At 70.4% G+C, this 54893-nt stretch carries 56 protein-coding genes and 1 pseudogene (1 of these 57 running past the window's edge); 31 read left to right on the forward strand and 26 right to left on the reverse strand.

Annotated features, from left to right (window positions below):
* The coding region (locus ACO1BR_RS21185; RefSeq protein WP_426796642.1) for an IS30 family transposase at positions 1–893 on the forward strand (893 nt) is incomplete at its 5' end.
* A gap of 258 nt (positions 894–1151) precedes the next feature.
* Here ACO1BR_RS21185 and ACO1BR_RS21190 read toward each other — a convergent pair.
* Positions 1152–1469, reverse strand: coding sequence for a hypothetical protein (locus tag ACO1BR_RS21190; RefSeq protein ID WP_426796643.1), 318 nt, complete (start codon positions 1467–1469; stop codon positions 1152–1154).
* A gap of 315 nt (positions 1470–1784) precedes the next feature.
* The gene (locus ACO1BR_RS21195; protein WP_426796644.1) at positions 1785–2447 is read right to left on the reverse strand and encodes a DUF6193 family natural product biosynthesis protein; all 663 of its coding nucleotides are present in this window, start codon (positions 2445–2447) and stop codon (positions 1785–1787) included.
* A gap of 117 nt (positions 2448–2564) precedes the next feature.
* Here ACO1BR_RS21195 and ACO1BR_RS21200 point away from each other — a divergent pair, with 117 nt between their 5' ends.
* Complete coding sequence (locus ACO1BR_RS21200) at positions 2565–3647, forward strand: hypothetical protein (protein ID WP_426796645.1); 1083 nt, start codon at positions 2565–2567, stop codon at positions 3645–3647.
* A gap of 324 nt (positions 3648–3971) precedes the next feature.
* Here the strand turns inward: ACO1BR_RS21200 and ACO1BR_RS21205 are convergent, their stop codons facing one another.
* Complete coding sequence (locus ACO1BR_RS21205; RefSeq protein ID WP_426796646.1) at positions 3972–4850, reverse strand: ROK family protein; 879 nt, start codon at positions 4848–4850, stop codon at positions 3972–3974.
* 363 nt (positions 4851–5213) lie between these two features.
* Here ACO1BR_RS21205 and ACO1BR_RS21210 point away from each other — a divergent pair, with 363 nt between their 5' ends.
* Positions 5214–5681 (forward strand): hypothetical protein, encoded by a 468-nt coding sequence (locus ACO1BR_RS21210; RefSeq protein ID WP_426796647.1) that lies wholly within the window; start codon positions 5214–5216, stop codon positions 5679–5681.
* Positions 5682–6729: 1048 nt separating this feature from the next.
* Here the strand turns inward: ACO1BR_RS21210 and ACO1BR_RS21215 are convergent.
* Complete coding sequence (locus ACO1BR_RS21215; RefSeq protein WP_426796648.1) at positions 6730–6993, reverse strand: hypothetical protein; 264 nt, start codon at positions 6991–6993, stop codon at positions 6730–6732.
* A 299-nt stretch (positions 6994–7292) separates the two neighbouring features.
* Between ACO1BR_RS21215 and ACO1BR_RS21220 the strand changes: the two genes are divergently transcribed.
* Both ACO1BR_RS21220 and ACO1BR_RS21225 read left to right on the forward strand, forming a co-directional pair.
* A complete protein-coding gene (locus tag ACO1BR_RS21220) occupies positions 7293–8402 on the forward strand; it encodes a hypothetical protein (protein ID WP_426796649.1) in 1110 nt (369 codons plus the stop codon).
* A 258-nt stretch (positions 8403–8660) separates the two neighbouring features.
* Positions 8661–9023, forward strand: coding sequence for a hypothetical protein (locus ACO1BR_RS21225; RefSeq protein WP_426796650.1), 363 nt, complete (start codon positions 8661–8663; stop codon positions 9021–9023).
* Between the two features lie 53 nt (positions 9024–9076).
* Here the strand turns inward: ACO1BR_RS21225 and ACO1BR_RS21230 are convergent, their stop codons facing one another.
* The gene (locus ACO1BR_RS21230) at positions 9077–9505 is read right to left on the reverse strand and encodes a hypothetical protein (protein WP_426796651.1); all 429 of its coding nucleotides are present in this window, start codon (positions 9503–9505) and stop codon (positions 9077–9079) included.
* Between the two features lie 130 nt (positions 9506–9635).
* On the opposite strand from ACO1BR_RS21230, the gene ACO1BR_RS21235 reads away from it, so the two are divergent.
* Positions 9636–11018, forward strand: coding sequence for a hypothetical protein (locus ACO1BR_RS21235; protein WP_426796652.1), 1383 nt, complete (start codon positions 9636–9638; stop codon positions 11016–11018).
* 134 nt (positions 11019–11152) lie between these two features.
* Here the strand turns inward: ACO1BR_RS21235 and ACO1BR_RS21240 are convergent, their stop codons facing one another.
* The 3 genes and pseudogenes from ACO1BR_RS21240 to ACO1BR_RS21250 all read right to left on the reverse strand — a co-directional run.
* Positions 11153–11392 (reverse strand): hypothetical protein, encoded by a 240-nt coding sequence (locus ACO1BR_RS21240; protein ID WP_426796653.1) that lies wholly within the window; start codon positions 11390–11392, stop codon positions 11153–11155.
* Positions 11389–11688: a hypothetical protein gene (locus ACO1BR_RS21245; protein WP_426796654.1), complete on the reverse strand. Its 300-nt coding sequence runs from the start codon at positions 11686–11688 to the stop codon at positions 11389–11391. Before ACO1BR_RS21245 ends, ACO1BR_RS21240 begins: the two co-directional genes overlap by 4 nt.
* A gap of 269 nt (positions 11689–11957) precedes the next feature.
* Positions 11958–12419: pseudogene (locus tag ACO1BR_RS21250) on the reverse strand (transposase domain-containing protein); the annotation flags it as partial.
* A gap of 120 nt (positions 12420–12539) precedes the next feature.
* On the opposite strand from ACO1BR_RS21250, the gene ACO1BR_RS21255 reads away from it, so the two are divergent.
* Entirely contained in the window at positions 12540–12773 is a 234-nt protein-coding gene (locus tag ACO1BR_RS21255) for an integrase (RefSeq protein ID WP_426796655.1), read from the forward strand.
* On the opposite strand, the gene ACO1BR_RS21260 is transcribed toward ACO1BR_RS21255, so the two are convergent.
* A complete protein-coding gene (locus ACO1BR_RS21260; protein WP_426796656.1) occupies positions 12770–13660 on the reverse strand; it encodes an MBL fold metallo-hydrolase in 891 nt (296 codons plus the stop codon). The two genes, ACO1BR_RS21255 and ACO1BR_RS21260, sit on opposite strands and share 4 nt — an antisense overlap.
* A 477-nt stretch (positions 13661–14137) precedes the next feature.
* Here ACO1BR_RS21260 and ACO1BR_RS21265 point away from each other — a divergent pair, with 477 nt between their 5' ends.
* From ACO1BR_RS21265 to ACO1BR_RS21280, 4 genes are all read left to right on the forward strand, one after another.
* A complete protein-coding gene (locus ACO1BR_RS21265; RefSeq protein ID WP_426796657.1) occupies positions 14138–14716 on the forward strand; it encodes a TetR/AcrR family transcriptional regulator in 579 nt (192 codons plus the stop codon).
* Between the two features lie 221 nt (positions 14717–14937).
* Positions 14938–15786, forward strand: a complete 849-nt coding sequence (locus ACO1BR_RS21270; RefSeq protein WP_426796658.1) for a DUF2127 domain-containing protein — start codon at positions 14938–14940, stop codon at positions 15784–15786.
* Between the two features lie 22 nt (positions 15787–15808).
* Complete coding sequence (locus ACO1BR_RS21275) at positions 15809–16405, forward strand: N-acetylmuramoyl-L-alanine amidase (RefSeq protein WP_426796659.1); 597 nt, start codon at positions 15809–15811, stop codon at positions 16403–16405.
* A 489-nt stretch (positions 16406–16894) separates the two neighbouring features.
* On the forward strand, positions 16895–17329 hold the full coding sequence (locus tag ACO1BR_RS21280) for a hypothetical protein (protein ID WP_426796660.1): 435 nt from the start codon (positions 16895–16897) through the stop codon (positions 17327–17329).
* Positions 17330–17358: 29 nt separating this feature from the next.
* On the opposite strand, the gene ACO1BR_RS21285 is transcribed toward ACO1BR_RS21280, so the two are convergent.
* Positions 17359–18969, reverse strand: coding sequence for an FAD-dependent monooxygenase (locus ACO1BR_RS21285; protein WP_426796661.1), 1611 nt, complete (start codon positions 18967–18969; stop codon positions 17359–17361).
* Between the two features lie 82 nt (positions 18970–19051).
* Here ACO1BR_RS21285 and ACO1BR_RS21290 point away from each other — a divergent pair, with 82 nt between their 5' ends.
* On the forward strand, positions 19052–19498 hold the full coding sequence (locus ACO1BR_RS21290) for a MerR family transcriptional regulator (RefSeq protein WP_426796662.1): 447 nt from the start codon (positions 19052–19054) through the stop codon (positions 19496–19498).
* Positions 19499–19716: 218 nt separating this feature from the next.
* Entirely contained in the window at positions 19717–20079 is a 363-nt protein-coding gene (locus tag ACO1BR_RS21295) for a 5-carboxymethyl-2-hydroxymuconate Delta-isomerase (RefSeq protein WP_426796663.1), read from the forward strand.
* 95 nt (positions 20080–20174) lie between these two features.
* On the opposite strand, the gene ACO1BR_RS21300 is transcribed toward ACO1BR_RS21295, so the two are convergent.
* The gene (locus ACO1BR_RS21300; RefSeq protein ID WP_426796664.1) at positions 20175–21125 is read right to left on the reverse strand and encodes an SDR family NAD(P)-dependent oxidoreductase; all 951 of its coding nucleotides are present in this window, start codon (positions 21123–21125) and stop codon (positions 20175–20177) included.
* 205 nt (positions 21126–21330) lie between these two features.
* Complete coding sequence (locus tag ACO1BR_RS21305) at positions 21331–22065, reverse strand: CTP synthase C-terminal region-related (seleno)protein (RefSeq protein WP_426796665.1); 735 nt, start codon at positions 22063–22065, stop codon at positions 21331–21333.
* Between the two features lie 77 nt (positions 22066–22142).
* On the opposite strand from ACO1BR_RS21305, the gene ACO1BR_RS21310 reads away from it, so the two are divergent.
* From ACO1BR_RS21310 to ACO1BR_RS21320, 3 genes are all read left to right on the forward strand, one after another.
* On the forward strand, positions 22143–23042 hold the full coding sequence (locus ACO1BR_RS21310) for a LysR family transcriptional regulator (protein ID WP_426796666.1): 900 nt from the start codon (positions 22143–22145) through the stop codon (positions 23040–23042).
* 65 nt (positions 23043–23107) lie between these two features.
* On the forward strand, positions 23108–24337 hold the full coding sequence (locus ACO1BR_RS21315; protein ID WP_426796667.1) for a TrmH family RNA methyltransferase: 1230 nt from the start codon (positions 23108–23110) through the stop codon (positions 24335–24337).
* Positions 24338–24636: 299 nt separating this feature from the next.
* Positions 24637–25275 carry a hypothetical protein gene (locus ACO1BR_RS21320; protein ID WP_426796668.1) on the forward strand — a complete coding sequence of 213 codons (639 nt, stop codon included), beginning with the start codon at positions 24637–24639 and terminating at the stop codon, positions 25273–25275.
* A gap of 77 nt (positions 25276–25352) precedes the next feature.
* On the opposite strand, the gene ACO1BR_RS21325 is transcribed toward ACO1BR_RS21320, so the two are convergent.
* The 9 genes from ACO1BR_RS21325 to ACO1BR_RS21365 form a co-directional block, all read right to left on the reverse strand.
* Positions 25353–26171 carry a DUF4344 domain-containing metallopeptidase gene (locus ACO1BR_RS21325; RefSeq protein WP_426796669.1) on the reverse strand — a complete coding sequence of 273 codons (819 nt, stop codon included), beginning with the start codon at positions 26169–26171 and terminating at the stop codon, positions 25353–25355.
* A 169-nt stretch (positions 26172–26340) separates the two neighbouring features.
* On the reverse strand, positions 26341–27042 hold the full coding sequence (locus ACO1BR_RS21330; RefSeq protein WP_426796670.1) for an esterase/lipase family protein: 702 nt from the start codon (positions 27040–27042) through the stop codon (positions 26341–26343).
* 81 nt (positions 27043–27123) lie between these two features.
* On the reverse strand, positions 27124–27678 hold the full coding sequence (locus tag ACO1BR_RS21335; protein ID WP_426796671.1) for a universal stress protein: 555 nt from the start codon (positions 27676–27678) through the stop codon (positions 27124–27126).
* A 4-nt stretch (positions 27679–27682) separates the two neighbouring features.
* Positions 27683–28873 carry an SLC13 family permease gene (locus ACO1BR_RS21340; RefSeq protein ID WP_426796783.1) on the reverse strand — a complete coding sequence of 397 codons (1191 nt, stop codon included), beginning with the start codon at positions 28871–28873 and terminating at the stop codon, positions 27683–27685.
* A 389-nt stretch (positions 28874–29262) separates the two neighbouring features.
* Positions 29263–30159, reverse strand: coding sequence for a hypothetical protein (locus tag ACO1BR_RS21345; protein ID WP_426796672.1), 897 nt, complete (start codon positions 30157–30159; stop codon positions 29263–29265).
* Between the two features lie 216 nt (positions 30160–30375).
* The gene (locus ACO1BR_RS21350) at positions 30376–31092 is read right to left on the reverse strand and encodes a hypothetical protein (RefSeq protein ID WP_426796673.1); all 717 of its coding nucleotides are present in this window, start codon (positions 31090–31092) and stop codon (positions 30376–30378) included.
* Between the two features lie 201 nt (positions 31093–31293).
* Positions 31294–31701 (reverse strand): nuclear transport factor 2 family protein, encoded by a 408-nt coding sequence (locus ACO1BR_RS21355; RefSeq protein ID WP_426796674.1) that lies wholly within the window; start codon positions 31699–31701, stop codon positions 31294–31296.
* A 168-nt stretch (positions 31702–31869) separates the two neighbouring features.
* On the reverse strand, positions 31870–32484 hold the full coding sequence (locus tag ACO1BR_RS21360) for a GNAT family N-acetyltransferase (RefSeq protein WP_426796675.1): 615 nt from the start codon (positions 32482–32484) through the stop codon (positions 31870–31872).
* Positions 32485–32619: 135 nt separating this feature from the next.
* Positions 32620–32991: a hypothetical protein gene (locus ACO1BR_RS21365; RefSeq protein ID WP_426796676.1), complete on the reverse strand. Its 372-nt coding sequence runs from the start codon at positions 32989–32991 to the stop codon at positions 32620–32622.
* A 435-nt stretch (positions 32992–33426) separates the two neighbouring features.
* Between ACO1BR_RS21365 and ACO1BR_RS21370 the strand changes: the two genes are divergently transcribed.
* Both ACO1BR_RS21370 and ACO1BR_RS21375 read left to right on the forward strand, forming a co-directional pair.
* Entirely contained in the window at positions 33427–34755 is a 1329-nt protein-coding gene (locus tag ACO1BR_RS21370) for a serine hydrolase domain-containing protein (RefSeq protein WP_426796677.1), read from the forward strand.
* A gap of 157 nt (positions 34756–34912) precedes the next feature.
* Complete coding sequence (locus tag ACO1BR_RS21375; RefSeq protein ID WP_426796784.1) at positions 34913–36100, forward strand: FAD-dependent oxidoreductase; 1188 nt, start codon at positions 34913–34915, stop codon at positions 36098–36100.
* Positions 36101–36209: 109 nt separating this feature from the next.
* On the opposite strand, the gene ACO1BR_RS21380 is transcribed toward ACO1BR_RS21375, so the two are convergent.
* The 3 genes from ACO1BR_RS21380 to ACO1BR_RS21390 form a co-directional block, all read right to left on the reverse strand.
* Positions 36210–37169, reverse strand: coding sequence for an MBL fold metallo-hydrolase (locus tag ACO1BR_RS21380; RefSeq protein WP_426796785.1), 960 nt, complete (start codon positions 37167–37169; stop codon positions 36210–36212).
* 233 nt (positions 37170–37402) lie between these two features.
* Complete coding sequence (locus tag ACO1BR_RS21385) at positions 37403–37678, reverse strand: hypothetical protein (RefSeq protein ID WP_426796678.1); 276 nt, start codon at positions 37676–37678, stop codon at positions 37403–37405.
* A 47-nt stretch (positions 37679–37725) separates the two neighbouring features.
* On the reverse strand, positions 37726–38601 hold the full coding sequence (locus tag ACO1BR_RS21390) for a helix-turn-helix domain-containing protein (protein WP_426796679.1): 876 nt from the start codon (positions 38599–38601) through the stop codon (positions 37726–37728).
* Positions 38602–38806: 205 nt separating this feature from the next.
* On the opposite strand from ACO1BR_RS21390, the gene ACO1BR_RS21395 reads away from it, so the two are divergent.
* Positions 38807–39925, forward strand: coding sequence for an MFS transporter (locus ACO1BR_RS21395; protein WP_426796786.1), 1119 nt, complete (start codon positions 38807–38809; stop codon positions 39923–39925).
* A gap of 364 nt (positions 39926–40289) precedes the next feature.
* Here the strand turns inward: ACO1BR_RS21395 and ACO1BR_RS21400 are convergent, their stop codons facing one another.
* Complete coding sequence (locus ACO1BR_RS21400; protein WP_426796680.1) at positions 40290–41411, reverse strand: acyltransferase family protein; 1122 nt, start codon at positions 41409–41411, stop codon at positions 40290–40292.
* A gap of 684 nt (positions 41412–42095) precedes the next feature.
* Here ACO1BR_RS21400 and ACO1BR_RS21405 point away from each other — a divergent pair.
* The 8 genes from ACO1BR_RS21405 to ACO1BR_RS21440 all read left to right on the forward strand — a co-directional run bounded on the left by ACO1BR_RS21405 (position 42096) and on the right by ACO1BR_RS21440 (position 49112).
* Complete coding sequence (locus tag ACO1BR_RS21405; RefSeq protein WP_426796681.1) at positions 42096–42521, forward strand: BlaI/MecI/CopY family transcriptional regulator; 426 nt, start codon at positions 42096–42098, stop codon at positions 42519–42521.
* Entirely contained in the window at positions 42518–43426 is a 909-nt protein-coding gene (locus ACO1BR_RS21410) for a M48 family metalloprotease (protein WP_426796682.1), read from the forward strand. Before ACO1BR_RS21405 ends, ACO1BR_RS21410 begins: the two co-directional genes overlap by 4 nt.
* Before the next feature lie 121 nt (positions 43427–43547).
* Positions 43548–44894, forward strand: a complete 1347-nt coding sequence (locus ACO1BR_RS21415) for a glycosyltransferase (RefSeq protein WP_426796683.1) — start codon at positions 43548–43550, stop codon at positions 44892–44894.
* Positions 44891–45628 (forward strand): polysaccharide deacetylase family protein, encoded by a 738-nt coding sequence (locus ACO1BR_RS21420; protein ID WP_426796684.1) that lies wholly within the window; start codon positions 44891–44893, stop codon positions 45626–45628. The genes ACO1BR_RS21415 and ACO1BR_RS21420 overlap by 4 nt, the downstream gene beginning before the upstream one ends.
* 73 nt (positions 45629–45701) lie before the next feature.
* Positions 45702–46085, forward strand: coding sequence for a BlaI/MecI/CopY family transcriptional regulator (locus tag ACO1BR_RS21425; RefSeq protein WP_426796685.1), 384 nt, complete (start codon positions 45702–45704; stop codon positions 46083–46085).
* Between the two features lie 167 nt (positions 46086–46252).
* A complete protein-coding gene (locus ACO1BR_RS21430) occupies positions 46253–46480 on the forward strand; it encodes a ferredoxin (protein WP_426796686.1) in 228 nt (75 codons plus the stop codon).
* Positions 46470–47834 (forward strand): NAD(P)/FAD-dependent oxidoreductase, encoded by a 1365-nt coding sequence (locus tag ACO1BR_RS21435; RefSeq protein ID WP_426796687.1) that lies wholly within the window; start codon positions 46470–46472, stop codon positions 47832–47834. The genes ACO1BR_RS21430 and ACO1BR_RS21435 overlap by 11 nt, the downstream gene beginning before the upstream one ends.
* Before the next feature lie 45 nt (positions 47835–47879).
* Positions 47880–49112: a cytochrome P450 gene (locus ACO1BR_RS21440; protein WP_426796688.1), complete on the forward strand. Its 1233-nt coding sequence runs from the start codon at positions 47880–47882 to the stop codon at positions 49110–49112.
* A 31-nt stretch (positions 49113–49143) separates the two neighbouring features.
* Here ACO1BR_RS21440 and ACO1BR_RS21445 read toward each other — a convergent pair whose 3' ends face one another.
* Positions 49144–51648 (reverse strand): ATP-dependent Clp protease ATP-binding subunit, encoded by a 2505-nt coding sequence (locus ACO1BR_RS21445; protein ID WP_426796689.1) that lies wholly within the window; start codon positions 51646–51648, stop codon positions 49144–49146.
* Positions 51649–51960: 312 nt separating this feature from the next.
* Between ACO1BR_RS21445 and ACO1BR_RS21450 the strand changes: the two genes are divergently transcribed.
* The 4 genes from ACO1BR_RS21450 to ACO1BR_RS21465 form a co-directional block, all read left to right on the forward strand.
* Positions 51961–52593 carry a GNAT family N-acetyltransferase gene (locus ACO1BR_RS21450; RefSeq protein ID WP_426796690.1) on the forward strand — a complete coding sequence of 211 codons (633 nt, stop codon included), beginning with the start codon at positions 51961–51963 and terminating at the stop codon, positions 52591–52593.
* 133 nt (positions 52594–52726) lie between these two features.
* Positions 52727–53599 (forward strand): polysaccharide deacetylase family protein, encoded by an 873-nt coding sequence (locus tag ACO1BR_RS21455; RefSeq protein ID WP_426796691.1) that lies wholly within the window; start codon positions 52727–52729, stop codon positions 53597–53599.
* A gap of 108 nt (positions 53600–53707) precedes the next feature.
* Positions 53708–54751 (forward strand): beta-ketoacyl-ACP synthase III, encoded by a 1044-nt coding sequence (locus ACO1BR_RS21460; protein WP_426796692.1) that lies wholly within the window; start codon positions 53708–53710, stop codon positions 54749–54751.
* A gap of 88 nt (positions 54752–54839) precedes the next feature.
* On the forward strand, positions 54840–54893 hold the beginning of the coding sequence (locus ACO1BR_RS21465; protein WP_426796693.1) for an acyl carrier protein. It continues 189 nt past the right edge of the window; 54 of the gene's 243 nt are visible here — the first part of the coding sequence; it begins with the start codon at positions 54840–54842; the stop codon falls past the right edge of the window.

Raw genomic sequence — 54893 nt, forward strand, 5'->3', positions numbered from 1 at the left:
CCGCTTGCCCATATCCCAAGCAACCGACGTATCCGTCCGGAGGACACGGCTACCAGCGTTGCGTTAGGAGCTCTAAGCCACGGAGGATCGACCGCTGCCCTGAACTGCGGGAATTCGTCCAGGCGCGACTGGGCGAGAAGTGGAGTCCCGAGCAGATAGCGAACATCCTTCGCCGGGACTTCCCGGACCGTCCGGAGATGCACGTGACGCACGAGACGATCTACCGAGCCTTGTACGCACAGGCGAGAGGCGGCCTGTGGCACGAGATCTCCCAGCGCCTCAGGACCGGCCGCAGCATGCGCAGGCGGTGCCGGCAGCCCGACCAGCGGACCCCGCGGTTCACTCACCCGATGGTCTCGATCAGCCAGCGTCCCGCCGAGGCCGCCGACCGCACTGTCCCGGGGCACTGGGAAGGCGACCTGATTGTCGGCGCGAAAAGCGGCTCAGCGATCGGCACTCTCGTGGAACGCAGCACCCGCTACACGCTGCTCGTGCACCTCCCGAACGGATCCACCCCCGGGTTCTTCCGGAAAGCGCTTCTCGGTGCCGTCAGCGGCCTTCCGCCGCATCTCAAGCGCTCTCTGACCTGGGACCAAGGGTCCGAGATGGCACATCACTACGCCTTCTCGGAAGCCTCGGGAATGCCGGTGTACTTCTGCGAGCCTCACAGCCCATGGCAGCGAGGCTCGAACGAGAACACGAACGGTTTGCTGCGGCAGTACTTCCCGAAGGGAACGGATCTGTCCAAGTACACCAAGCAGGACCTGGACGCCGCCGCAGCTGAACTGAACCGCAGACCCAGGAAGACGCTTGGCTGGGACACCCCAGCCGAGTGCTTCACCGGGCTACTGACTAACGACCCCAACACTCCTCGTGTTGCGACGATTTGTTGAATCCGCCTCATGGGTGGGGTATCTCCGTGTCAACTGCTGGCTGGTGGCCGGTCGTCGATGATGATGCGGGTCAGGGGTGGGCTGTCGGTTCTCTTCGGCGGCTGGGCGAGGGCGTTCACCGACCCTCGTCTTTGCGCGGCTATCGTCGTCGGCTGGCTTTCAACGGCACCACCCCCGAGACGGCCACCGAATCCCCCGCCTGGCCAGCTTCCGAGCATGAGCCGAATAGGAAGCCGTCGGGTGATCCACCGCCCCGCGCTACCGGACCGTGGCGTTCCCGAGTTCGACTGCCAACGCCGCCATCTCCCGCAATCGCTCGTAGTACTCGACCGCGCTGCCCTCATCACCGATCGACGGCAGGACCTTCTCAACGGCCGCGAGGCACCCGAGCAGAGTTCTGCGGCTCTTCTCATCAAGGGGCCCTGACACTGACGAGGAGACGCAGCCGGCGATGTCCGCATCCAGCATCACCATGTCCTCGCCTTCGATGTCCCGACCGCGAAGGTGTGGTGGGAACGGCGCGCGCACGTGCTCTTCCCACAGCTGTGAGAGCAGGTCCAGTTCCGGTTCGCTCATGGTAGAGATCATGTCTCACGCACCAGGCTCCGCGGGAAGGAGCTCCCGCGGAGCCCTCGGATGAACACTCGACAGGCTTCCTCGGCGACGGCCAGGGATCCTGCCTGCCGAGGAGCCGATGCTGCCAGTTCTCGGCAATCCTCGTCAGTCCGTCGTCCGCTCTCGGAGCCCACCGACAAGTCCTCTCAAGTCTCACCGACGCATCCAGTACCAACGCAGCGCCTACTGTCCATGGACGCGGAAGTTGCTCGACCGCGGTCCAATGACCTGCGCGACTAGCTTCACTGTCAGGTGGTGGTCGAGAGCAGCGCCGGATCAGGGCTTGGGAGCGTTGCCCCCTAGCGGGATCGGCGCTTCGGCCTCATGGGCCGCGAGCTCTTCGGGCGTCCCCACGAAGGCTGGGCCGCAGCTGAGAGGCAGTCGTTCGACAATCATGGCGACTGCCTCTTCCGCGGTTGCCGCCGAGCCAACCGGCTCGTAGAGGAGGGGGCCGGAGACCCAATAGCCACCGCCCCTTGCGGGCTGAATGTATGGAATGTCCCAGGTCCAGCGGGATTCGGTGCAACGACTGAAGTGCAGCTCACCCATACCGGTCCAAGGGTACAACTGCCACAGGCGGGGCTCCTGGTAGGCGGCGTCAAGTAGTTCATCCTGGACTCGTCCGTCCTCACGAACGGCATGCCAGCCCTCTTCAACGATGTCTCGGCCCCGTGACACATCCATGTCGATATTATCCCCCACGCCCGGCGGCAGGGAGGAGTGTCCTCGATGCGATGGTCGACTGCCTTCGATGCCGCAGTCTGGGAGATCGCGCCGATTGTCGCCAACTGACGAGCGGTCACCGGTCACGTGCAACGTCACAGCCCGCGCCGACGGCCAGCCTTGCGTCCACTCGTCCGCCGGAAGGCGATCCCTTGCCAGCTTCGCCTTGTTGTAGCAGCCGCGTACCGGGCGAATCGAGGTAGCGCCCAGGTACATCGACCGTGACGCCTCGCCAAGCCCTACCAGGGCCGCCCCCTAGGCAGGGGGTTCCTGACCGAGAAATTTTGCACCCCTTATGCTTTACGGCATATTTACTACTTCTTCCCTGGGAAAGTGGGGGTACGCGTGAAGCTGTCCCGTATTTCATCTGTTGTCGCCGCTGCGGCGATCGCGCCTGCCGTCCTGTTCGCCTCTCCTGCTGTCGCCGCCGACGCCGCCACGGCGCCGGCCAACTCAGCCCCTGACACCGCACCGGATGCGAAGCCGGACACGCAGAGCAACGTGAAGGCCGACGACGACAACCGTGTCGCCATCCTCAGGATCATCAACAAGTCCAAGCCCGGCAGCAGCGTCTACGAGGCCGCGCAGGCGGCCATGAACGGCTCCGCCAAGGACCGCGTGCGCTTTCTGAAGGAAGGCCATGAACGGGCCCAGTTCGCGGACGACACGCTGCGCACAGTCCAGATATCCAGCATCGGCGGCAAGGCCGTGCGGAGGGCCGCCCATGAGGCCCTGATGAAGGACACCCACGAAGCCATCCGCGAGTTCCTGAAGATCTGCCAGTACACGGCCCGAGACGAGGACAACCGCGTCGAGATCGGCCGAATCATCCACACAGCCAAGCGCGGAAGCGTGCTCTACGACCGCGCGCAGGAGGCGATGGACGGCAGCCCCGAAGACCGGACGCGCTTCCTTGAGTCGGGCCAGCACAGGGCCCGCCAGATCGACGACCGCATCGTCGCCAGCCGCATTGTCGCGTCCGGCGGTCTGCACGTCAGGGAAGCCGGCATAAAGGCGCTGCGGAGTGGCAAGGCCGAGGACGTTCGCCGCTTCCTCGACGTCGGCCAGTACGAGGCCCGCCAACTGGACGGAGCCGAGGCCGCCAAGAACAAGGGCGACAAGGACAAGGACCACGAGAACGCCAAGGAAGGCCAGGAGTCCAAGGACGGCAAGGCCACCGGCGGCGAGAAGCAGAAGCAGGGCGACACCAACGGCGCCAAGGGTGCCATGGATTCCAACGGCACCACCGGCGCCAAGCGCGCCATAGCCACCTCCAGCACCAATTCCTCGGACGCCCAGCTTGCCGCGACCGGCGTCGGCTCGGCCACCCCCTGGGCCATCGGCGGCACCGCCGTCACCCTCACTGCTGGCGCCGGTCTGATCCTGGCTTCCCGCCGCCGCGCCTCCCAGGACTGACACCGACCGCCGGCACCCATGTGTGAAGAGGCCGGGGAAGCCGCCCGCACGCGGACAGCCGCCCCGGCCACCCCTCGCCCGGATCCAGTCGCCGTCAGAAGGTCCTCGGGTGCCTCAGTGATATCCGAAGCGGCCGGGTCGGCTGAGTGTCCAGGTCAGCTGCAGGTTAGAGCGACCGGCAATTGGTGGAGCTGTGTTTCCAAGAGGCGGCCTGGTCGTAGGAAAGGCATAGACCTGCGTGAATCACAATTCGCTACGTTCTGTGATCACTCGGCCCCCGCGCCTGCTGCTCCAGCCTTGCTCGATCGCCTTCGCACAGTGCTGTCAGACGTACTGCCGGACCCATGGTGCGCCGTCTGCCGCCGCGGCGGCTAGCCGGAGGGCACCGCGGGCGACGACCAGTTCGGGGTCCTTGATGCGGTCGACGGCGCAGGAGTCCCACAGCTCGGGGAGCGAGTGAGTACGGGCGGTGGCCAAGGCGGTGTCCCAATAGCCTGGGTAGCCGAGGGTGCCGCCCGCGGCCCGGAGGGTGTCCGGGTTGAGGATGTTCACCAGCGTGGCGATTGCCAGCCCGAACGCCTCACCGGCCGCGTCCACGATCTGGCGGACGGTGGTGTCGCCGGCGGCGAGTGCGGCATGGACCTGTGCGGGGCTAAGCCCCGTGGCGCGAACGATGGCGGCGCCTCCGGCCAATTCGTCGAGCCGGAGGATGCCCTGGGGTGTCGGCACAGGCATGTAGCCGATTTCGCCAGCCCATCCGCGGCAACCGCGAACCACTCTTCCCTGGTGCAAGTATGCAGACCCCACGGCGGTTCCGCAGAGCATGACGGCGATGGTCGGAGACTCCGCGAGCCCTGCCGCCTCCTCCGCCAGGGCACAGCGGATGTCGTTGACCAAGATGTGGGATATGCCGGTGGCGGCGGGGCCCCGCCATCCATTCAGCTTGGGCAGGACATCGCAGACGGTTACGCGTCCGTCCTCGATGAGCCCGGGGACCGCGATGCCCATGTAGGCGGGAGTCAAATGGTGTTCGGCAACGAAGCCTTCGATGGCAGCCTCGATCTCATCGGGGGTTGTGGCGCCCCCAGTGGCAAGGCGGCGGATCAAAGGTCCGCCATCACCCGTGCGTTGAGCGACCATGAGCAGCTTGGTTCCGCCGATGTCGATGCCCATGACTGAGTGCGTCATCGCCCGTCTCCTCATACGTAGAAGCCGAAGCGCGAGCCTATCGACCGTCGATCCGATCTGCTGCGGGGGCTAGATGGTGCCGCGCCAAGGGGTCGTGGTTCCGGATGGGGTGGCATGGCGGGCGTCGGCGTCGGTGGATGCGCGGGCCAGGTGGGCGTGCTCGTGGATTTGCCGGCGGTGTCCGGCGACGTTCCTGCGCGAGGAGGCGCTGACGGCTTGAGCTGGAACGTGGAGCGGCCCCACCCAGTGGCGGTTGGGGTTCAGTGCAGTAGCGCGAGCATGGTGAACGCGCGGCCGCCGAAGCAGATACAGGCGGGGAGGGGCAGGATTTGAGGAATCTTCCTTTCGGTGATCTTGTCCGATCCCTAATGTCGTTGTATGAACTGGACGACCTTGTTCGCCACGGTCAGTGGAGCGGTGATCGCCTTGGGATCCGCACTGTTCGTCGAACGTCAGAAGGGCCGCCAAGAGCGGGTGACCGAGTGGAGGAGGACACGCCGGGAGCTGTACAGCGGCTACCTGGCAGCTGTCGCTACGGCGAGAAATGAGCTGATTGCTCTTCTGCTTGATCGAGACCGTCCACTTTCTGAGCTCTCTCGTGAGGCCCGTACTGCAGTCAGCACGTGCTACGGCCCGCGGTATGAACTTGAGATCCTTGCTCCGAGTGCTGTTGCCGGGCCTGCGGCGTCACTGTTCCGATGTCTTCGGGCTCTGCGGAATGCCGTCGCAGATGGTGTAGTCGTCGGCACTCCGGAGTCCGACAGGATCACGATGGAGTACGACAACGCCCTCGACGCGGCCCGTGAAGCCATGCGTCGGGACCTGGCGCGGGACACTCCCAGCTGAACACGTGGTGCTGGGGTGCTTTGCGCTCTACCCTTCGGGTAGTACCGGTTGGCATGTTGGCATAGTAGGGGCGGGCCGCGGCGAGAAGCGCACTGCCGCCAAGCCCAGGCCGTGGGTGCGGGAACAGTCGCTACCCAACGACTACTCCTTGCGCGGGCGCTGTGGGCGCGGTCGTGGATCTGCCGGCGGTGTCCGGCCGTGTTCCCGCGGGAGGATGCGATGCCTGCCGGAGCCTGAGACGCCGCTAGCGCCCGATAGAACGGGGCCGGTTATGCGCGCCCCCGCTTCGCTTCTCGCGTGAGCCGGGCGCTCTACTGCTGATGGCGTCTACTGCGCAGGGAGAGCCAGCGGTTGGGGATACCCCGCCGCCTGCAGCGATTTTCAGACATGTCTGCTAGCGCGGAAGCTTCCTTGCATTCCGATGTTCGCGCCCCGCAGCGACCGCCCGGCTGGAGAGCAGATCCCACACCACCCGCGACAAACAGGCAGGTAGGAAGGCATAGTCTGACCTGCCAACATTGACTAAATTACCTACTTCGACCGCCTCGGAATCTCGAAACCCAATACACATGCAATGCAAGGTCGGTAACGCTCTGCTAGCTCCGGGTGTCCAGGATTCGATCGCTTCGGACGTGTCTGGATCCTGGCGGGCGGTAGCGTCTACGGAAGCACAACAGCCGAGGTGCTGGAACACCTCGGCTGCGTGAGTGCTTGCGGGTCGCAGCCCGCGAAGCAAGACCCCTCGTACCAAGTCTGGAGTGCTTCATGACGGTAGCACCTGGCACAAGTCTTAAGAGTCACGAGAGGCGCTCTCGGCCGCCAGCGGATTCGTCGAATGTCGAATCTTCACCGTGGTTCGTGTCTCTTGGCCGTCATGGGCTGGAGGTCCGGGCCGGCCGCCACTTGACAGCCGTCGCATCACCAGCGCTTCTGGTGTGGCTGGTCAGCCTCAGTACCGGGACTGCTGGCGCCCGTTGGCTGTTCTGACAGACGCGTGAGTTGCGGCCCCGTCCTCATCCCGGGCGGGGCCACCAGCTGCCCAGCGGCGTCAGTCGCCAACCGACTCGTCATCCATATGCTTGATCTTCATCCGTGCTTTGACGAGGTCGGCCCCTCTCAGGGTGTCCCAGTGAGGGTGTCCGTGGACCTGTGTGGCGAGGTCGAGTGTGCGTTCCCGCAGTTCGGTTTCGCGCTGCTTGTCGTCGTCGCTCCAGCCGGGTGACGGGTCGTGGTGCCGGTCTCGCCAGTAGCCTTCGCCGGGTTTGTCGGTCCAGCCGTCGATCGCCTCGGGGGGGCTCGGGGTGCTGGTCAAGGACTGAGGTCGGCGTTGGCCTTGTCGAGGTCGTGGTGTAGCTGCACCAGGTCGCCGGGGAAGTCTGTGCTCGCTCCGCGGGATTCCACTCCCGGGGTCGAACAAGGGTGCGCTTTGACACGGCGGGGGGCGTCCCAGCAGCGGTGGCATCCTCCGCGTCATGTTCGCCTAATATCCAGCCATTTGACCTTCTGTGCCGTGAACTCGTTGGGGTCTTCCTTCACCATGAACGTCCGGCGGCGGGAGGCGTACCTGCCGCCCATGGACCCGTCGTAGCCGAGACATCCGGGAGCGCCGTGGTGACCGCAGGACGCATCAGCTCGGCAGTCATGACCCACCCCGTGCGCAGGGCGCAGGCCGAGGGGCTGGTCGCCCGGCTCGGGCTGGGCGGGCTGGCCCTGGACCCTGATCCGGACGGGCCGCCTTCGGCGTTGCGTACCGCCCTCGTGGCGTGGGCGGCAGCGGCTCCGGGGGCAAGCCACCACTTGGTGGTCCAGGACGATGTGTCCGGCCCCGACGACCTGCTGGGCCTTGTCGGACACGCGGTGGGCCGGTTCCCCGACGAGGCCCTGGTCTTCTACACCAATTGGCATGCCCGCAACGGCGCCGCGTCGCGCCTCGCCGCCCTCGCCGGCGCCTCCTGGGTAAGAGCCGTACCTGATGAGTTCACACCGTCTTTGAGCATCTGCTTGCGTGTCGAAGTTGCAGCAGATTTCCTGGAGTTCGCCCGAGAAAGCACACAGAGGCATGACGATGAGCTGCTGACCGGCTTCTTTCGCACCCGCGGTCGGATGAGTCTCCTCGCCGTCCCCAATGTGGTGGAGCACGTCGGCACCAGCAGCATCAATGGGCACGCCACCCAGGGAATTCGGCTCGCGGTCTGCCCCATGGACGCCGCCGACGCCGAGCAACTGCTGCGTCATGGCTGGGTTCTGGAGGATGTCGGCTGGCTTCCCTATATGCGGTACGGGGAGGGGTACGTGCGCCTTGTCGGCCAAGAGAACGATCCGGACGACGGGCGCGGGCACCACCGCTGGCGGGACGCTCTGCCGGAGATCGGGCTGGCCGAGGAGCGGGTCCGTCAGACGGTCGCTGACCGTATGCCCGCGGATCTGGCCAGCGACGTGGCCCGCCTCTTCGGCGCGAGGTTCGCCGAGGAGCTGTGGATCCACTGTCTCATGCTCGGCCGGCAGGCCGCGGTCGCTGCTCGCCGCTACGCACCGGACGCTGACGTAGGTCCCATGGCTGCTGCCGCCGGCGTCCGACTGCGGGAGGCAGCCGTGTCCACCATCGGTCCCGCCGGTCTACCGCCCGAGCGCCGGCCCGAGGCGGGGCCGGAGCAGAAGCGGCTGATGACCGAGTTCGCCTGGAGCGCTATCCGATGCGGGGAGCTTCTGCTCGACCGGTGACAGGGTGCGTGATCCATACGCCGGGTTCCCACAGAGCGCCAGGAGGTTCTGTCCGTGCGTTTCCAGGGCCACTCCCAGGTCTAGCAGGCCCAGGTAGACACCGACGGCCAGGCGCGCGAACTCGGTGATCCGCGCCAGGCGTTCGCGAGGGCTGTGGGATGCGAAGCACTCGGGCAGCTCGTTCCCGCAGCACGACCGCAAGGTCCGGAAATTCTCACAATGCACTCTACTGCGGGCCCGTGGTGGCAGCGTGCCTGCATGGATTCGATCGCACGGGCGGCTGCGCACATCGCAAGCGAAGCGGTCGGGGCCCCGGTGGGGGAACCGGTGGTGGTGGGACACAGTAAGCAGAGCGTGGTGGTGCGCTGTTCGCTGGACGGCGGGAGCGGTAGCGTGATCGTCAAGGCGTTCAGTGACGAGCCCGAGGGACGGATGTCCTTCACGGCAGGGGCCGTCGGGCTTTCACTGGGGCTGGCAGGGCTCGCGCTGCTTGGGGTGAATGCTGCGGAGTCGGTGGTGGTGGTGATGGAGGATATCGGCTCCGTGCCGTCGTTGGCGCGGCACCACCGCCAGTCTGGCGTAGGCAGGTCTTGTCAGCGCACACGCGAGCTCCACTTGTGACGCATTATGAGACTCTCGGGCATCCCGACGTTTGGCCATTCGTCACGGTGGGGTCATCTGGCTGCTGGCACCGGCTGGTCGATCCATACTTGTTGGCCGTTGGGGCTGATGGTGAGTCCATGGCGTTCGATGCCGGGTCGGCCAGCCTCGACCCATTGCTGGTGTGCGGTTTCGACTTCGTCCCAGAGGCGTCGTGGCCCGTGCTGTGCGACGTGGAAGGTGTCGGTTTGCTGCCCGTCGTAGTGGATGGCTGCCCATGAGGTGGCGTGGTCGTCGGCGACCCAGAGCCGGGTGTGCGCCTCGGGGGTGTCGGTGTCCCAGGAGTGCCAGATGTCGGGGACGCGGATGCCGATGGCGAAGTGTGCTTCGAGGTCGTGGCCGGCGACGTTCCAGGGCGAGAGGGTGCTGGTCGAGGTCTCGGGGGTCTGGCCGTCTCGTAGGAGGTCGCGTTCGAGTTCGACGTCGGGGCGGTGGCCGCGCATGACCCTGTAGGCGCCGTAGACGTGAACGCGCCGGTATTCGGAACGGGCGCGGAGTAGGGCCCCAGATCGAGCCTTGCGGGCAGGTCCAGCAGCCTGACCGATTCGCGGACCAGCATATGGGCCCCTGGTCATGCTCGCCCCGGCCGGGCAGGACACCGGCCAAATCCACTCCGTCGCCCTAGCGGGGCGCATACCCGTGTGCGAGATGCAGGTCCCACCCAGGAGTGATACCCCTGGAGCGTACGGGATAAGTCTCCTCATAGCACCGGAGAGAATCATGCAAGGCATATTCTCAGTTGCTGGAGCTATCATCGGCGCCATACTCGGACCCCTCGCCACCTATTGGTTTCAGCGGGCGAAGCCGAAAATCCTGATCGACGGAGTTTCGCTCAGCGTAGATCACCCGAGCAGCACTGCGCCAGCCAAGGTAAATTCCTCCCTTAAAAGGCGACTCGACAACTATGAGGGTCAGACAGGAAAGTCGCGGGAACTGAATGTAACCGAAGGCGTAAACGAAAGCGTTTACGTATCCACATTCAAAGACACCCAGCACTGGCTAGCCAACGATATAGAGATTTCCATACCCACACTCCAGGAAATCGCAAAACAGTTTCAGGCGCTGCTGCTATCAAAGAGATATACCGAAGCTTTCAATGTATTCGCCACCGAATGCATCCCCCTCTTCTGGTTCTTGGAAGTATCCTGCATACGCGGAGAGCTCGGAAAAGACTTCCCGGATATCAATTACAGCGGAAGGGTGAGGCGGCATAAAATAATCACCACGGATAAGAAGGGTCTCCAGATCCCCTTGGGGGGACCCTACGACATCAGAATCCCACTAGTCGGGCCGAATGCATACCAGGCGAACATCCGGGAACTCTCCCGTCGCGTCTCCAAGGCGTTTGCCTACGAGGACGACCAGGCGTTGCTCCAGATAGCCAATCACATTCTGGTTGGCGCCAAGCGCCAGCGGGAAATCGGGCAAGAATTGCTAGGCTTGGTGAACAGCGAACTGAAACCCTACCGGAGGATAGTAATAGAAGGCGTGATATCAAATAAAGGGAGGACCGCACTCTCGCTCAGCAATAGAAGCAAGATGGTGATCCTCATGAAAGGTTACACTTATAGCCGCAATGGCAAGACGGAACAAATACTAGACGACATTGACATCGACCTAGAGGTGGGCGGCAGCGTCGGGGTGCACAAACCCGCGGAACCATCCGACCATGCCATAGAGACCCACGAATACGATATCGACTTTTCTTCTCCGCTTGTGATCACTCCAGGCCAATCACGTAGATTTGCCTGTAGGTCGAAATCGACCCTACATTCGCTATCCAACTGGACAGAACTCGCGCGGGTCTTCAAAGGAAGCGACCGAAAATGCTACATAGCGCTCGGACTGCTGACGACAAGGGGCGATGTTAAACCCGTTTACTCAACCAACTTGCTTTTCCGTGATCTAGTACAAGCGCAGGAGCTTCCGCGGCGCCCTCATTCACGTTCAGCATGACAAGGAGGGCTGTCGCACCATGCGACGGACGAGTCGCCCCGGGACGCGAGCTGCAACGCAGCCACCTCACCGGCCTGCCAGCTGGATATAGCGAATCCCCGGCCGCGGTGGTCGGGGCTTTGTCACATCGGGGCTCAGCCGGCGTGGTTGAGCTGGACGAGGGTGATCTCGTTGTCGCCGATGTAGATGACTCCGGCGACCCTGCCGCGGGCGATGGTGCGCATGATGCCGTCGTCGATGCCGTAGGGCTCGGAGTGTGCGAGCGGGTTCTCAAGGGCGTCGAGGAGGCACACCGATAAGTCGCGGCGTGCGTCGTCTAGGAGTGCCTTGTAGGCGGCGTGGAGGGCCGGGTCGAGGTGGAGCCGGTAGGTCACGCGGCGCCTCGACGGCGGATGTCCTCGGTGTTGCCCTGGAGTTCGTCCGGTGTCACGTCGATGAGGCTAGCGGTGTAGTTCGGCGGGAGGTGGCCGTTCTCCTGAACGAGGGAGCGGAGTTGCTCGACGCGGTCCCGACCGGCTTCGAACTGCTCGATGAAGTTGACCCAGCGGTCGAGGATCGCGGGCAGCTCGCGAACGTCGGTGAAGGAGACTTCACGCGCGAAGGTGGCTCGGAGCTCGGAGTGTGGGAGGGCGTGGGCGATGCTGTCGATGGTCCACGGCTCGGTGCTCATGCCGCCCTCCCGGTGTGGGTTGTCACTTTTCGCGAGGCACGATAGCGCACTGTTGACCACGTGAGGCCGAACGCATATGCCATAGGCATGTGCCATCACGCGGTGTCGTAATCGTGCAGGTCAGAGCCCCGTTTCTCAGATCATGAGCGAATTGGATGAACGGCTCCTGGACCTCATCGACGACATCGCCAACGAGGACGAACAACGCCTGCCGCTCCTGACTATGCGCGAGGCGCGAGCGGCGGTGGAGCTGCTGCAACTGCTGGCCGCCGCCCCAGCCAGGCACGGTTGCGCGGTGAATCGGGCACCCGCAGCGAGCTGCAGCCGTCGAACGACACCGTCCGGTACCCACCGAACCGTGCCCCTGGCGTCGTCGGGCGGGCCTGGGGACCTGCGAGTACCTCGAACAGAGCCCGCACTGGTGCGGAGCCCAGGCGACGGCGCAAGTCCCGCAGAGCCTTCGCGCTTGGCGAGGCCACCGGCATCCCGGCCAGGCCGCCGGTCAGCTTGGCCCAGACGAGCCGGTAGCCGACCTCGGGGAACAGACACATCGCGAGCAGGAAGTACACCCCGACACGGGAGGGCAGGTCGCGCAGACGCCGCTGCACTGTCCGGGTCTCCGCCAGGACCGCGTCGACGAGTTCGAACGGCACCACGGCAGTCAGCTCCCCCAGATGGCCCGGCGCGAACCGGCCCGCGGCCACGGTGACCGTACGGGTGATGGCCGTCAGCGCGGCCGGTAGGACAGAATGAAAGGGCAACGGAGCTCCTCGGATACAAGCTGTCTTGGTCGACTGTCTGTACCAACGAGCTCCGTTGTTCTACGTCAGGAATCCTTTAACGCCCCTTGCGTGACCTGCGAGTTCGCTAACTTCCCGGCCTTGGGTCAAGCCCCGGATGCCCGAGAGACCATCGTGGCGGTCTCGAAGTGGCTGGGCCACTCAGACCCGAGCATCACGCTCAAGGTCTACGCGCACATGATGCCGCAGGCTGACGGTCGCGGCCGGACAGCCATGGACGAGTGGTTCGCCGGCGGTTCTGAAACGATCTCCCCAGATTCTCCCCAGCTACCTGATGCGGCCTAAAAACGACGGCTCGGTGCCTCCGAGGCCAGCCGGTAGGCGGAACCGTCGGCGTGTACGAACCCCCCGGTGGGCGGCGGGAAGTGGCTGCCGAGCAGGAGTGAGTCGGTCCCGGCGAGGGAGGCGAGCAGGGCGCGTCGCGTGGCCGCCGCGCGAGCCGGGTCGATGTCGACACAGCTGTCCAGGTCGGGGTGGGCAAGCTGCACGGGATGGTGGATGCAGTCGCCGGTTATCAGCGCCGTATGGCCGGCGTCGGTCAGCCGGACGGCGAGGTGTCCTGGAGTGTGCCCCGGGGTGGGGATGAGCCTGACGCCGGGTGCGACCTCGGTCCCGGCCGCGGGCACGGCGACGACGTCGAGCAGGCCGTGGTCTCGGACCGGATGGACGGAGTCACGGAACATCTGGCGGCGGGCGGCGTCCAGTTCGACGCCTGACCAGTAGTCCCACTCCTCGCGCCCGGTCACATACCGGGCGCGGGGGAAGGTGGGTATCCACGTGCCGTCCTGGAGGCGGGTGTTCCAGCCGACGTGGTCGGTGTGCAGATGCGTGAGCACGACCAGGTCGATGGAGTCGGGCGGGAATCCCGCCTGTTCGAGGCGGGTGAGATAGGTGGTGTGCAGACGGTTCCAGGCGGGGTTGGCGCGGTCCTTGTCGTTGCCGATACCGGTGTCGACGAGGATGCGCAGTTCGCCGACGCGGATGGCGAAGGTGTGGCTGGAAAGGCGCAGGCGGTGATCGGGATGGGCGTGGTCGGGGCGCAGCCAAGGGGTGGCGGCGACGGTGTTGGGAGTGGCGGCGGGGAGCAGCCAGGAGCCGGTCTCCGGCGGGAAGGCGATCTCGTCGATGCGGTGGACGGCGAGGTCGCCGACGGTCCAGGTGGGGGTGGACACGGGGCCGCTCCTTGGTTGGTGCTGCGGGATGACTGACGGAAACTAAAGCTCAGACGTTGCGTTAACGGTACGGCACTGCGAGCGTTAACGCAACTGGTTCGCTTTAGCGGTGTGGGGTGATCTACCGTCACAGCGGCCGGTGGGCGAGTCGAGCGCCGCCCCGTCCCTCCCCTGCCCCGCCCCTGATGAGAAGGACGCACACGCCATGCCGCTGCCTCCGCGCACTCCGCAGAGCGCCGCCGCGGCGGCCGAACGGGCCGAAGTCCCGCCGCAGGCCGACCGCCACACCCCTTCGGCGAGACCGCGCTGCTGGACGTGGCGGGCACCTCCGAGCGCATCTGCGCCCCCACCCCGCCGACCACGGCTCGACAGCCCGCCGGCGTCTGAAGCCCCGCGCCGCTCCGCCCTGGCGCCTCCGGGCCCCCGATGCTCCCCGACACCTCCCTTGAAGCAAAAAATCAGCGTTAAGGTGGGGGAATGGGAGCCAAGCCGAAGGCCCGCCCGGGCGGCAGAAGCGCACGCGTTCAGCAGTCCGTACACCAAGCCGTACGCGAACTCGAAGCCGAACAGGGACGTGCGGCCCTCACCGTGCCCCTCATCGCCGCACGCGCCGACGTCACTCCCTCGACCATCTACCGGCGCTGGGGCGACCTCCAGCAGCTGCTGTCCGACGTGGCGGTGGAGCGGCTGCGGCCGGAGGGGCCACCCGCCGACCTCGGCAACCTGCCCGACGACCTCGAAACCTGGGCGGTGCAATGGCTGGAGGAGATGTCCTCGACCGCCGGCCGTGCGTACATCCAAGACGCCCTCGCCGGCGACCGCGAGGGGTCCAACGCCGGCCAGTGCTCCGCCTACGCCGCGGAGCAGATCACCACGCTCCTCGGCCGCGCCGCCGAACGAGGCGAGCCGGCACCCGAACTGGACGTCGTCCTCGACCACCTCGTGGCGCCGCTGATGTACCGGATCCTCTTCCGCCCCGGTCTCCTCGACCCCGCCTACGCGCGCCACCTCACCCACACCACCCTCACCCAGCTCACCACGGCCCCCCGGACCTGATCGCGCCCGCCGACCGGCGCCGCTCCCCTCCCGTCGGCCCCCCGGCCGAACCGCACTGGCCCGCCCCCGGACCACGCACACCGCGCCACGCAACACAGCCTCATGACGCGCCCCGGGTTCCCCGGTTCGCCGGGTCCCGTCGCCCAGACTGGCGGCGGGCACCTGCGCGCCTGCCGCCGGCAGGCGACGGCCCCCGGACCCGGGTGCGACGAGAGGAACCCATGGCGGACGATCACGAGCCGGTGCCGGTGCCCGGAACTCGCGCGGACAAGCGGCGGTTGCGTTACGAGCTCCTCGGATGCGCCCTGCACGGTCACCACCTCGAAGGCGTGGACGCGGCGCGCGTGCGGCCCGGCGACGGACTGGTCGTGCGCGACCGCGGAGACGGGCTGCGCTGGCACCGCTGTCTGCGGTGCGATGCCTGGGTGCCGCAGTCCCCGCCGGAGCATCCGGACCGCGCCTTCCCGCCCGGTCGCGACGAGATCGCCCTCCCGCTGCGCGGCAAGCCGCTCCGCGACCGCTACGTGCTGCGCCTGATCGCCCTCGACCGGCTCCTGCACTTCGTGGTGCTGGGAGCGCTCGCCGTCGGCGTGCTCCTCTTCGCCGACAAACGCGCAAGTCTGCGGGCACCGTTCTACCGGTTCATGGACCTTCTGCAGAACGGCCTGGGCGGCGCCGGCGGCACCCGGCAGGGGCTACTGGGCGAAGTCACCAAGGCGTTCACGGTGCGCTCGTCGACGTTGTGGGTGATCGGGCTGATCCTCGCCGCGTACGCGCTGCTGGAGGGCGTCGAAGCGGTCGGCCTCTGGTACGGGAGACGCTGGGCGGAATACCTCACCTTCGTGGCCACGACCGTGCTGCTGGTCCCGGAGGTCTACGAACTGGCCTCCCGGGCCACCATCACCAAGGTCCTCACCCTGATCATCAACCTGGCGGTGGTGGCGTATCTCCTCTTCGCCAAACGGCTCTTCGGCCTACGCGGCGGCGGGCGCGCGGAAGCCGCCGAGCGGGAACGGGACAGCAGTTGGGAAGCGCTGGAACGGGTACTCCCCGGCCCGGCCGGGAAATGACCGAGGAGAGGACGAGGCCACAATGAAGCGCGACGGGCACGCTCTCAGCAGACGGCATCTGCTCACCGGTGTGGCGGCCCTCGCCGCCGGCACGGCCTGTTCCGGTCCGCCGTCCCAAACCCGCAAAGCCTCCGGCTATCCCCAGGCTCAGTGGGTCCCCGCGGATATCACCAATTACACCCCCGCCAACCGGCCGGCCGCGCACCCGGTGCAGATGGTGATCGTGCACGTCACGCAGGAGACGTTTCCCGACACCCTGATGCTCTTCGCCCGACCCGGCTATCACGCCTCCGCGCATTACACACTGAGGTCCGACGACGGCTACCTCGCCCAATGCGTACGGGAGCACGACGTCGCCTGGCACTCCGGCAACACCGCGTACAACTGGCGCAGCATCGGCGTGGAGCACGAAGGAAGAGTCGACGAACCCCGATGGTTCACCGACAACCTCTACGAGAAATCAGCCGCCCTCACCGCCGCGGTATGCCGCCGCTACCGCATCCCCCTCGACCGCAAGCACATCATCGGGCACGAGGAAGTTCCCGGCACCGACCACACGGACCCCGGCCCCTTGTGGGACTGGGCCCGCTACATGCGCCTGGTGCACGCCGCCTCCTGAACCTCCCTCACGCGGCGGGTGGTGTTCAGGGATATCGCCCCGGAAAGCCGGACCTCGGCAATCCACGGACCGGTCGTCACCGAAACGTCCTGGCAATCGCCCTGGGTACGATACGGATGCGAGAGCGAGGGGGCCGCGCGGGGCGGAAAGAGCGGAACACCGCGGCACGGGAAAGCGGCTGCCCACGGGTCGTGCGGAAATGAAGCAGATGTCGGGGACACGGGCGCCACGGGAATTGGTCCCGGGAACGGCGCTGAGCTGACGGCGCCGGTGCGCCGCGCTCCCCCCGTCCGGCACGGTTGGCTCACCTCCGGGATGGCCCCTTGAGCCGGTCCCGAGTAACGTCAGTGAACTGCCGCTTGCCGCACAAGCGTGCGGCGACCGGCGCCCGGTCCAGGAAGTGCCCCGGACGGTGCGGCCACTCGGCCACTCCGTGGTCGGTCGTGGGCCGCCCCGGCCACCGTAGATCGTCTCGTTGAGGAGAGAAGGATGACCCAGGAGAGAAGAAGGATGACGGCCCACCGCGATCACCGCCCGATGCGTGCCGTTGTCCTCACCGTCGTCGGGGTGACCGCGCTGGGTCTGGCCGCAGCGCCGGCCTCGGCGAAGTCCTCCCTCTCTTTCAGCGCCGGCCCTCGTTCCGTCAAGGCCGGTGGTCACGTCCGTGCCGCGGGGAAGGCGAGCGACGACAACTCCTCGTTCAACCGCGTCTGCGTCCAGGAGCGCCAGGGGGGCGGCGCCTGGCACGCCGTGAAGTGTTCGAAGGCCGTGCGCCGTGCCGGCGGTGCCGTCAACGTCAACGTGCCGGCCAGGCACCGCGGCCAGCTGCAGCTCCGCGCGGTGCTCCTCGAAGGACGCACTCCGCAGGACCAGCACGCCAAGGTCCGCTCGGTCTCCCGTGTGGTCACCGTGACGGTCCGCTGAGGTGCCCGGCGCTCGCCCGCCCCTGAGGATCAGCGGCAGGAGACCGTGATCCCCACGGGTGGGGCGTCGGCTCGGCCGGTGCAGCCGCTCGCCCGGAGTGCGGCTCGGAGGGCGGCGTGGGACGTGCCGCACCAGGCCACGAAGCCGTCGGGGCGGACCAGTACCGCACCGTCCACGGTGCCGAGTTCGTGGACCGGCAGGTCCATGTCCATGGTCGTGCCGAGGGCGGCGGCCGTCGCCCGCCAGCGCGGGATGTCCGATCCGGCGAACAGGGTCCAGTCCGAACCGATCAGGTCCAGGGTGGAAACGCGGTCGGGTTCGTGGGAGTTCCGGCCGGTTTTGGCGGTGTTCACCCAGCGGTGCGGGAAGCGGTGGCCGGGGCGGACGGAATCGTCCAGTAGGTGGTGCTCGGTGGTGGTGTCGACACCGGTGCTGTCCGGCGCGGGGTAGCCGTAGAACATCATCCCGCGCAGGTAGTCGACGGCGACCTTCTCGTACAGGTCGTTCGGGTCGCCGTCGAGGGATTGGTAGCCCCGGTGCATCTTGCGGGAGAGGGCCAGGGATGCCTCGGCGGCGGCACGGCGTTCGGGCTCGTAGGTGTCCAGGAGCGCCGGTGCGAACTGCCCGCGCAGCACGGCGGCGATCTTCCAGGCGAGGTTGTGGCCGTCCTGGATCCCGGTGTTCATGCCGAGCCCGCCCGCCGCGCTCTGCACATGGGCGGCGTCTCCGGCCAGGAAGACCCGGCCCTCGCGGAAGGAGGACGCCGTGCCGACGGCGGCTTCCCAGGCGTTGGCGGCGTGCAGCTCGATCGGGATCGCCGGGTCGCCGATCGCCGCCCGCAGCAGTGCGACGGTCGTGGCCTCGGTCAGCTCGGCCAGGCCCTCGGGCTTGCCGGGGTACGCGAGGAGGTGCGAGGACCACTGGTCGCGCCCGTTCTTCGATATCAGCGCGGCGTACACCGCGTCGTTGCGGACGAAGCACAGGTGCGTGCCCCACTCCTCGACGACCGGCCCGAGATCGGCGCGGAAGAAGGCGGTGTTGAGGCGGGCGATGACCTCGCGGTCGGGCAGGGTGATGCCCAGCCGCGCGCGGACCGCGCTGTTCGCCCCGTCCGCGCCGACGACATAGCGGGCGGCGATCTCCCACTCCTCGCCCGTGCCGGCGTCGACGACCTGGGCCCGCACCCGGTCGGCTTCCTGGACGAGATCCACCAGCCGTACGCCGAACCGGGCGTCCCCGCCCCGTCGGCGCAGTCCCCCGAGCGCCAGCCGCTGCACCTGATCGTGCGTCAGGTGGCGGCGGGGAGCCACCGGGCTGCAGGTGTCCATGAGTTGGGAGTACCGCGGCGGTGGCCCCACTCGGTACAGGGTGCGGCCCAGCCCGCTGTCCTTGAACACCGAGCGCATCGGCGGGCCGCCTTCCCAACCGCACTGCTCCACCTCGGACTGCAGGCCCACCGCCCGGAACAACTCCAGTGTGCGCAGGCTCGTGTTCGCGCGCGGAACCACCGCGAGCGCCGATGCCGCGTCCCGCTTGTCGATGACAAGGGGCCGGGCACCCCAGTGGGCGAGAAACATCCCCGTCGACAGTCCGACCGGACCGGCCCCCACCACCAGCACCGGCACATTCTCCGTACGCATCGTCGGCACGCTCCCTTCGCGGTTTGCGGGTGATCGGCGACCAGCCTCCCCGCTCAACCCGACTTGAGTGCAACATCGGCCCATGGGAGACGCGCGCTACTCGATCAGTCAGACCGCCCGATGCTTCAACGTGCCGGTATCCACCTTGCGTTACTACGACGACCTGGGCCTCCTCCCCGCGGCCGAACGCCGCGCGAACGTGCGCTACTACGGCCACGCCGAGTTGCTCCGGCTCGCGCTCATCCAGCGTCTGCACCATCGCGGCCTGGTGAGCCTGGCCGACACCGCCACGCTGATCACCGAGAACCCGGCCGCCGATCAGCCCCCCGGCCGCGAGGTGCTGACCACCTCGATCGGGGCCATCAAGGACCGCATCGAGCATCTACAGGCCGCCCAGCGGCTCCTGGAGCACCTGCTGACCTGCCCGAAGACCGACCCGGTCCGCGAATGCGCCCCGCTCCGCGACGAACTCGGCCAGGCCGTCGACGAGGCCCTCGCCAGACTCGCCCCGCCGGCGGCCGCTCCGTAGAGCCCGGAAATCGCCGACGAGGTGGCCCGCCGGGCACTGGCCGATGTTCTCCCGGCCGCGGAACTGGCGCGCGTCCTGCTCGCCGCGGCGGGAGAGCGGGAGGCAGGAGGCTGGGGGCCACGGTTGTGCGCTGGCGTTTACCGGGGGGCTCCGTGAACGCCGGGCGAACGCATCGACGAGGATAGGTGCATAGCGAACGCACACGCGAGAGGTCCCTCATGCCGCACATCACCGTCGACTACTCCGCGCAGTTGGCCGGTGTCTTCGACCGGCGGGCCTTCGTGCGGGAGTTGCACCCGATGGTGGTGGAGGAAACCGGCTCGGCCGGTGCGTGCAAGACGTTCTTCCGTCCGGTCGCCGAGACCTGCGTCGGCGACCGGGACGGTGCGCAGGTCGGCTTCGTGCATGTGGACGTGGGGCTGCTGCCGGGGCGGTCCGAGGAGCTGAAGGCGCGGCTGTCCGACGGCGTGCTGGCCCTGCTCGGCAAGCACCTGCCCGGACAGGATGACTACGAGGTGGTCGCCTCGGCGGAGGTCCGGGATCTGGCGGGCTCGTACCGTCTGAGCCACCTCCAGCAGTAGGGGCGGACAGGCCAGGCACACGACCAGGCACCGGGCTCAGAGCCACGTACCGGGCTCGTTCCTCCTCGTCCCCCGTCCCTCCGCCTCCCTCCTCGTCATGGGTGGCGGAATGCGGGGTCGACACCGGTCAGTTCGCAGCTGACCGCCCACAGTCGCGCCGCGGCGGCACGGTCGGCCAGGTGGCCGCGGACCGGTTCGGGTGCGGGTGCGCCGCGCAGTCCCAGCACCCGGGGTCCCCACAGCTGCCCGCCGGTCACCGAGGGGTCGAGGACGGCCCGGACGGCGGGCCAGGCACCGGCGTCCTTGCCCTGGAGGACGACGCCGGCGGGCAGGCTGCGCAGTCGTTCGCCGGTGGTGCGGTGGTGCACGGGCGGGCGCGCGGGGGTGAGGGAGTCCAGCGCGCCGCCGGGGTGGTTCACCACGCTCAGGGTGGCGCCGCCGGCGGCACGCAGCCGGCGGTCGAGTTCGAAGCCGAAGAGCATCTGCGCCAGTTTCGCCCGCGCGTAGGTGCGCTTGGGCCGGTAGTCGCGGGTGCTGTGGAGGTCGTCGAAGTCGAGTGGTGCGGACTTGGCCACGAAGCTTCCGGTGGTGACGACGCGGGCCGCGGGCGCGGCCGAGAGCAGGGGGGCGAGCCAGCCGGTCAGTGCGAAGTGCCCGAGGTGGTTGACGCCGAACGTCAGCTCGTGGCCGTCCTTGGTTTCCCGGCGCCGCGGCTCGTCGAGCAGGACGCCGGCGTTGTGGACCACCGCGTCGAGCCGGTCCAGCTCCAGGGCGTCGACGCAGGTCCTGAGGGAGGCGAGATCGGCGAGGTCGAGGGGGAGGTGGCGTATGCGTGCGCCGGGGACGCGGGAGCGGATGGCGGCCATGGCGGCTGCGGCCCTGGCCGCGTCGCGGCTGCCGAGCACGACGGTGGCCCCGGCGCCGGCGAGTTGCTCGGCGACGAAGTACCCGATACCCGCGTTCCCGCCGGTGACCAGGACGTTCTTGCCCTCGGCGGGCGGGAGCCGGTGGACGTCCCACGGCCCGGGCCGGACGACGGATGACATGCGTACGCACCTTCCTCACGGTGTGGCGGGGGCGGCGGCCGGCGGTCGTCCGGGTCCGTGGACAGCTCCGGCGCGCCGCTCGGCTCCCCCACTCTGCCGATGGCCACCGACAACTCACCGACAGGGCTCCGTCGCCCGCCGACAGTTGACCTGCATCCCCGCGCCGGCCGCCGCACGGTGGCGTCCCCCGCCTGGGCCCGCCGGATCAGGCAGGTGCGGGGACTGCGGTGATCCGGGTACCTGCGTGCTCGACGGCGGCGGTGGCCAGGCCGGCGATCAGCGGGTGTGCCCGGGTGCCGTCGCCGTCGAGTTCGGGCTGGTAGAGGGTGGCCAGGAAGAAGGGGTGGTCGGGCAGTTCGGCGATCCGGACCTCGCCGGACTCGTCGGTGCCGCTGAAGGTCAGACCGTGCTCACGCAGCAGGTCCAAGTGGCGGGGGTTGGGGGCGTAGTTGCAGTGGTAGCGCGCCGGTGTGCGCTCGGCGCCCAGCAGCCGGGCCGCGCGGGAGCCGGGGGTGACGCGGACGGTGCCCTCGTGGCCGACCAGGGAACAGGCCAGCGGGATGACCACGGCGTCCTCGTCGGCGACGTGCGGGTCGTTCTCGGCGTGGCCGGCCCGGGCCAGTCCGCAGACATGGCGGGCGAACTCCAGCAGCGTGTGCTGGAAGCCACCGCAGGTGCCGAGGAAGGGGATGCCGCCCTCGCGGGCCGAGCGGATCGCGGCCAGGACGCCGGACTCGCTGCGATAGGGGCTGCCGGGCAGCACCCAGATCGCGTCGAAGCCGGTCAGGTCCGTGCCGGCGTCCTCGGTGGGGATCCAATAGGCGTCCAGGTCCAGTCCGTCGCGTACGCGCAGTGCCTCCAGGAGGGCAGGAATGCGGGCGTGGGAGCGGACTGCCGGGGAGCGATCGCCGACCAGGGCGATACGTGCGATGTCGTTCATGGCAGCCATCCTGCTGCGCACCTCGGCATCAGGTCCAACGATGATTCGTGCATCGCGGATAAGCGATACTGATGCGCATGGATCCGCATCTGCTGCGTACCTTCGTCGCGGTCCTCGATCAGCGCTCCTTCTCCGGAGCCGCCGCGGCGCTCGGCTACACCCAGTCCGCCGTCTCCCAGCACATCGCCGCGCTCGAAACCGACCTGGGCACGCGGCTGGTCGAGCGACGCCCGGTGGCTCCCACACCCGCCGGGGCACGGCTGCTGGAGCACGCGCCCGCCCTGCTGCTGCGCCTGGACGCGGCCCGCGCCGATATCGCCCGCCTGCACCACGCGCACCCCGCCCGGCTGACCCTCGCCTGCTCACCCGCCGCCCTCGGCCCGGCCGTTGCCCAGGCCCTGGCCGGTCTGCGTTCCGCCACGCACGCCCTCGACCTGGAGGTACGGGTGCTGGGCCGGGGCGCGGTGATCGCGGACGTGCTCACCGGGCGCGCCGACATCGGCCTCGTCGACGGCGCCGCCGCCCCGAACGATCCGCTGCCGATGCCGGACCTCGGCCCCGCCACCACCCTCGCGGCAGCCGAGGAGACGCTGACCGTGCTCTTCCCCGGCGGCCATCCCCTCGCGCGGCGCCGCACAGTGCGCTTGACGGATCTGGCGCACGCGCAGTGGATCGACGCGCCCGACACCGCCGTCCCCCTGGAGCGGCTGCGCGCCGTCTGCCGCGCCGACGGGTTCCGCCCCCGGATCCGCCACCGCGGAACCGACCTGCACGGCCTCGCCGCGCTGGCCGCCGCCGGTCACGGTCTCGCCGCCCTCCCCCTGCCGGTGGCCGCCGCGCTGCCCGGCGTCGCCGCCGTCCCGGTCGCCGAACCGCGCCTGGTCCACCGCACCGAGCTGGTCCACCCCGCCAACCCCACCGCGCCCGCACGGCAGTTGGCCGGACTGATCACCGGCCGGGCGGCGGCCGATGCCTGAGTGAGGTGGCGGGCGCGGAGAAATCGCCGCGCCCTGCCGCGAGCTCCCCGCTAGCCTGACCGATCGTGAACCCCATTGACGCGATCAAGGATCCGCGGATCACCGCCGCCCGCGCGCTGGCCACCCGGTCCGGCCGGGCCGCCGCGGGCCGCTGCCTGGTCGAAGGGGCGGGCCTGATCCGCCAGGCCCGGGCGGCCGGCGCTCGGCTGGACTGTGTGCTGCGGGCGGCGGGGGTCCACGACGCCTCCCTGGAAGGGGAGTTGCGCGATGCGCAGGTGCCCGTCCACAGCGTGCGCGACGGCCTTCTGCGCAAGGTCACCGGCGGCACGAAACCGGTCGACTGGCTGGCGGTCGCGCAGCTGCCGGGCCCGGCGCAGGAGGCCGACCCGTACGGCGACTTCGCGGTGGTGTGCGAACGGGTCGCCGATCCGGGGAACCTGGGCACCATCGTGCGGACCGCCCGCGCCCTCGGGGTGCGGGACGTCGTCCTCACGGACGAGACGACCGATCTGTCGTCCCGCCGGGTGGTCGACGCGTCGCGGGGTGCCGTACTCGACTGCCGCGTCCGCCGGTTCGCCGATCCGGCCGGTGCGGTGGCGGCCCTGCGCGCGGCGGGGTTCCAGATCGTGGTGACCAGTCCGCGCGGCACCCATCTCCAGTCGATGGCGCCGCTACGCGGACGCAGGGTCGCGCTCGTGGTCGGCAACGAGACCGAGGGGGTCAGCGACGCCGTGCAGGCCGCGGCCGACCTGGTCGTACAGATCCCGATGGCCGGCGCGGTGGAGTCGCTCAACGTCGGCGTGGCCACCGGGATCAGCATCTACGAACTCCGGATGAGGATGATCCTGGCCATGCTGACGGACCGTATCCGCGACACCCTCGGCCGCAATCTGACCGCGGGCGCGCATCTCGTCCGGCAGGTCTTCGACGCCGAGTTGCGCGCGATCGGCGATCTGGACAGCTCCCAGGCCGTACTGCTGATGGTGCTCGCCTGCGAGCAGCGCACCCCACTGGAACAGCTGCGGCGCGACATCGGCGTCGGCTCCGAAGAGTTGGCGGCGTCGGTCGCGCCCCTGCGGGACCGCGGCTATGTGGCGCCGGCCGCGGACGACCCCGCCGACCTCGCCATCACCGGCGAGGGCAGGCAGGCCGTCGCGTCCCTTTGGGCTGTGCAGGAGCGTGTGGAGGAGGTCCTGTACGACGGTTTCACGACGACCGAACGCGAGCAGTTGCGGAGCCTGTTGGGCCGTGTCCAGGACAATGCCGTCCGGTTGGTGCGGACCGGCGGCCGGTGAGGCGCGGTACGCGGGCGGGTGGCAGCCCGGCAGCGTGATTTCAGGGGTTTGGCATTGAGTAAAGTGGGCGAATGAGTACACCGCAGCAGCCGCCCTATGGATTCGGTGGTGCGCCCGGATACGGCGCACCCGGCGGAATGCCCCAGCCCGGCCCGCCGGCCGGGTACCCGCAGCAGGTTCCGGGAGTTTCGACACCTCCGGGCTTTGGCCCCCAGGGACAGCCGGGCCCTTATGGAAACGCTCCGCAGCCGCCGTACGGTGTGCCGCAGCAGGCCCCGTTCGGATATCAGGGTCCCGGAATGCCGCCGCCCGTCCCGCCCAAGGGAAACAGCGGGAAAGTATGGGGAGTTGTCGGCGCGATCGCAGGGGTACTGATCCTCGGCAGTGCGGCGTTCGCCATGATTCACGGGAGCGGCTCGACGGGCGGCTCTTCCGGACCGAAGTTCCAGATCACGGTGCCGAAGACGCTGGCGGGCGGCGCCTTCACCCTCGCCAAGGACATATCGCAGCAGGCCAGCGCCTCAATTCCGCACGACGGGACGAACGCGCACGGGGTGTCCACAGCGGGCGGTCAGTACACCGGCGGGACGAAGTCACTGGTGATGCTGGGGCTTTACGGCACCATCGACGATCCTCAGGAGGCCGTCGACCACACCCTCCAGGGAATGACGCGCGACGGGAACACGCATGTCGCGGTACCGGACAAGAAGTTCACCCCGACCGGCGGTGGCGATTCGCTTACCTGCGGGGTGGATGTGCGCGAGAAAATGGGGCAGAAGATCACGCTGCCGTACTGCGTGTGGGCCGACTCCAGTACGAGCGGGAACGTCGCCGAGACCGACGCCTCGGACCTGGCGAAGAATCCGTCGTCGATCGACCTCCAGGCATTCGCGGACACCGCGTCGAAAATCCGTAGCGAGGTCACGAAACCGCTGTAGTGGAGCCGGGGTCGGGCGCGGCCGAGCCGGGTGGGCGCCGTACACCCGGTGAGCCGCCGGGCAGCCCGGGCACGGGGTCACAGGCGCTTCTTCAAGTGCGGGCCAAGCAGCATCTCCCAGCCCTTCTTCGCCTGCTTCCATTCATCCGGGCAGCCGTCGGCGCGGTCCTCGGTGAGGGTGCCGTCGCGGACCAGGTCTCTGTGCCGGGCGGGGTGCGCACCGTAGACGTAGCAGGCGTAGTTCGCGGCCCGCTGGCCGTCCAGGGCATGCTCATCCCGCAGATCGGTATCGTCCGCGGGGTTCTCCTTGGCCGACAGTTCGTAGTCCGCGGCGGCGGCGAGCGCGCCGTCCTCGCCGGAGCGGCCCTGCCGGACGAGCATCACGGCGGCGAACTGGTCGGCCACGTCCTCCTCGCGGCCGGTGAAGTGCAGACCGAGGGTGTCGATGAGGGCGTGGGCGCCTTCGTGATAGGCCGTCTCCGTCAGGACGCCCGTCACCCGGGCGGCGCGCTCGTCCTCGTCCACGTCCTTGCCGGTGTCCTCGGAGTGCTCGCGCACCTCGCTGACGTGCTCGACGCAGAAGTCGATACTGCCGGTCTCCGGGTCGTAGGCGGGTTCGGCCGCCCCGCAGGAGCGGACGACCAGGGGTATGCGCCGGGGCACGGTGACGGTGTCGTTGAGCCGGTCGACCGCCTTCTCCAGCACCTGCCGCGAACGGAGGTAGGTGGTGGCGCGCGCGTCCTTGCCGCCGGTGCGGTACTGCACGGTGAAACCGCCGGAGCCGTTCTTGCCGTGGGTGCGCCGAGGCGCCTCGTCGGCCGCGTCCGGGTCCGCGGCGCAGCCGGACACCGCCAGCGTCAGCAACGCGAGAGTCCCGATCCCTGCCCGGCGGCTCATTCGTACCCCTTCCCGTGGCGAGCGTGTGCTCGATGAGGAAAGAGGGACGGAGGGGGCTGGAGGTTCCACTGGGGTCGCCGCCCGTCTCACGGTGGACGTTCCGGAGGTCGACCTCGGCCGCGGCCGACCGCTGCCACCACGCGGCGGGCGGGGCGGAGGACGGCTGGGGTCAGGCGGAGTCGAGGGCCGTGCGCACCTCGTCGGCCACCGTTGGGTCCGTCAGGAGGTCGTTGTGTTTCAGGCACGGCGTCTCGATGTTGTCGGCTCCGGCCAGTGCCGTGCTGGTCGTCGGCGAGATCTGTTCGTCGCACCGTGACCAGAGGGTGGTGTAGCGCACCGGCCCCGGTGTCTCGCCGCCCTCGTTGAGGTGGGTGACGACGTACGAGCCGGGGGTCATGTCCCGGCATCCCTGGTCGTACGGGGCGCACAGCCAGGCGAGTTGGGTGCCGTGGTTGGGTCCGGCCAGGGACACCCAGCGGTGCACCTTGGCCGCGCCCTCGCCGAACTTGACGTACCAGCGGGTGGTGAGGCTGCCCAGGCTGTGGGCGACGATGTCCACCTGTGCGGCGCCGGTTTGCCGCAGCACCTGGTCGACGTAGGTCCGGAGTTGCGGCGCGAGGGTCTCGTTCGCGGACTGCGAGGTGTCGTAGTCCCAGCTGAAGAGTCGGTCCGCCGGTCTGCCGGCGGCGGTGAGCCGGCGGATCATGCTGTCCCAGACGCCGGGGCCGGCGTTCCGGCCGTGCACGAAGATCACCGGACGATCCGGCGTACGCGGTGTGCGTCCTGGCGCGGCGGCGGCCGGTGGGGCCGCCAGCACGGCGGACAGCAGGGCCGGGAGAGCCGAGAGCAGGGGCACGGCTGTGCGGCGCATGGGAGGACCTCCGCGGCGGTTCCGAACGGACGGGGCAGGGGGGATCCTCGACCGGCGATGCGTCGCCCAAACCCCTTGGGGTTACGGGAGGTTACGTGAATCGAACCCGCTCGCCGGGCCGCGATCCGGCTCCGGCTCCGGCGAGATGGCGGCGGTGCCGGGTGCGGTTTCCGGCCAGACGAGCAGGACGGGGCAGGGGGCGTGGTCGACGATGAAGCGGCTGGCGGGGCCGAGGCTGCGGGGTCCGAGGTGGGTGTGGTCCCCGTCGCGGGCAACGACGAGCAGATCGGCGCCTTCCGCGGCGGCCACGACCTCCCGTTCCACCCGCCCCGCGCGCTCCGTCCTCGTACACGGGCGCCCCAGCCGCTCGGCCGCCGCGCACAGCAGGTGTTCGGCGGAGGTGGCGGCCAGATGTTCCACCGCGGTGCCGGGGTCGCTCTCCCAGCCCTCGGCGGGGCGGTGTCCCCAGGGGCGGGCGCGGCCGAGAAGTCCGGCGTAGGCACCATGGGCGGCCCCCGGAGCTTCGGGGCCGGTGACGTGCAGCAGCACGATGTCGGCACCTTCGGGCGCGTGGCTGCGGGCCGCGTCGACGCAGGCGGGCCAGGTGCCCTCCACGATCCAGGCGATGACGGTCACGGGCTCAGCCTCCGATCACGTGGAGCGAGGCCCACAATGCCACCACCGCGGCGCCCAGTGCGGCGGGCACGGCGAGCAGGCCGAGGCGGGTGAACTCCCCGAGTTCCACGTCGGTGTCGTGTTCGCGCACGATGCGCCGCCACACCAGGGTCGCCAGGGATCCGGCGTAGGTGAGGTTGGGGCCGATGTTCACCCCCAGCAGGACGGCGAGCACCGCTCCGGGTCCCGTGGGGGCGGTCAGCGGCAGCAGGACGAGCACGGCGGGCAGGTTGTTGATGACGTTGGCCAGTACGGCGGCCAGCACCGCGACGCCCAGCAGGGCGGGCAGCCCGGTACCGCCGGGAATCAGGTGCCCCAGCGCGTCGGCGAGGCCGTTGTCGACCACCGCGCGGACCACGATGCCCAGCGCCAGGACGAAGGCGAGGAACGGCACCGCCGCGGCGCGCACGATCGCGGTGGGCGTGGTGCGGCGTCGGGCCAGTGCGCGGCCGGCCAGCACCGCCGCGCCCGCCGCTGCCGCCCAGGCCGGGTCGATGCCGGCGGCCGAGGTCAGGACGAATCCGGCCAGCGTGCAGGCCACCGTGGCGAGGGCGAACGCCGGCACCTCGCGGGGGCCGCCGGCAGGTGGCGCCTGGGCCCCGGCGTCCAGGTCGAGGGCGAAGAACCGCCGGATGACCAGGTATTCGGCTCCGATCGCCACCAGCCAGGGCAGGGCCATCAGGGCGGCGAAGCGGGTGAAGCTCAGACCGCTGGCGGCGAACGCGAGCAGGTTCGTGAGGTTGGAGACCGGCAGCAGGAGCGAGGCGGTGTTCGACAGGTGGGTGCAGGCGAAGACATGCGGCTTGGGCCGGGCGCCGATCCGGGCGGCGGTGGCGAACACCACGGGGGTCAGCAGCACCACCGTGGCGTCCAGGCTGAGTACGGCGGTGACCAGGGCGGCGACCGCGAACACCTGGACCAGCAGCCGGCGGGGCCGGCCCGCCGCCGTACGCGCCATCCAGGCACCGCAGGCGTGGAACAGGCCCTCGTCGGCGCAGAGTTTCGCCAGGACGAGGACGGCGGCGAGAAACCCGATCACCGGACCCAGCCGGGCCGCCTCGGCCGCCGCGTGGTCCAGGGAGATCGCCCCGGTGGCGACGGCCACACCGGCGGCCGGGACGGCGACCACGGCCTCCGGCCAGCCCCACGGGCGCATCACCGCGCAGGCCAGCACCGCCAGCAGCAGGGCGACGGAGAGCACTTCGGCGAGCGAGGCGTTCAGACCGCTCTCCCCGCCTGATCGATGGCCGGACTCACCCCGGCAGTCTCGCAGACGCCCGCCGTGCCGGCGCGAGCATCGACAGGGGGAGGGGAGAGCGCTGCCGGGCCTCTCCTCCCCTCCCCCTCCCCCATCCGGTCAGGGCACGCCCAGTGTCTCGCGGACCGTGGTGAACAGTCGGTCCGGTTCCTGACGTCGAGGACGGACCGCCCTTGGCGATGATGCCGCCGGGCACTTGGCCACGTCGCCCGGTCCCTCGCAGGAGCGGTCGGACAGCCGGCCGACCGCGCTCCGCAGGGCGTGGCCGCGCCGCCGGGGACGGCGAACTACTTGCCCCGGCCCATGAATTCCTTGAGGGCCTGCATCAGGTCGACGGTGTCGTCGGCCGGCGGGGCCTGCACCGCCGCCTTGGCCCCGTAGTCGGAGAAGGTCGTGGTGGTGTCGACCCTGCCCTGCGGCGTGGACACGCCCACCTCCATCTTCACCGGGTAGTCCTGGCCGTTGACCCAGACGTCGTAGTCGTAGCCCTTGACGCCCGCCTTCTTGATGTTCGCGATGAGCTTCTCGCGCTCCTCGGACGGGAGGGCCTCCGCGGACTTGAGGGAGGCGAGCGCCTCGTCGGCCGTGAGCGTGCCCTTGTAGTGCTCGGCGTGCTGACCGTTGGCCTCACCGGCGCCCAGGTGCTTGACGTTCGGCGAGCCGAGCACCATCGCGAGCTGCTGCGCCGGGTCCTGGTTCCCGTCGTCCAGACCGGCGGTCAGCTGCTTCGTGAGCTTGTCGTCACCGGCGAGCGTGGCCGCGGTCCGCAGGTCGATCTTGCCCCACCGCTTGCCGTCGAGCGTCTCGCTCCGCTTGCCCATGTCCATGTAGACGACGTTGTCGAGCCAGATCATGTGCGTCTTCTCGGCGCCCTCGGCCCGTGCGCCGAGCGGACTCTGGTCCATGGTCATATCCATGGCCATCGGGTCCCAGCCCATCACACCGGACATCTTCGTCTCGCCGCCGTCCGGCATCGACGCCGGCATCGACAGGGACATCGTGACCTTCGCGGACTTCGCCGCCGCGGTCTTCTTGTACGCCGCCGTGAGCGCCTGCGTCGGTGTACGTGCGGAACTCCGCCCGCCCTCGGCCTTCTCCGCACCCTTCTGGCAGCTCGTCACGCCCGCCAGCACGGCCACGGCCGCCAGCGAGACGCCCACCCGCCGCCCGATACTCTTTCGCACACCCCACCCCTTTTTGCCCGCTATGCCATATACACCACGCACCGTAACGCATTGGGCTGACATTTCGCGACGCGGGAGGGTGGACGGGCCACCGTTCGCCGAGTAGACCAGGGGCGCACCCGGCCCCGTGCGGGGGCGAAGACGAGCGCCCCGAACCCGATCGAGCGGCGGGACCCTCGCGCGGTCGCTCCACACGAGGTCCCGCCGTTCCCCGTCTCAGGAGGTGGTGCCGCTCACCGCGAGCACGCCCCGCGCGAACGTGTAGGTCTGCGCCGCCGCTTCGTCGAGCGGTACGTGCCGGCCGGCCGGCGGAAAGAGGTCGACCACGCCGATCGCGCCGTAGTTCGCCCAGAGGCACGTGGTCATGGGGATCGTGTCGGACACGTTCTGCTGGCACTTGAGCACCAGACTGGCGGTGGTGAAGCTCTCGGGCTTACCGACCGGCATCCTGCCGTAGCCCTTCGCCAGCCCCGTGGCGCGCTCGAAGACCTTGTCCAGAGCGGCGACGGGGTCCGCGACCTTCGCGTACAGACTCGTGCGGGTGGTGAGGTTGGGCGCGGTCACACGCATCGCGCCCTTGCTGAGCACGATGCGCTGCGGCGCGAAGCAGGAGACCTTGTCGTCCCCGGTGTCCCCCCTGGTCGCCGTAAGGCCGTCGACCGGCGGGACGCTCATGGCCCGGTCGCTGCCGAACTGAAAGCCCCCGTCGCCCTTGTCACACGTCATGCCGTCCAGCGACGGGACGTTGACCTGCCGATAGCGCGCCCCCGAATCCGCGTCGAGTTTCGCCGCCGTCGGCAGGGACGCACCGGCGGCGGCCTTTCCGCCGCCCTCCCCTGCGCCCTTCTTCCCGTCACCGCCGTCGGAGCCGCATCCCGCAACGAGCAGGCCGATCGCCACGGCTCCCGCCACAGCCCCCCATGTCCTGTTCATTCCTGCTAACTCTCCCCGTAGTTCTCGATGATCACCGAGCGATCCTACGGGTGGGGCACCCCGTGCCGTCCTTCGTCGACGTCTCCGGCACGGGGCGGGGAGGCCCCGTCACGACCACCGCCGTGAGCGCACTCCGCGGCCGCTCGCGCACCCGGCCCCCGCCGCCTCGTCTGCCGCCCGCCTCCCGCCGCGCCACGGCGGTCAGCCGGTGACCAGCGCCCGCTCCCAGTGCTGGGTGTCCGCGTACTCGCGCATGCTGACGATCCTGCCGTCGCGGACGGTGAAGATCCCGGTGTTCTTCTGCTGGTACGGCCTGCCGGTCTTGCCGGTCGCCCAGGAGTCCCACTCCACCAGCACCTGCTCCCCCTCGCCGAAGATGTTGGTGACCCGCACACCGACCTCCCGTTCGGGGTCGAGGTGGGCGAACGCGGTGGCCAGGAACCCGTTGATGACCTGGTCCCGTCCCTCCCAGGTGCCGGAGATCGGCAGGTCCCCGCCGTACCAGCAACTGCCGTCCTCCGCCCAGGAGTCCCGGATCACGTCCTGCTCACCGGCCGCCAGCGCGGCGAAGTAGCGGCGGACGACGTCCTTGGCTGCGGTGCTGTTCATGAGGTTCCCTCCCTCGATCCGGGCGGCCCTTCCGCCCGACGACCCCCAGTCAAGCCGCCCGCCCGGCACGCACCAAGACGCATTCCGCACACCCAGTCATCACGAACCCTGATCAATAGCTGATCGATACCGGCCGTATCTCCCGAAGCGGCAGGCAGCCGCGGAGCCTCAAGCCGTCCCGTTCTTCAGCGCAGGAAACGCGCCCGGCGGGCGGTATCCCCCGCACGTGGACGGCCTGTTCGCCCGCCACTCGGGCGCGAGCACCGCCCAGATCTCCATGTCGTGCAGCTTGCCCCGGTACCGGAAGCTCTCCCGCAGCACGCCCTCCCTCGTCATCCCGAGCCGCCCGGCCACGGCGATGCTGGGCGCGTTCGCCGTCGAGGCCCACCACTCCACGCGGTGGATGCCCCGCTCCTCGACGGCCCAGTCGATGACGACCCGCGCGGCGCGGGTCACCAGGCCCCTGCCCACCGCCGACGGTTCCAGCCAGCAGCCCGCCTCGGCGGTGCCCTGCGCGACGTCCATCGTCCGGAGGATGACCGCACCCACCAGCTCGCCGTCCCACCGGATCCCGCAGATCCGCCCGGTGTCGGCCGCGGCCTTGTCCGCGTACCCCTGGAGGTACGCCCGGCTCGACGCCGGATCGGTGACGACGTCGGGGAGCCCGACGTACTGCCCGATGAACTCCCGTCCACGGTCCATATGGGCCAGGAACTCCTCGGCCTGCCACGGCTCCAGCGGGCACAGCTGCGCGCCGTCGCCCCCCAGGGATATCGCGTACATCGTCACCTTCCACGGTCGGAACGGTCCCGTAATGCGATGGGGTGCCCATCCCCGATTCCCGGATGGGCACCCCGATGTCAGTTCTGCCGACGGCCGTTCACCCAGCGGAACGCACGGCGGCAGGGTGATGAAGCGTCAGCGTACGTGGACCGTACGGACGTCCGTGGTGATGTCCGCGTACGGGTGACCGCCGTGCGGGCCGTCGAGGCCGTAGAGAACGCCGCGGACCTGGAGTACGCCGCGGTGGGTGGTCTTGATCTTCGCGTCGACCTTGGCCTCGGCGGCACCGATCTCCACGATGGAACCGCACTTGACGGTGTGCCATGCACCGTGCGTTCCGACACGGTCCTGAGCGCAGAACTTCCCGTACATCACCGCGTCGCTGTCGGCCTGCCCCTTGACGTGCACGCTCTGCCCCAGCTTCACGGTGCTCGGCGACACGCTGATCGTCGCGCTCCCCTTGGCGAACGCCGGCGTGACCGCCAGCACGGCCGCGGCCACGCCCATGGCGCCCACCGCGGCGAACCGAGCACCCTGGCGCCCGATTCTGCGGCTTCCGACTCGTCCCGTTACGCGATGCGTCATCGCTGTCCTCCCGTTTGGTCGATGATGCGGTCTGCACGACTCCCGGACCTGAAGCGCCCCTTCGCGAGTTGCGTGGGGGCGGATCCCGGTCGTGGCACAGGAGAAGAGTGTGAAAACGCGAGGTGCGTTCCCTCCCGGGGTGCCGGACTTCGACCGGTACGGGTCCGCCGCTCGGCCCGGCACTGACGAGGAGGACCGGCTGGCCTCCCTCCGGCGCCTCCTCCGGACGGCCCGGCAGGCGCGGAGGACCGGAGCACCCGCGTGGCGGCTGCCGCGCCACAGCGGGGGACAACCCGACCCCCGGCCCTCCGGCTGGCAGCATGGCCCAACCGGCCCGCCCCTTCCTACGGTTGTGCCATGCCGACAGCCAAGCCGACATTCCCCGCCGTGAGCCGGCCGCTCACCCGGTGGCGCATCGCCCGCCGCACGTCCGTGGTCCTCGTCACCGCCGCGCTGCTGTCGGCGCTCTTCCCCGCACGGCCGGAGGCGGCAACGCCGGCCCTGCGGCCCGCCGGGCTCCAGCGGGACGCCGACGCACTGCACCGCGCCGGGGTCACCGGCGTCTCCGTCCGGCTGGACACCCCCCGCGGGGTGCGCACCGCCCGCAGCGGAACCGCCCATCTCGGCACCGCGCGTCCGGTGCCCCTGAACGGCTCCGTCCGGATCGGCAGCACCACCAAGACCTTCGTGGCGACCGTACTGCTCCAACTCGCGGGCGAGGGGTGGCTGTCGCTCGACGACACGGTGGACAGGTGGCTGCCGGGCGTGGTTCGCGGGCACGGCAACGACGGGCGCCGCATCACCCTGCGCCGACTCCTCCAGCACACCAGCGGACTGCCCGACTACATCGGCGAGGTCGCACCGCACCCCAGCGCCGCCGAGTACCACCGGAACCGCTGGACGGCCCACACCTCCGCACAGCGCGTCGCGCTCGCCATGCAGCATCCGCCGGCCTTCGAGCCCGGTGCGCGCTGGCAGTACTCCAACACCAACTACGTCCTCGCCGGCATGGTGATCAAGGCGGTCACCGGTCGCTCCTGGGAGGACGAGGTCCGCGGCAGAATCCTGCGCCCGCTCCGGCTCACCCACACCCGCGCGCCCGGTGACCGGCCGTTCCTGCCGGGCCCGCACGCCTCCGACTACCAGCAGTTCGCACCGCACGGCCCGCTGACCGACACCACGATCGCCTACCTCCCCTTCGACGGCGACGCCGACGGGTCGCTGATCAGCACGACGGCGGACACCAACACGTTCTTCCGGGCGCTGCTGCACGGCGAGTTGCTGGCGACCGCCCAACTCGCCGAGATGCAGCACACTGTCGAGGAACCGGTCGGCCACGGCACTCCCCCGGGCACCCGCTACGGGCTCGGCCTCGAATGGACACCACTGTCCTGCGGGGGCGGATACTGGGGCCACAGCGGCGACGGATACGGCTACCTGGTGTGGCCCGCCACCACGCCCGACGGGCGCGCCACCGTCACCGTCTCGGTGCACAGCCGCCCCGGGGACCAGGACACCGCCGCCCGCCAGATCCGGGGCGTCACCGGCCTCGTCGACCATGCCCTGTGCGCCGTACGCGCCGAAGGGGGACCTGACACGGCCCGTACGACCGCACCGGATCGGCGACACGGCGGTCGCGCGGCCGCGGCGGACCGCGACACGGCGGCGGCACGGCGGCGACACTGAGGGGGATATACGGATATCCGTGCATCTACGCGCTGGGCCGCGGGTGGGGCTCGGCGCGTGGCCGCCCGGGTGTGCGGCGGATGTCCGGACCTCGCTGAAGGGAGCGGTCGTGACGGAGCGGACCACATGCTGTGTGGTGGGCGGCGGGCCCGCCGGAATGGTGCTCGCGCTGCTGCTGGCGCGGGCGGGTGTGGCGGTGACGGTACTGGAGAAACACGGGGACTTCCTGCGCGACTTCCGCGGCGACACCGTGCACCCCTCCACCCTGGCGCTGCTGGACGAGCTGGGGCTGAGCGAGCGGTTCGGCCGGCTGCCACAGCGGCGGGTGACGACCGTTCAGCTGCCGCTCGGCACGGACGGCTCGCTGGTCACGGTCGGGGACATGTCGGTGCTGCCGGGCAGGTTCCGGTACATCGCGATGGTGCCGCAGTGGGACCTGCTCGATCTGCTGGTGGACGAGGCGCGGCGGGAGCCGTCCTTCTCCGTACGGATGAGCACCGAGGCGACGTCGTTCCTGACCGAGCGCGGGCGGGTGGCCGGGGTGCGCTACCGCACGTCCGACGGCCGGACGGGCGAGCTGCGGGCCACTCTCACAGTGGCCTGCGACGGTCGGGGCTCGCTCGCCCGGTCGCTGCCGGAACTCGGACTGCGCAGCTTCGCCTGCCCGATGGACGCCTGGTGGTTCCGGTTGCCGCGGCGCGACGGCGATCCGCACGGGCTGGTGGGCGGCGTCGGCGACCGCCTTCTCGCCGCCATGATCGATCGCGGCGACTACTGGCAGTGCGCCGCGCTGATCCCCAAGGGCACGGACGCCGAGCGCCGCGCGGCCGGCCTGGAGCCGTTCATGGTCAACTACGCGGTCGCCGCCCCCTGGCTCGCGGACCGGGTACGCGCACTGGCCTCCTGGGACGAGGTGAAACTGCTCGACGTACGGCTCGACCGCCTGCGGCGCTGGCACCGCCCGGGGCTGCTGTGCATCGGCGACGCGGCACACGCCATGTCGCCGGTCTTCGGTATCGGCATCAACCTCGCGGTCGAGGACGCGGTGGCCGCCGCCCGGCATCTCGTCGGGCCGCTGCGCACGGGCACGGTCGGCCTGCGCGACGTACGCGGCATCCAGCGCCGCCGGTGGCCGACCGCGGTCCTGACGCAGGGGTTGCAGCGGTTCGCCCATGCCCGGGTCATCGAACCCGTGTTGGCGGGGGATCCGCCCTTCGGCAACCCCCGGCGGGCGAAGCGGGCGGCCGAACTGCTCGCCACCTCACGGTGGTTGAACCGCCTGCCGGCCTACTTCCTCGCCTACGGCGCGGTGCGCGAACGGCCCCCGGCGGCGTCCGTCCGGTGAGTTGTCCGGCGAAACGCACGGCGAAGCGTACGGCGCGGCGGGCGGTGCGGGCTCCTCTGGGCCCGTTCTCCCCGTCCTCCCGAGTCCGCCGCACCCGCCCGGTCGCCGCTCACCAGCGCACCGCGGTGAAGTCGACCGGCCGGGGCGTCATCTCGCGCACCCGGGCCGTCAACCGGCGCATGCGCTCGGCCATTTGGGAGGCGGGCAGGTGCTTGCGGCCGCCGTGCCCGGCGAGCAGCCACTCGAAGCGCAGCCGGTCGACGGTACGGGCCAGCGACGCGGCCAGCTCGGTGATCGAGTACCAGGTGACGCTCTCCGCCACCTCGATGTCCTCGGTCGCCCGCGACCAGTAGAAGCTGTCCCCGCTGAAGCAGTAGCGGTCATCCGCGACGTACAGCACGCTGCCCCTGGTGTGGCCGGGGAGCGGATGGGCGAGCACCCCTTCGGCGATCTCCACCAGCTCGGTGCCGCGCAGCACACGGTCGGCGTCGGGTGCCGCCGCCAGGTCGCCCTCGTGGATCCACAGCCGGGCGCCGAAGCGGTCGGCGTAGCGGCGGCCGTGCGCCGCGTGGTCCTGGTGGGTGAGCAGGACGTCGCTGACCGGCCCGAGCCGTTCGTAGCGGGTGGCCAGTTCCTCGCTCCAGCGAGGCGTGTCGACCATCATCTGGGTTCCGGAGGGCCGGCGCAGGAGGAAGGAGTTGGCTGCCGCGGTGTGCGGGGAGTTGTGCCCGCAGAGATGGACCGCGCCGGCGGAGGCACCCGGGTCCGGGGCGCCGGTTCCGTCCGCGCCTTCGAGAGGCATGGGGAAGGGATCCCGGTCGGCGTCGAGTCGACGGGACGGGCGGCGGATCGACCGCGAATGGCAGGCGAACGCCGCCGCGTGCAGCTGCCGTTCCTCCGCCTCCCCCACCGGCTGGCGCAGGATCTCGGACCGCCCGCCGACCTCTCCGATCAGCCCCGGGGCGAGTTGTCGGGCCACATCGCAGTTGTTGCAGCGGTCGTCCACGTACCAGTCGGCGGCTGCGGGGTCGGTGAGGCGTGTGTCGTCCACGGAGTGCCCCCTCCTCATAGCGTTCTTGGCTTCCTCGGTCACGAGAACGAGATTCCCCCGGTACCGGTCGGAAGCGGAAGGGGCGTCAGATCTTGTTTCTTTCGTCGCATGCGCCTCTCACGGAGGCGGGAGAGCAAGAAGTGACGCGGCCATGCCAACCACCAACCCGCCGGAGCACATCCGCTCACCCGCCCACGTCATGGGCGCGCCCGGCTCCGGCGTCCGGCAAGTCCCTGGTTCCGTCGTCCGGCTCAGTCGTCCGGCACCTCCGCCAGCCGGAAGGGTCCCGCGGACCCCGGAGCGAACATCACCGGCAGATTGCGGCCCAGCGGCACCACGACGACCGGCTCGTCGCGGTACTCCCTGAGGAAGGCTTCCAGCGGCTCCCAGATGAGGCCCCAGTACCCGGACTCGGTCCGCTGGTGCTCGAAGGAGAGGGTCAGCGCGGACTCCTCCACGGTGACGCTCACGGCGCTCACTTCCAGCCACTCTCCGCCGACCCAGGCTTCGAGTCTTACGTACGACATGACGCAAGGGTGCCCGCACCGCACGCCGCCCGCAATCAGCGACCGTCCTACGGCGACAACGGCTCGCCCGGGCCGCCGCCCGCCGCCTGTTCCGCGGCTGCCCCGCCGTCCCCGCGCCCGACCGCGGTCCGCGCCCGGCGCTGTCCCGGCGTGTGCCCGAACGCCCGGCGGAAGACGTCGATGAAGGCGCTGGCCGAGGACCATCCGCAGCGGTGCGCGACCGCGGTGACGGGCACGTCGTCGGCGAGCAGCAACAGCGCGTGATGCAGGCGGAGTTGGGTGCGCCACTGGGGGAAGGTCATCCCCATCTCGGCATGGAAGAGGCGGGTGAGGGTGCGGGCGCTCGCGCCGGCTTCGGCGCCCAGCGCGGCGAGCGGGCGGGGGTCTGCGGGGTCGTTGCGGAAGATCGCGCAGACGGCGGCCAGGCGCGGGTCGGTGGCGGTGGGCAGGTGCAGCGGCTGCTGGGGCGCCTGCCGGAGCCGGTCGACGAGTACCGCCAGCAGACGCCGGGAGGCGGGGGCTCCGGGGTCGGCGGCGGGGTCGCTGTACGCGATGAGGAGTTCGCGGAGGAGCGGGCCGACGGCGAGCACCGCCGGGTGGTCCAGGTGCAGCGGGTTGGTGTGGACCGGAAGGCCGACGCCGTGCAGGACGGTCGGGCCGTAGGCGCGGTGTTCGTGGCGGATGCCGGCCGGGATCCAGATCGCTCGGGTGGCCGGGGCGACCCAGCTGCCGGCCTCGGTGGTCACCGACAGCACCCCGCGGCCCGCGTAGACGACCTGGTGGACGTCGTGACGGTGCGCGGAAACCCCGCTGCCGGGGGCCAGGAAGCGGGTGACCGTCGGGAGATGGGGCCGGGCTTCGAGGGGGCCGGGCGTCCGGGTACGACGGGACGTGCCATCGTCGGCGTGGCGGGTCTTCGGCATGACCTGGCAATTTATCGGAAGCCTGCCACGGCCCGGCGCACCGAGGATCGTGGACATGACCAGCGATACGACCGGCAACACGACGAGCAAGACGAGCGAGCCGTCCGGCGCTGTGCAGGGCACGGCGACCGGCGACCGGACCCCGCGGTCGACCGGCGACGCAGACCGACCGTCCCCCGGGCGGCGGCGCTCCCGTCCGATCGCGATGATGGCCGTCGGCCATGCGACGGTGGACTTCTACCAGGGCGCGGTGCCCACGCTGGTGCCGTTCCTCGTGGCTCAGCGGCACTACGGGTATGTCGCGGCCTCCGGCATCGTGCTGGCCGCGACGTTGCTGTCGTCGATCGTTCAGCCGCTGTTCGGCGCGCTGACCGACCGGTGGACGATGCCCTGGCTGATTCCGGCGAGTTCCCTCGGCGCGGGACTGGGCATCGCACTGTCCGGGACCGGCGACTCGTACGCACTGACCTGGCTGGCGGTGGCGCTCTCGGGGATCGGTGTCGCCGCCTACCACCCGGAGTCCGCGCGGCTGGCGCGGCTGGCCAGCCGGGGCAGCGATGTGGCGATGGGCTGGTACTCCCTCGGCGGCAACATCGGCTTCGCGCTGGCGCCCGTGGTCGTCGCCCCGGTGCTGTCCGCCGGCGGGCTGACCGCGTCGTGGTGGCTGGTGGCGCCGGCGGTCGCCGGGGTGCTGCTCACCACGTCCGTCATCCGGAACCTGGCCCGGCGCGCGGCCGTTGAGCGGTCCGCCGGAGGCCGTACCGGCCGCGACGACTGGCCCGTGTTCCTGCGGTTGTCGGCCGTCATCGTCTGCCGGTCGATCGTCTTCGTGGGACTGAGCGCCTTTATCGCGCTGTATGCCGAGCAACGCGTGCCCGGCGGCTCCGCGGCGGGTTCGGCCGCGCTGTTCACCCTGTTCGCCGGGGGTGCGGTCGGTACGGTCCTGGGTGGCCGGCTGGCGGCCCGCTGGGGACGCGTCCGCATCCTGCGCATCGCCTACGGCGCCGGCGTCCCGGCCGTCGCCGGCCTGGTGTTCGTCCCCGGTCCGGCCCTCTACGTCTTCACCGCCCTGACGGCGGCCGCCCTTTACGTTCCGTTCTCCCTGCAGGTCACGCTCGGCCAGGACTACCTGCCCGGCCGGATGGGCACCGCGAGCGGGGTCACGCTGGGCCTCGCCGTCAGTGTGGGAGGACTGGCCTCCCCCGCCATCGGCGCCCTCGCCGACGCCACCACACTGCGGACGGCGCTGACGCCGCTGATCGCACTGTGCGCGGTCGCCTGGTGCATCGCCGGCACGCTCGTCGAGCCGCGAGGGGATGGCTGACACCCTGTCCCCACCGATCGCCCCTCGCCGGCATCTGCGCGGCGCGGCCTGCCGGTCGGCGAGCGGTCCACCGGGGAGCGCCCCGAGAAATCCCTGCGGGTTGTCCGGAATTCCGTGGTGTTCCGTTCCTCCGGACCGGACCGCACCACGGCGGGAACCCCTGTGGAGATGGTCTCCCGCCTCAGCGAAGCCGTTGCCGGGCTGTGCCGCATTGACGGTTCGGGGCGTGTGAAGCGCGGCAGTTGAGGGTGCGGCCGCGGCTGCGCCCGCCGAGCCGGTGGTTGCGCCATAACGGCGGCGCCGGGCCCGTGGGGAGCGAATTCCCTACGGGCCCGGCGCCGTCACGGATCAGCTGACGTGCGCGTCAGCGCGCGGGCCGTTGCGAGCCCACGCGATGGTCCTCGGAGGCACGTGTGCCGCCGTCGGCGAGGTGGTTGCCGGTGGCCTGGCTCGTGGGAGAGGCGTATTCGGATGCGGCTTGGCTCTTGGAGTTGCGGCGCATTTCCTGCAGGCCCTTTTGGATGCCGTTGCGCAGCCACCTGCCGAGCGGGCGTTCCACCAGCCGGTGCACCCCCCAGGAGAGCAGCAGCATGAAGGCGATAAGGCCGAGCAGCAGCACGGGGGCGGGGACGTGGTTGCGCAGGATGTCGATGAGGGTGAAGCCGATGTACATGTGCAGCAGGTACAGCGGATAGGTCAGCGAACCGGCGGTCACGAGCCAGCGCCACTGCACCTTGTCGAATACCCCGAGGGCGATGGCGGCCATGATGGCGAAGGCCAGTATCACGCCGAGGCGCGCCGGCCAGCCGTGCGCCACGCTCGCCTTGGCGCCGACGTTCATGATGAGCCGGCCGCGTACATAGTGCTGGGCCAGCAGGAATTCGACCGCGACGATGGCCCACAGCAGCAGGGTGGGCTTGTAGCGGTACATCAGATAGAAGGCGATGCCGGAGATGAAGTACGGCGAGTACGGGGCGATGGCCCAGACGGAGAGGAAGTTGCTGTTGGCCTTGAGGGCGACGACTCCGGCGACCGTCCACAGGCCGCAGAACAGTACGCACCGGCGGTAGGTGACACCGCGGTATACGACGATCGCGAAGAGCAGGTAGAACTTCAGCTCAAGGAAGAGCGACCAGTAGACGTCGTCGATGTCGGAAACGCCCACGCCCTGCTGGAGCATGCTGAGGTTCGTCAGGACCGTTTCCAGGTTGTCCGCACGGCGGACGTGCGGCCAGATCATGAGGACGGCCGCGGTCAGCAGAACTCCGACCCAATAGGCGGGGTAGAGGCGGGAGACCCGGGATTTCACGAAGTCGCCGAGGGAACGGCCCCAGGCGCTCATGCAGATGACGAATCCGCTGATGAGGAAGAAGACTTCTACACCCAGCCACCCGAACTCCGCGGCGTGGTACAGAGTCGGCGAGAACGCATGCGGATCATTACCCCAACCATCACGCAGGGTGATGTAGTGATAACCCAGGACCATGAGTGCCGCCACAAGGCGCAGTCCGTCAAGGACATAGAGTCTTGATTGTCGCTGTCCCTTCTCTGGTGGGGCCAAAGATCCAGGCACAGCGAAGGGCATCCCGCGGTTCCTCACAGTTGGTAGGTGCGTCGACTAGACCCATCCCATCTCACTCATGAAACAGGGAAGGCAAGTTTGATTGAAATGATCGCAAAGCTTTGATGCATGGCCAGTGCAAGGTGTCCCGTAAATCACCTTTCACCCGATGGGGTATAGCACGGGCCAATTCCGGCCAATACGGATACGAGTGGCCGGACTTCCGGCCCACCGACCGCCGTCGGAACTTTACTTGCACTTCCGTCCACCGCAACCTTCCCGCACTCCCGGAATTTTATGCTGCGCCATCCGGACCACGAGCCGCCGGCGGACCGCCCAAGAGCCCTGGAGCTGCGGTGACTTCACGCACAATACGCGAGGGATGAACGGGAGATGAGCGACGGATACGCGAGGGGGCGAACGAGGAATTCCACGGGACGAGTGATCCACGTCACGATAACTCGTCGCGTTTTCAAGGAGTTTGACCGAGGGCGTGGACGTCGATGCACCAGCCTCGCGGCACCCGCGCCGGCGAACGAGGCGCGGAGGGGAACCGGCACCGTACCGCGCCCGTCGTCCGCCGACCCTACACGCCGTAAGGTGATCGCCATGAGTGGCAGCAACTCCCCCGACGACCCCCCTGACGGCCACCTGCGCCACGGCGGGCTCCGCGGTGACGGCAGGCGCCGCAGCCCCGGTGAGCTGGAGAGCGAGGTCCTCGCCTCGCTGTGGGCGACCGAGCGGGCACTGACCCCCACCGAGATCCAGGCGGCGATCGGCGGGCTCGCCTACAACACAGTGCACACCATCCTCAAGCGGCTCTATGACAAAGGGCTGGTCGTCCGCGATGCCGACGGGCGGCGCGGCGCGTACCGCCCCGCCAAGGACGCGGCGCAGCTGACGGCCGAGGTGATGCACCAGGCCCTGGACCGCGGCCCCGACCGCGTCGCCGCGCTGCAGCACTTCGTCACCGGGCTCGGCCCGGACGAGGAGCGGGCGCTGCGGGACCTGCTCGGCGAAGGCCCGGACGCATGAAGGTCGACGTCTATGTCCCGCTGGTGCTCGCCGCGCTGCTGATGGTGGCCGGCCCGGCGGTGAGCCGGCTGCTCGCCCCCGCGTACGCGGCGCGGGCGCTGGTCATCACCGTGGGAGTGACGGCGGCGACCTCGACGTGGGCGCTGCTCCTGCTGGGCGGCACGCTGCTGGACGACGCCCCGCCGGTGGTGGCCGAGGCCCAGGAGCGCCGGGTGCACATCCCCGATCCGGTGCCGGCGGTCATCGCGGTGCTGGCGCTTGCCGCGATCGCGGTCGGCGCCTGGCGGGTCGCGGGCGTCGTCCGCAAGCACCGCGCCACGGGGCGGATGCTGCGGCGGCTGCGGGCGGGGCATGCCACGGACGGCGAACTGATCGTGGTGGCGTCCACGGTGCCGCAGGCGTTCGCGCTGCCCGGTACGGCGGGTGCGCCCGGCCGGATCGTGGTGACGTCGGCGATGCTGGCGGGGCTGGACGCGACGGAGCGGCGGGTGCTGCTCGCACACGAGCGGGCCCATCTCCGGTACCGGCACGCGCGGTTCCAGGTGGTGGCGGACCTCGCCGCGGCGGTCAATCCGCTACTGGTACCGCTGCGCGAGACGGTCGCGTTCCTGTTGGAGCGGTGGGCGGACGAGGCGGCGGCCGCGGAGGGCGCGGGGCGCGCGAGCACGGCGCGCGCGGTAGCCCGGGCGGCGCTGCTCGCGCACCGCGCTCCCGCGCCGTACAGGTCGTTCCACCTCTCTCAGTTGGCGATCACCCAGCGCATCGCGGCGCTCCAGGCCGAACCGCTGCCGCAGGCCCGGCTGCTGGCCGTCGCGGTGCTTGCCTCGGCGCTGCTCCCGGCCATCGGGGCCGCGGATGCCACCACCGATTTCGTGCACTCGCTGGGGCGGGCGCTCATGCTGTAAGGGGGCCGAGCGGCGCGTTCCACCTGCCGCTCCCCAAGTTCTACATCATGTAGTAGCTTCTGGCGGGTGAGGCCGACGCGACCAGCGTGTCCCGCCCCTGCCCTCAAGGAGCTGAGCCGCTGTGCCCTACCGTGACCACTCTGCGGGCGAGTGCGCTGGTGCCTGGGAGCGCGGCCGGCGCCGTACCGCCCGGCGCGTCCTGATCATCTCGGCGAGCGTGGGCGCCGGTCACGACGGCGCCGCCGACGAGCTGTCCCGGCGGCTTGAGGCGGACGGGTTCCGCGTCGACCGGGTCGACTTCCTCGACCTGCTCCCGGCCCGCCTGGGCAGGCTGCTGTCCGGCTCCTACCGCCGGCTGCTGGCCTGCGCCCCGTCCGGCTACCAGCGCCTCTACGCGGCCACCGAGCACAACAAGCGCCCGGGTGGCGCGATCCGGGCACTCCTGCGCAGCGCCGAGCGGCGCACCCTGCGCGCGGTCAGCGCCGACACCTGCGCGGTGGTCTCCACCTATCCGGGCGCCAGCCAGGTGCTGGGCGCGCTGCGGCTGCGCGGCCGGTTGTCCGTGCCCGTCGTCACGTATCTCACCGACTTCTCGGTCCATGCGCTGTGGGTGGCGCGGGGCGTCGACGCCCACCTCGCCGTGCACCCGATCCCCGCCGGGCAGGCCCGGGCCCTCGGTGCCGCGGGTGTGACGGTCGGCGGACCGGTGGCCGCCCGCCGCTTCACCCCGGCCACCGAGGAGGGCAGGCGGGCGGCTCGCGCGCGCTTCGGGCTGCCCGCGGAGGTGCCGCTGGCGCTGCTGGTCGCGGGGTCGTGGGGCGTGGGCCCGGTGGAGCAGGTGGTCGGCGAGATCGCCGCGAGCGGTGCGGCGGTGCCGGTGGTGGTGTGCGGGCACAACGAGGCGCTGGCCGACCGGCTGCGCGCGGCCGGGGTTGCCCATGTGTTCGGCTGGGTGGCGGACATGCCGGGGCTGATGTCCGCCGCGGACGTCCTCGTCCAGAACGCGGGCGGGCTCAGCTCGCTGGAGGCGTTCGCCGCCGGGCTGCCGGTCGCGAGCTATCGCTGCATCCCCGGCCACGGCCAGACCAACGCGTCGGCGCTGGACGCGGCCGGACTGGCGGTGTGGATCAAGGACGCGGACCGGCTGGAGCCGGTGCTGACCGAGCTGCTGGACGGCCGTCTCGGGCGCCGGCAGCGGGAGCGGGGGCTGGCGCTGTTCGGGTCCGCGCACGGCCCGGTGCAGGCGATCGCCGAGGTCGCGGACCGGGCCGCCACCGGGCGCGTACGGCGGCGTGGGCCGGTACGGCGCAGGGGACTGCGGCTCGGTCGGCGCAGTGTCGCGGCCATGGCGGCGGCGGTCGCCACCACCGTCACCCTGGGCATCGGCGCCCCGCTCGCCGAGGCGTACCGCGACTCCCCCACCCGCTTCGCCGCGCTGACCCACTTCCTGGAGGAGGACCGGATATGACGGCCGCCCGCACCCTGCTGCGCGCCGGGGCCGCGGTGCCCGTGCTCGCCGCGCTGCACGGCGCCCCGGTGATCTCCACCTTCGGACCGCTGCGGAAGCGGCTGATGCCCCGGCTGTCGGGGCAGGGCCGGCCCGGGCACGTGGCGCTGACCTTCGACGACGGCCCGGACCGGCTGTCCACCCCGCGCTTCCTGCGGCTGCTGGACGTCCGGGACATCCGGGCGACCTTCTTCCTGACCGGCTCGATGGCCGTCCGCTCACCGGGGCTGGTCAAGGAGATGGCCGCCGCCGGGCATGAGATCGCCGTGCACGGCTGGTCCCACCGGATGCTGCTCCTGCGGGGGCCGCTCTCCACGTACGACGATCTCGCGCGCGCCCATGACGCGGTGGCCGACATCACCGGCAGCCGGCCCCGGCTGTTCCGGCCCCCGTACGGGGTGATGACGAGCGGTACGTATCTGGCCTGCCGGCGGCTCGGTCTGCGCCCGGTGCTGTGGACCGCCTGGGGCGAGGACTGGCGGGCGCGGGCGACGCCGCGCAGCGTCTACGACACCGTCGTACGGGACCTCGGCAGCGGGGGCACGATCCTGCTGCACGACAGCGATGCCACCTCCGCCACCGGATCCTGGCGCAACACCCTGGGCGCGCTCCCCCGCCTGCTGGACACCTGCCGCGAGCGCGGTCTGGAGGTCGGTCCGCTGCGGGACCACCAGGTCCGCTGCTACGCGCCGTAGTAGTTTGGGACGTCCGGCGCGGAGTGCGGCGGCGCCGCGACATCGGCGAACCGAAGGTGGAGGGCTGCGGAGCGTGAGCGGGCAAGGGGACCTGGCGGGGAGCCGGCGCGCGCGGGGCGAGCTGGAGAGCGAGGTACTGGCGGCGCTGTGGGCGCTCGGCGAGCCGGCGGGCGCCGGTACGGTGCGCGAGCAGGTCTCCGGGGAACCCGCCTACACCACCGTGCTGACGATCCTCTCCCGGCTCCACGACAAGGGGCTGGTGACCCGCGACCGCTCCGGGCGCGGCTACGTGTATGCGCCGGTGCGCGATGAGGCGGGCCATGCCGCGGCCGGCATGCGCGATCTCATGGAGCAGGTCGACGACCGGGCGGCGGTGCTGGCCCGGTTCGTCTCCGGGCTGCGGGCCGAGGACGAGAAGCTGCTGGAGGAGCTGCTGCGCGGGCAGCCGCGCTCCTAGTGCCTGTCCGACCCTGACCCATCGGACAGGCCCCAGCCCTCCGGGGGCCTCCGCCGGATCCGCGCCCGTCACTCCGCGTGCACACCCCTCCGGCCCACCACCGCCCGCGCCGTCCGCCGATGGCTAGTAGGACGGAGTCGACGGAACGCGCGGAGGATGGGTGCGGGATGCAGATCGTGGTCGACCTCAATCGATGCCAGGGCTATGCACAGTGCGTCTTCCTCGCGCCGGAGGTGTTCGAGCTGCACGGCGAGGAGGCGCTGATGTACACGCCGGCACCTCCTGAAGGCCAGCGGAACCGGGTCCGCCTCGCGGCGGCGGCCTGCCCGGTCCAGGCCATTCTCGTGGGCGAGCAGGCGGGCGCCGAGACGGCGGTGGACGCCGATGTCCGGTGACCTCCTGAACGGGCGGATCGTCATCGTCGGCGCCTCGCTGGCCGGGCTGCGGGCGGCCGAGACGCTGCGCGCCGAGGGCTTCGCCGGTTCGCTGACCATGGTCGGGGAGGAGCCGCATCCGCCGTACGACCGGCCGCCGCTGTCCAAGCAGGTGCTGCTGGGGCGGGTGCCGGCGGCCGACGTCGGGCTGCCGCGCCGCCGGGAGGTGGACGCGACCTGGAAGCTCGGGGTGCGCGCCAGCGGGCTGGACCCGAACGAGAAGGAGGTGCTGCTGAGCAACGGCGAGCGGCTCCCTTTCGACCGGCTGCTGATCGCCACCGGCACCCGAGCGCGGCCCTGGCCGCAGCCCGAAGAGGCCGCGTTGGACGGGGTGTTGACGCTGCGGACGAGCGATGACGCGGGCCGGCTGGCCGGGTTGCTGGACGCGGGGCCGCGCCGGGTGCTGGTGATCGGCGCCGGGTTCACCGGCTCGGAGATCGCGTCCGCCTGCCGGGAGCGCGGTCTGGAGGTGACGGTCGCCGAGCGGGGGCCGGCGCCGCTCGTCGGGGCGCTCGGCGGGACGCTGGGCGCCTTCGCGGCGCGGTTGCAGCGGGCGCGCGGGGTCGATCTGCGCTGCGGGGTGACGGTCACCTCGCTCACCGGCGACAACGGCCGGCTGACAGGCGCCGAACTGTCCGACGGCAGCCGGATCGACGCCGATGTCGCGGTGGTCGCGCTGGGCGCCGTCCGCAACACCGAGTGGCTGGACGGCACCGGGCTCGCCGCGGGGCCCCGGGGCGTGGCCTGTGATGCCGGGTGCCGGGCCTTCACCATGTACGGGATCGTCACCGACGACGTGTTCGTGGCCGGTGACGTGGCCCGCTTCCCGCATCCGCTCTACGAGTACCAGATGCTGTCCCTGGAACACTGGGGAAACGCGGTCGCGCAGGCGGAGGTGGCGGCCCACAACATGGTCAGCCCCGGGCCGCGGCGGCGCCCGCATCTGACGGTGCCGGCCTTCTGGTCCAGCCAGTTCGGCCTCAACATCAAGTCCGTCGGCGTCCCGACCTTCTCCGACCAAGTGGTCATCGCCCAGGGCTCGGTGGACGAGGGGCGGCTGGTCGCGGTCTACGGATACCGCGGGCGGATCACCGCGGCGGTCACCGTCAACCGCGCCAAGTGGCTGGAGCACTACCGGCATCTGATCGAGACCGCGGCGCCGTTCCCCCCGGGGCCGGGCGCCGCCGACCGGCCCGAGCCCCTGGTACCGGTCCCCTCCGACGTACCGGACCCGCGGGTGCTCTCACACGGTCCGACCGTCGTCCTCACCGGTCATCTGCCGGACCGGCGGCTGACCCTGGCATGGCGGGACTGACCCCGCCGCAGCCCGCTTCCGATGACCCCACGAGGAGCCCTGCGCATGTCCACGGAGACCCTGCTGGAGCGGATCACCGACTACGCGAACCGCGCCGACCCCTACCCGCTCTACGCCGAACTCCGCGAGAACGGGGTGTCGCGGCAGAACGACGGCAGCTACCTGGTGGGCACCTACCACGAGATCGCCGCGCTGCTCCACGACCCGCGGATCAGCTCGGACCTCCGCAACCGCGCCGAACCGGACGCGGCACTGGCCCGCCCGGACGATCTGCCGCCGGCCTTCATCGGCGTGGACGACCCCGAGCACGACCGGCAGCGGCGCCTGGCGATGCGCCCGTTCGGCCCGCCGCACTCCCCCGGCCGGATCGACGCGCTGCACGGCGACATCGAGGAGATCGCCCGGGAGCTGATCGACGGGTTCCGCGGCAGGGAACGCATCGACCTCGTCGACGACTTCGCCTACCCGCTGCCGGTCACGGTCATCTGCCGGCTGCTGGGCGTGCCCCAGGAGGACATGCCGCAGCTGCGCGCCTGGACGAACACCGTCATCGAGCCCCTCGACCGCTCCCCCGGCGACGACGCGGCCCGGCGACGACGCGCGGGCATGGAGGCCCGGTCGGCGATGGGCCACTACCTGGGAGAGCTGGCCGCCCGGCGCGACGCCCACCCGTCGAACGACATGATCTCCGAGCTGGTCCACGACGACGGCCCCGAAGGGCGGCTCACCAGGCCGGAGTTGATGACGACGCTGGTGCTGCTGATGATCGCCGGCCACGAGACCACGATCAACCTGATCACCAACGGGATGCTCACCCTGCTGCGCCATCCGGACGCGCTGGAGCGGCTGCGCCGGGAACCGGAGCTGATGCCGTCGGCGGTGGAGGAACTGCTGCGGTTCGAGCCGCCCGTCCAGATGCTGCCGCAGCGCACCCCGCTGACGGACATCGAGGTCGGCGGCATCCACATCCCCAAGGGCGCACCGCTGTTGCTGGTGCTGGCCTCCGGCAACCGGGACCCGCTGCGGTTCGAGAACCCCGACCACTTCGACCCGGCCCGTCCGGACAACCAGCACTTCGGCTTCGGCAGCGGCATCCACAGCTGCTTCGGCGCACCGCTCGCCCGCATCGAGACCCAGATCGCGCTGACCGCGCTGATCGACCGCCTCGACGATCCCCGGCTGGCCGAGGACCCTCCCCCCTACCGGCACAGCCCCGTCCTCCGCGGGCCGCAGCACCTGCCGATCGTACGGAACGCCGGGGCCGCGCCGCGGGGTTGAGCCCACGGGGCGCGGGGGCCGGGGGACGGTGCTACGAGCCGCCGCCGGCCGCCGCGCCGGAACCGGCCTTGCGCTCGCCGCCTTCCCCGTCCGGCCGAGCCTCCAGGGTCAGTTCGAGTTCACCGTCGCCGAGGTCGGCGACGACGGTGTCACCGGGGTTGAGCGAGCCGTCCAGCAGCATGTTCGACAGGCGGTTGTCCAGCTCGTTCTGGATGGTCCGGCGCAACGGCCGGGCACCGAACTCGGGCTGGTAACCGCGGTGGGCCAGCCACTCCTTGGCCGCGTCGGTGACCCGGAGCTGGATCTGCTGGGCGTGCAGCCGGCGCCGGCTTCGCTCCAGCAGGAGGTCGACGATCTGCACCAGGTCCTTCCGGGTCAGCGCGTGGAAGACGATGACCTCGTCGATGCGGTTGAGGAACTCGGGGCGGAAGTGCGCACGGAGTTCGGCCATCAGGTCGTCCCTGATCTCGTCGACCTCCCCCTTGTGGGCGAGGATGCGCTGGGAGGCGATGTTGCTGGTCATGATGACCACGGTGTTGCGGAAGTCGACGGTACGCCCCTGGGCGTCGGTGAGCCGCCCGTCGTCCAGGACCTGGAGCAGCAGGTTGAAGACGTCCGGGTGCGCCTTCTCCACCTCGTCGAAGAGCACGACGCTGTACGGCTTGCGGCGGACGGCCTCCGTCAGCTGTCCGGCCTCCTCGTAGCCGATGTAGCCGGGAGGCGAGCCGATGAGGCGGGAGACGGTGTGCCTCTCCTGGAACTCGCTCATGTCGAAGCGGACCATCCGGTCGGGGTCGCCGAAGAGCCGTTCCGCGAGCGCCTTGGCCAGTTCCGTCTTGCCGACACCGGTGGGCCCCAGGAAGAGGAAGCTCCCGCTGGGCCGGTCCGGGTCGCCCATGCCCGCCCGGCTGCGGCGCACGGCCTGGGCGACGGCGGTGACCGCCTCTTCCTGGCCCACCACGCGCTCGTGCAGGGCCTCTTCGAGCTTCAGCAGCCGGTCGCGTTCGGTCTCGGTGAGCTGGGACAGCGGGATGCCGGTGCGCGCGGAGAGCACCTCGGCGATGTCCTCGGCGGTGACGGCGGCGGCCCGCTCCCGCTCCTCGGCCATGCCGGCCAGCTCTTCCTCCGCCTCCCGGATGCGCTCCTTGAGCGCGGCGGCGCGTTCGTAGTCCTCGGTGCTGACGGCTTCGTCCTTCTCCCTGCGGAGCTTGGTGAGGCGTTCCTCCACTTCGGCGGCCCCGCTGGGGCCTTGCACTCCGCGCAGGCCCACCCGGGCTCCGGCCTGGTCCATGAGGTCGATGGCCTTGTCGGGCAGGAAGCGGTCGCTGATGTAGCGGTCGGAGAGGTTCGCCGCGGCGTCCAGGGCCTCGTCGGTGAAGCGCACCTGGTGGTGCGCCTCGTAGGAGTCGCGGAGGCCGCGCAGGATCTCGATGGTCTCCTCGACGGTGGGTTCTGGCACCATGACCGGCTGGAAGCGGCGTTCGAGGGCGGCGTCCTTCTCGACGTACTTGCGGTACTCGTCGATGGTGGTCGCGCCGACGACGCTCAGGTCGCCGCGCGCGAGGGCGGGCTTGAGGATGTTGCCGGCGTCCAGGGAACCTTCGCCGCCCCCGCCCGCGCCGACCACGGTGTGCAGTTCGTCGATGAAGAGAACGATCTTCTTCTCGGCCCCGGCGACCTCGTCGATGACCTTCTTCAGCCGCTCCTCGAACTCGCCCCGGTACTTGGACCCGGCGACCATCCCGGCGAGGTCCAGACCCACCACCCGGCGGTCGCACAGCGCCTTGGGCACCTCCCCGGCAACGATCCGCTGCGCCAGCCCTTCGACGATGGCGGTCTTGCCGACTCCGGGGTCGCCGATGAGCACCGGGTTGTTCTTCGTACGGCGGGAGAGCACCTCTACGGTCTGCTGGATCTCGGCCGCGCGGCCCACCACCGGGTCGAGTTTCCCGCTGCGCGCCTCGTCGGTGAGGTCCCGCCCGTATGCGTCCAGGGTCGGGGTCTCGCCAGGGCCGCCCGCCGTATGCTGCCGTCCGCCGCCGTCCAGCGCCCCGGCCGGTGCGCCCTCGGCGCCCAGCGTCTGGGCCAGTCCGGAGCGGGGGTCCTCCAACAGCGCGGCGAGGATGTGCTCGGGGCCGATGTACGAGGCGCCGGCCGCCTGGGAACGCGCATGGGCGGCGAGCAGGGCGCGTTTGGCCGCCGGCGTGAGCGCGGGTTCCCCTTCGGCGGTGCCGGCGGGCAGGCTGTTGCCCAGGTCCTCGGCGAGCGCGTCCGGATCGGCGTGCGCCTGTTCCAGGATCTGACGGGCGGCGGGCACCTGCGTGGCGGCCCAGAGGAGGTGCACGGTGTCCAGGTCGGATCCGTCCTGAGCCGCCCGGTTCCCGGCGGCCGCCAGCAGTTCGTGCGAGGAATCGCTGAGCAGCCGGCCGATGGGGACGCGCTGCACCGCCGGCGGGGAGGCCGCCGGACTCATCCCGAAGAAGCGGCTGAAGAGATCGGCGAACGGGTCGCCGGACCCGAAAGGGGAAGTCGTCACGGTGGCCACCTGTCCAGCGGGCGGCGCCACGGTGGTGAGCTGCCTGCCGTAGTCGATTTGCCCGTACCCGGCCATTGTTCGACGGCTGCGGCCGACGGGCGACCTGGGAGGGGCACCCGGGGCGCGCCCCGGCAGCGGCGCGCTCGGCTGCCGATTTCCTCAAAGAGCTGTGGCCGGACGGCCAGGTCCGGCGTGGTGCGGCCACTGCCACGGACGGGGTTCCGGAGGCATCTCGATAAATGGGGTGCCGCACCCGCCCCTGTCACGTAATGTGCACTTCCGGCATGCGCCACTTACTCGGGGAGGGTGTCGATGGACGCGGAACTCGTCAGGGCCTGGGGAGTCGGCTGGGCCGTCTCGCGCCGGAAGCCGCGGCCCGACGAGCACCCCTGGGGGCTCTACATCGAGGTCGGCAGGCCCGACCAGGTGGGGCGCCATGTGGTCGTCGACGCCGACGAGCCCGCCGTGCGCCGGGCCGCCGCCTCGGTGCGCGTGCCGTACACCTGGCTGAAGGTGCCCAGGGAACCGCAGGACGTGGCGCGCTGGCTTCCCCGGGGGTGGGTGGTGGATGCGGCGGAGTCGGGCCACCTGATGGCCGTGCGGCTGCGGACCAGCAACCCCCGGGCGCCGGAGGGCTATCGGGCGCTGGTGGAGACCGCCGGCGGCGTCACGTATGTGCGGGTCTTCGACGCGGCGGGCCAGTTCGCCGCCAAGGGCCAGCTGGCCGCCCTCGGGGAGGCCGGCATCGTCGACCGCGTGGTGACCGAGGAGGCGCACCGGCGGCGCGGCCTGGGCGCATTCGTGATGCGCACGCTTGCCGACCGGGCCGTGGCGGACGGTGTGACGCTCGGCGTCCTGGGCGCGACCGACGAGGGGCGCGCACTGTACGAGACGCTCGGCTGGAAGCGGCACGCGGCGCTGGCGGCCTGCGTCTACCGGCCGTGACCGGCGTCCGCCGGGCTGGTACCCCCCGTGACCCGGCTCTCCTTCTCACCGACTTGACCCTCACATCAGTGTGAAGGTTCGAGCATGCGGTGCAGGCAAGCAGCAACGCATGACGGACACGAGGTGAGAGTTGATGGACAACCGGCTCTACGACTACAGCCCGATCACGGAGCGGGCGCCGATCCACTGGCCCGGCGGCGCCCGGATCGCCTTCTACGTGGGACTCAACGTCGAGCACTACCAGGTCGACCGCCCCTCGACGAGCATCTTCCCCGGCACCGCGGACCTCGCGCCGGACCCCCTCAACTACGGCTGGCGCGACTACGGCCCGCGGGTGGGCATCTGGCGGCTCATCGACAGCCTCGACCGGCACCGCATCCGGGCGAGCGTGATGCTCAACTCCGACGTCGGCGAACGCTATCCGCAGATCATCCGGGCGGGACGGGAGCGCGACTGGGCCTGGATCGCCCACGGGAAGAACAACTCCGTCTTCCAGGCCGGGATGACTCCCGACGAGGAGCGCGCCTATCTGGCCGAGGTGGTCGGCACGATCGAGCGGACCACCGGCCACCGACCGCGCGGCTGGCTGGGCCCGGCGCTCACCGAGACCTTCCGGACCCCGGAGCTGCTCGCCGAGCTGGGCCTGGACTACGTGCTGGACTGGTCGAACGATGACCAGCCGTACCGGTTGAACGTGCCGGGGATGCTGAGCGTCCCTTACTCCATCGAGGTCAACGACATCAGCCTGTTCGTCGGCAGGAGTCTGAGCGGACCGGACTTCGTACAGATCGTCAGGGACCAGCTGGAGCAGCTGTATGACGATGCGGCGGACAGCGGCCGGGTGATGTCGCTGGTGCTGCACCCCTTCGTGATCAACCAGCCTTTCCGGCACCGGTACTTGGACCAGGCGCTGGAGCACATCGCCGGCCATCCAGGGGTGTGGCTGACGACCAGCGACGAGATAGCCGCGCACTACGCGCGGACATCCGCGGGGCAGCCGGCCTGACGAGGGCGGCCGGGGCGGAACACCCTCATGAGCCGCCCGGGCACCCCAATGCCACGCGCCCCGGCCCCTCCACCGTCTCCCTTATGTCCTATCTATTACATTTACCCCATGTATCAGTCGGAGGACAGGTCGAAGACGCCAGCGGCAGCGACCACCGCGGTACTCACCGGGCTCGGGGCCTGGCTGCCGCCCCGCGAGGTGACCAACGACGAGCTCTGCTCCCATCTGGACACCTCCGACACCTGGATCCGCGAGCGCATCGGCATCGCGGTACGGCGCCGGGCCGACCCGAAGACGGCCACCGGCGACCTGGCGGTCGAGGCCGGCTCCCGCGCCCTGCGGTCCGCCGGCATCTCCTCGGTCGACGCGGTCGTACTGGCCACCACGACACCGGACCATCCGTGTCCGGCCACCGCTCCGGACGTGGCCGCCCGGTTGGGGCTCGGCAACGTGGCGGCCTTCGACATCTCCGCGGGATGCTCGGGGTTCGTCTACGCCTCGACGGTGGCAGCCGGACTGATCCGCTCCGGTACGGCCACGCGGGTGCTCGTCGTGGGGGCCGAGACCATGTCGGCGATCATCGACCCCGAGGACCGGTCGACCGCGCCCATCTTCGGGGACGGTGCCGGTGCCGTCGTCCTGGAGGCCGGACGCCCGGGCCAGGCCGGTGCCCTGGGGGAGGTGGTGTGGGGCAGCGACGGCGAGCGCGGCGACGCCATCGTGATCCCGGTCGGCGGATCGCGGAACCGGGACAGCCGGCACTCGGCGCCGAAGGCCGACTTCTCCGTACGGATGCACGGCAACGAGGTCCTGCGGCATGCCATCCGCCGGATGGTCGCCGCCGCCACCCGGGCGGCCTCGGCCGCGGGATGGGAGCCGGCGGACGTCGACCGGCTGATCGTCCATCAGGCCAACGCCCGGATCAGCGCGGGCGTCGCCGCGGCGCTGGGCATTCCGCCGGAGCGGGTGCCGTCCAACATCGCCGAGGTGGGGAACACCGCCGCCGCCTCGATCCCCTTGCTGCTGGCGCACGCCGCGGCCAGGGGATCGCTGCAGCCCGGCCACCGGGTGCTGGTGGTCGCCTTCGGCAGCGGGCTCGCCTGGGCCGCCACCACGCTCGTGTGGCCCGCGGGGGTTTGCGCCGAGCTATGACCGCCGCGCCCTCGCCCCGCGCCTCAATCAGGGATCCGTCCGTCGTCTGCCCCACGGATCCGCCGCCGTCTCCGTAAGGGAAGTGACCATGTTCGTCCAGCTGAAGAAGATCCTCACCGGGCAGGCCGCGTTGCCGGCAGAC

Source organism: Streptomyces sp. YGL11-2 (assembly GCF_050054615.1).
Lineage (GTDB): Bacteria > Actinomycetota > Actinomycetes > Streptomycetales > Streptomycetaceae > Streptomyces.

What these genes read in the sequence shown, in the direction of transcription:
- ACO1BR_RS21190 (WP_426796643.1), bottom strand. Translation starts at nt 1,469, where the DNA reads ATGAGCGAACCGGAACTGGACCTGCTCTCACAGCTGTGGGAAGAGCAC.
- ACO1BR_RS21195 (WP_426796644.1), bottom strand. Translation starts at nt 2,447, where the DNA reads ATGTACCTGGGCGCTACCTCGATTCGCCCGGTACGCGGCTGCTACAAC.
- ACO1BR_RS21205 (WP_426796646.1), bottom strand. Translation starts at nt 4,850, where the DNA reads ATGAGGAGACGGGCGATGACGCACTCAGTCATGGGCATCGACATCGGC.
- ACO1BR_RS21210 (WP_426796647.1), top strand. Translation starts at nt 5,214, where the DNA reads ATGAACTGGACGACCTTGTTCGCCACGGTCAGTGGAGCGGTGATCGCC.
- ACO1BR_RS21225 (WP_426796650.1), top strand. Translation starts at nt 8,661, where the DNA reads ATGGATTCGATCGCACGGGCGGCTGCGCACATCGCAAGCGAAGCGGTC.
- ACO1BR_RS21230 (WP_426796651.1), bottom strand. Translation starts at nt 9,505, where the DNA reads ATGCGCGGCCACCGCCCCGACGTCGAACTCGAACGCGACCTCCTACGA.
- ACO1BR_RS21235 (WP_426796652.1), top strand. Translation starts at nt 9,636, where the DNA reads ATGCTCGCCCCGGCCGGGCAGGACACCGGCCAAATCCACTCCGTCGCC.
- ACO1BR_RS21245 (WP_426796654.1), bottom strand. Translation starts at nt 11,688, where the DNA reads ATGAGCACCGAGCCGTGGACCATCGACAGCATCGCCCACGCCCTCCCA.
- ACO1BR_RS21265 (WP_426796657.1), top strand. Translation starts at nt 14,138, where the DNA reads ATGGGAGCCAAGCCGAAGGCCCGCCCGGGCGGCAGAAGCGCACGCGTT.
- ACO1BR_RS21270 (WP_426796658.1), top strand. Translation starts at nt 14,938, where the DNA reads ATGGCGGACGATCACGAGCCGGTGCCGGTGCCCGGAACTCGCGCGGAC.
- ACO1BR_RS21275 (WP_426796659.1), top strand. Translation starts at nt 15,809, where the DNA reads ATGAAGCGCGACGGGCACGCTCTCAGCAGACGGCATCTGCTCACCGGT.
- ACO1BR_RS21280 (WP_426796660.1), top strand. Translation starts at nt 16,895, where the DNA reads ATGACCCAGGAGAGAAGAAGGATGACGGCCCACCGCGATCACCGCCCG.
- ACO1BR_RS21285 (WP_426796661.1), bottom strand. Translation starts at nt 18,969, where the DNA reads ATGCGTACGGAGAATGTGCCGGTGCTGGTGGTGGGGGCCGGTCCGGTC.
- ACO1BR_RS21290 (WP_426796662.1), top strand. Translation starts at nt 19,052, where the DNA reads ATGGGAGACGCGCGCTACTCGATCAGTCAGACCGCCCGATGCTTCAAC.
- ACO1BR_RS21295 (WP_426796663.1), top strand. Translation starts at nt 19,717, where the DNA reads ATGCCGCACATCACCGTCGACTACTCCGCGCAGTTGGCCGGTGTCTTC.
- ACO1BR_RS21300 (WP_426796664.1), bottom strand. Translation starts at nt 21,125, where the DNA reads ATGTCATCCGTCGTCCGGCCCGGGCCGTGGGACGTCCACCGGCTCCCG.
- ACO1BR_RS21305 (WP_426796665.1), bottom strand. Translation starts at nt 22,065, where the DNA reads ATGAACGACATCGCACGTATCGCCCTGGTCGGCGATCGCTCCCCGGCA.
- ACO1BR_RS21310 (WP_426796666.1), top strand. Translation starts at nt 22,143, where the DNA reads ATGGATCCGCATCTGCTGCGTACCTTCGTCGCGGTCCTCGATCAGCGC.
- ACO1BR_RS21320 (WP_426796668.1), top strand. Translation starts at nt 24,637, where the DNA reads ATGCCGCCGCCCGTCCCGCCCAAGGGAAACAGCGGGAAAGTATGGGGA.
- ACO1BR_RS21325 (WP_426796669.1), bottom strand. Translation starts at nt 26,171, where the DNA reads ATGAGCCGCCGGGCAGGGATCGGGACTCTCGCGTTGCTGACGCTGGCG.
- ACO1BR_RS21330 (WP_426796670.1), bottom strand. Translation starts at nt 27,042, where the DNA reads ATGCGCCGCACAGCCGTGCCCCTGCTCTCGGCTCTCCCGGCCCTGCTG.
- ACO1BR_RS21340 (WP_426796783.1), bottom strand. Translation starts at nt 28,873, where the DNA reads ATGCGCCCGTGGGGCTGGCCGGAGGCCGTGGTCGCCGTCCCGGCCGCC.
- ACO1BR_RS21350 (WP_426796673.1), bottom strand. Translation starts at nt 31,092, where the DNA reads ATGAACAGGACATGGGGGGCTGTGGCGGGAGCCGTGGCGATCGGCCTG.
- ACO1BR_RS21355 (WP_426796674.1), bottom strand. Translation starts at nt 31,701, where the DNA reads ATGAACAGCACCGCAGCCAAGGACGTCGTCCGCCGCTACTTCGCCGCG.
- ACO1BR_RS21360 (WP_426796675.1), bottom strand. Translation starts at nt 32,484, where the DNA reads ATGTACGCGATATCCCTGGGGGGCGACGGCGCGCAGCTGTGCCCGCTG.
- ACO1BR_RS21365 (WP_426796676.1), bottom strand. Translation starts at nt 32,991, where the DNA reads ATGGGCGTGGCCGCGGCCGTGCTGGCGGTCACGCCGGCGTTCGCCAAG.
- ACO1BR_RS21370 (WP_426796677.1), top strand. Translation starts at nt 33,427, where the DNA reads ATGCCGACAGCCAAGCCGACATTCCCCGCCGTGAGCCGGCCGCTCACC.
- ACO1BR_RS21375 (WP_426796784.1), top strand. Translation starts at nt 34,913, where the DNA reads ATGGTGCTCGCGCTGCTGCTGGCGCGGGCGGGTGTGGCGGTGACGGTA.
- ACO1BR_RS21380 (WP_426796785.1), bottom strand. Translation starts at nt 37,169, where the DNA reads ATGAGGAGGGGGCACTCCGTGGACGACACACGCCTCACCGACCCCGCA.
- ACO1BR_RS21385 (WP_426796678.1), bottom strand. Translation starts at nt 37,678, where the DNA reads ATGTCGTACGTAAGACTCGAAGCCTGGGTCGGCGGAGAGTGGCTGGAA.
- ACO1BR_RS21390 (WP_426796679.1), bottom strand. Translation starts at nt 38,601, where the DNA reads ATGCCGAAGACCCGCCACGCCGACGATGGCACGTCCCGTCGTACCCGG.
- ACO1BR_RS21395 (WP_426796786.1), top strand. Translation starts at nt 38,807, where the DNA reads ATGATGGCCGTCGGCCATGCGACGGTGGACTTCTACCAGGGCGCGGTG.
- ACO1BR_RS21400 (WP_426796680.1), bottom strand. Translation starts at nt 41,411, where the DNA reads ATGGTCCTGGGTTATCACTACATCACCCTGCGTGATGGTTGGGGTAAT.
- ACO1BR_RS21405 (WP_426796681.1), top strand. Translation starts at nt 42,096, where the DNA reads ATGAGTGGCAGCAACTCCCCCGACGACCCCCCTGACGGCCACCTGCGC.
- ACO1BR_RS21410 (WP_426796682.1), top strand. Translation starts at nt 42,518, where the DNA reads ATGAAGGTCGACGTCTATGTCCCGCTGGTGCTCGCCGCGCTGCTGATG.
- ACO1BR_RS21420 (WP_426796684.1), top strand. Translation starts at nt 44,891, where the DNA reads ATGACGGCCGCCCGCACCCTGCTGCGCGCCGGGGCCGCGGTGCCCGTG.
- ACO1BR_RS21430 (WP_426796686.1), top strand. Translation starts at nt 46,253, where the DNA reads ATGCAGATCGTGGTCGACCTCAATCGATGCCAGGGCTATGCACAGTGC.
- ACO1BR_RS21435 (WP_426796687.1), top strand. Translation starts at nt 46,470, where the DNA reads ATGTCCGGTGACCTCCTGAACGGGCGGATCGTCATCGTCGGCGCCTCG.
- ACO1BR_RS21440 (WP_426796688.1), top strand. Translation starts at nt 47,880, where the DNA reads ATGTCCACGGAGACCCTGCTGGAGCGGATCACCGACTACGCGAACCGC.
- ACO1BR_RS21450 (WP_426796690.1), top strand. Translation starts at nt 51,961, where the DNA reads ATGGACGCGGAACTCGTCAGGGCCTGGGGAGTCGGCTGGGCCGTCTCG.
- ACO1BR_RS21455 (WP_426796691.1), top strand. Translation starts at nt 52,727, where the DNA reads ATGGACAACCGGCTCTACGACTACAGCCCGATCACGGAGCGGGCGCCG.
- ACO1BR_RS21460 (WP_426796692.1), top strand. Translation starts at nt 53,708, where the DNA reads ATGTATCAGTCGGAGGACAGGTCGAAGACGCCAGCGGCAGCGACCACC.